General features: G+C 60.2%; 39 protein-coding genes. 25 read left to right on the top strand and 14 right to left on the bottom strand.

From position 1 onward, the window contains the following. Positions 1–168 precede the first annotated feature (168 nt). From ileS to hisC, 3 genes are all read right to left on the bottom strand, one after another. Positions 169–3,132, bottom strand: coding sequence for an isoleucine--tRNA ligase (gene ileS, locus QZ196_RS09920; RefSeq protein WP_296425954.1), 2,964 nt, complete (start codon positions 3,130–3,132; stop codon positions 169–171). A gap of 249 nt (positions 3,133–3,381) precedes the next feature. Further along, positions 3,382–4,305 (bottom strand): prephenate/arogenate dehydrogenase family protein, encoded by a 924-nt coding sequence (locus QZ196_RS09915; RefSeq protein WP_296425952.1) that lies wholly within the window; start codon positions 4,303–4,305, stop codon positions 3,382–3,384. Beyond that, the gene (gene hisC / locus QZ196_RS09910) at positions 4,305–5,390 is read right to left on the bottom strand and encodes a histidinol-phosphate transaminase (protein ID WP_296425949.1); all 1,086 of its coding nucleotides are present in this window, start codon (positions 5,388–5,390) and stop codon (positions 4,305–4,307) included. The genes QZ196_RS09915 and hisC overlap by 1 nt, the downstream gene beginning before the upstream one ends. A gap of 305 nt (positions 5,391–5,695) precedes the next feature. On the opposite strand from hisC, the gene QZ196_RS09905 reads away from it, so the two are divergent. After that, positions 5,696–6,016: a hypothetical protein gene (locus QZ196_RS09905; RefSeq protein WP_296425947.1), complete on the top strand. Its 321-nt coding sequence runs from the start codon at positions 5,696–5,698 to the stop codon at positions 6,014–6,016. A 20-nt stretch (positions 6,017–6,036) separates the two neighbouring features. Then, complete coding sequence (locus QZ196_RS09900; RefSeq protein ID WP_296425945.1) at positions 6,037–6,837, top strand: DUF2145 domain-containing protein; 801 nt, start codon at positions 6,037–6,039, stop codon at positions 6,835–6,837. 107 nt (positions 6,838–6,944) lie between these two features. On the opposite strand, the gene rpsD is transcribed toward QZ196_RS09900, so the two are convergent. After that, entirely contained in the window at positions 6,945–7,565 is a 621-nt protein-coding gene (gene rpsD / locus QZ196_RS09895; RefSeq protein WP_296425944.1) for a 30S ribosomal protein S4, read from the bottom strand. A gap of 257 nt (positions 7,566–7,822) precedes the next feature. Here rpsD and QZ196_RS09890 point away from each other — a divergent pair, with 257 nt between their 5' ends. From QZ196_RS09890 to QZ196_RS09870, 5 genes are all read left to right on the top strand, one after another. Beyond that, positions 7,823–8,278, top strand: a complete 456-nt coding sequence (locus QZ196_RS09890; RefSeq protein WP_296425942.1) for a hypothetical protein — start codon at positions 7,823–7,825, stop codon at positions 8,276–8,278. A gap of 12 nt (positions 8,279–8,290) precedes the next feature. Next, positions 8,291–8,755, top strand: coding sequence for a DMT family transporter (locus tag QZ196_RS09885; protein ID WP_296425940.1), 465 nt, complete (start codon positions 8,291–8,293; stop codon positions 8,753–8,755). Next, a complete protein-coding gene (locus QZ196_RS09880) occupies positions 8,752–9,177 on the top strand; it encodes a DMT family transporter (RefSeq protein ID WP_296425938.1) in 426 nt (141 codons plus the stop codon). Before QZ196_RS09885 ends, QZ196_RS09880 begins: the two co-directional genes overlap by 4 nt. A 100-nt stretch (positions 9,178–9,277) precedes the next feature. Beyond that, positions 9,278–10,486: a diguanylate cyclase gene (locus tag QZ196_RS09875; protein ID WP_296425936.1), complete on the top strand. Its 1,209-nt coding sequence runs from the start codon at positions 9,278–9,280 to the stop codon at positions 10,484–10,486. Further along, a complete protein-coding gene (locus tag QZ196_RS09870; RefSeq protein ID WP_296425934.1) occupies positions 10,470–11,627 on the top strand; it encodes a bifunctional diguanylate cyclase/phosphodiesterase in 1,158 nt (385 codons plus the stop codon). The genes QZ196_RS09875 and QZ196_RS09870 overlap by 17 nt, the downstream gene beginning before the upstream one ends. Before the next feature lie 121 nt (positions 11,628–11,748). Here the strand turns inward: QZ196_RS09870 and QZ196_RS09865 are convergent, their stop codons facing one another. From QZ196_RS09865 to QZ196_RS09845, 5 genes are read right to left on the bottom strand one after another with little or no spacing between them, the layout of a single operon-like run. Then, positions 11,749–12,585, bottom strand: a complete 837-nt coding sequence (locus tag QZ196_RS09865; protein WP_296425932.1) for an NAD(P)-dependent oxidoreductase — start codon at positions 12,583–12,585, stop codon at positions 11,749–11,751. Next, positions 12,585–13,364 carry an aldolase/citrate lyase family protein gene (locus tag QZ196_RS09860; RefSeq protein WP_296425930.1) on the bottom strand — a complete coding sequence of 260 codons (780 nt, stop codon included), beginning with the start codon at positions 13,362–13,364 and terminating at the stop codon, positions 12,585–12,587. Before QZ196_RS09860 ends, QZ196_RS09865 begins: the two co-directional genes overlap by 1 nt. Continuing rightward, a complete protein-coding gene (locus tag QZ196_RS09855) occupies positions 13,361–14,566 on the bottom strand; it encodes an FAD-binding oxidoreductase (protein WP_296425928.1) in 1,206 nt (401 codons plus the stop codon). The genes QZ196_RS09860 and QZ196_RS09855 overlap by 4 nt, the downstream gene beginning before the upstream one ends. Next, the gene (locus tag QZ196_RS09850) at positions 14,563–16,248 is read right to left on the bottom strand and encodes a hydantoinase B/oxoprolinase family protein (protein ID WP_296425926.1); all 1,686 of its coding nucleotides are present in this window, start codon (positions 16,246–16,248) and stop codon (positions 14,563–14,565) included. The genes QZ196_RS09855 and QZ196_RS09850 overlap by 4 nt, the downstream gene beginning before the upstream one ends. Next, positions 16,245–18,320, bottom strand: coding sequence for a hydantoinase/oxoprolinase family protein (locus QZ196_RS09845; RefSeq protein WP_296425924.1), 2,076 nt, complete (start codon positions 18,318–18,320; stop codon positions 16,245–16,247). Before QZ196_RS09845 ends, QZ196_RS09850 begins: the two co-directional genes overlap by 4 nt. A gap of 625 nt (positions 18,321–18,945) precedes the next feature. Here QZ196_RS09845 and QZ196_RS09840 point away from each other — a divergent pair. Genes QZ196_RS09840 through QZ196_RS09830 form a run of 3 tightly spaced genes read left to right on the top strand, consistent with a single transcriptional unit; the run spans position 18,946 to position 22,609 of the window. Further along, positions 18,946–21,336 carry a phage tail sheath subtilisin-like domain-containing protein gene (locus QZ196_RS09840; RefSeq protein ID WP_296425922.1) on the top strand — a complete coding sequence of 797 codons (2,391 nt, stop codon included), beginning with the start codon at positions 18,946–18,948 and terminating at the stop codon, positions 21,334–21,336. Between the two features lie 15 nt (positions 21,337–21,351). Next, positions 21,352–21,852, top strand: a complete 501-nt coding sequence (locus QZ196_RS09835) for a phage tail protein (RefSeq protein WP_296425921.1) — start codon at positions 21,352–21,354, stop codon at positions 21,850–21,852. A gap of 19 nt (positions 21,853–21,871) precedes the next feature. Further along, positions 21,872–22,609 (top strand): hypothetical protein, encoded by a 738-nt coding sequence (locus QZ196_RS09830; RefSeq protein ID WP_296425919.1) that lies wholly within the window; start codon positions 21,872–21,874, stop codon positions 22,607–22,609. Positions 22,610–22,753: 144 nt separating this feature from the next. Here the strand turns inward: QZ196_RS09830 and QZ196_RS09825 are convergent, their stop codons facing one another. Next, a complete protein-coding gene (locus QZ196_RS09825; RefSeq protein ID WP_296425917.1) occupies positions 22,754–22,981 on the bottom strand; it encodes a hypothetical protein in 228 nt (75 codons plus the stop codon). 195 nt (positions 22,982–23,176) lie between these two features. Here QZ196_RS09825 and QZ196_RS09820 point away from each other — a divergent pair, with 195 nt between their 5' ends. The 15 genes from QZ196_RS09820 to QZ196_RS09750 are packed head-to-tail and all read left to right on the top strand — an operon-like array spanning position 23,177 to position 46,641. Continuing rightward, complete coding sequence (locus QZ196_RS09820; RefSeq protein ID WP_296425916.1) at positions 23,177–23,563, top strand: hypothetical protein; 387 nt, start codon at positions 23,177–23,179, stop codon at positions 23,561–23,563. 2 nt (positions 23,564–23,565) lie between these two features. Further along, positions 23,566–24,963 (top strand): Pvc16 family protein, encoded by a 1,398-nt coding sequence (locus QZ196_RS09815; protein ID WP_296425914.1) that lies wholly within the window; start codon positions 23,566–23,568, stop codon positions 24,961–24,963. After that, complete coding sequence (locus QZ196_RS09810; RefSeq protein WP_296425912.1) at positions 24,960–26,891, top strand: AAA family ATPase; 1,932 nt, start codon at positions 24,960–24,962, stop codon at positions 26,889–26,891. The genes QZ196_RS09815 and QZ196_RS09810 overlap by 4 nt, the downstream gene beginning before the upstream one ends. After that, positions 26,884–27,600: a hypothetical protein gene (locus QZ196_RS09805; RefSeq protein ID WP_296425910.1), complete on the top strand. Its 717-nt coding sequence runs from the start codon at positions 26,884–26,886 to the stop codon at positions 27,598–27,600. Before QZ196_RS09810 ends, QZ196_RS09805 begins: the two co-directional genes overlap by 8 nt. An 8-nt stretch (positions 27,601–27,608) precedes the next feature. Beyond that, positions 27,609–27,890, top strand: a complete 282-nt coding sequence (locus QZ196_RS09800) for a hypothetical protein (protein WP_296425908.1) — start codon at positions 27,609–27,611, stop codon at positions 27,888–27,890. Then, positions 27,890–29,044: a hypothetical protein gene (locus QZ196_RS09795; RefSeq protein WP_296425907.1), complete on the top strand. Its 1,155-nt coding sequence runs from the start codon at positions 27,890–27,892 to the stop codon at positions 29,042–29,044. Before QZ196_RS09800 ends, QZ196_RS09795 begins: the two co-directional genes overlap by 1 nt. A 16-nt stretch (positions 29,045–29,060) precedes the next feature. Continuing rightward, entirely contained in the window at positions 29,061–29,579 is a 519-nt protein-coding gene (locus QZ196_RS09790; protein WP_296425905.1) for a phage baseplate assembly protein V, read from the top strand. Between the two features lies 1 nt (position 29,580). Further along, positions 29,581–29,889: a hypothetical protein gene (locus tag QZ196_RS09785; protein WP_296425904.1), complete on the top strand. Its 309-nt coding sequence runs from the start codon at positions 29,581–29,583 to the stop codon at positions 29,887–29,889. 3 nt (positions 29,890–29,892) lie between these two features. Further along, on the top strand, positions 29,893–30,264 hold the full coding sequence (locus tag QZ196_RS09780) for a GPW/gp25 family protein (protein ID WP_296425902.1): 372 nt from the start codon (positions 29,893–29,895) through the stop codon (positions 30,262–30,264). Then, complete coding sequence (locus tag QZ196_RS09775; protein WP_296425900.1) at positions 30,264–32,825, top strand: hypothetical protein; 2,562 nt, start codon at positions 30,264–30,266, stop codon at positions 32,823–32,825. The genes QZ196_RS09780 and QZ196_RS09775 overlap by 1 nt, the downstream gene beginning before the upstream one ends. After that, a complete protein-coding gene (locus QZ196_RS09770) occupies positions 32,822–35,134 on the top strand; it encodes a hypothetical protein (protein ID WP_296425898.1) in 2,313 nt (770 codons plus the stop codon). Before QZ196_RS09775 ends, QZ196_RS09770 begins: the two co-directional genes overlap by 4 nt. Continuing rightward, positions 35,131–37,530 (top strand): hypothetical protein, encoded by a 2,400-nt coding sequence (locus QZ196_RS09765; RefSeq protein ID WP_296425895.1) that lies wholly within the window; start codon positions 35,131–35,133, stop codon positions 37,528–37,530. Before QZ196_RS09770 ends, QZ196_RS09765 begins: the two co-directional genes overlap by 4 nt. Next, complete coding sequence (locus QZ196_RS09760; RefSeq protein WP_296425893.1) at positions 37,527–41,183, top strand: right-handed parallel beta-helix repeat-containing protein; 3,657 nt, start codon at positions 37,527–37,529, stop codon at positions 41,181–41,183. The genes QZ196_RS09765 and QZ196_RS09760 overlap by 4 nt, the downstream gene beginning before the upstream one ends. 14 nt (positions 41,184–41,197) lie before the next feature. Next, positions 41,198–42,838 (top strand): PASTA domain-containing protein, encoded by a 1,641-nt coding sequence (locus QZ196_RS09755; protein ID WP_296425891.1) that lies wholly within the window; start codon positions 41,198–41,200, stop codon positions 42,836–42,838. Next, positions 42,835–46,641: a DUF4157 domain-containing protein gene (locus QZ196_RS09750; protein ID WP_296425889.1), complete on the top strand. Its 3,807-nt coding sequence runs from the start codon at positions 42,835–42,837 to the stop codon at positions 46,639–46,641. Before QZ196_RS09755 ends, QZ196_RS09750 begins: the two co-directional genes overlap by 4 nt. A 14-nt stretch (positions 46,642–46,655) precedes the next feature. Here the strand turns inward: QZ196_RS09750 and QZ196_RS09745 are convergent, their stop codons facing one another. The 4 genes from QZ196_RS09745 to QZ196_RS09730 all read right to left on the bottom strand — a co-directional run bounded on the left by QZ196_RS09745 (position 46,656) and on the right by QZ196_RS09730 (position 56,376). Beyond that, positions 46,656–49,958, bottom strand: coding sequence for an error-prone DNA polymerase (locus tag QZ196_RS09745; protein ID WP_296425887.1), 3,303 nt, complete (start codon positions 49,956–49,958; stop codon positions 46,656–46,658). A 90-nt stretch (positions 49,959–50,048) separates the two neighbouring features. Continuing rightward, positions 50,049–51,515: a DNA polymerase Y family protein gene (locus QZ196_RS09740; protein ID WP_296425956.1), complete on the bottom strand. Its 1,467-nt coding sequence runs from the start codon at positions 51,513–51,515 to the stop codon at positions 50,049–50,051. Further along, a complete protein-coding gene (locus QZ196_RS09735) occupies positions 51,484–52,104 on the bottom strand; it encodes a hypothetical protein (protein ID WP_296425886.1) in 621 nt (206 codons plus the stop codon). Before QZ196_RS09735 ends, QZ196_RS09740 begins: the two co-directional genes overlap by 32 nt. 207 nt (positions 52,105–52,311) lie before the next feature. Then, positions 52,312–56,376: an Ig-like domain-containing protein gene (locus tag QZ196_RS09730; RefSeq protein ID WP_296425885.1), complete on the bottom strand. Its 4,065-nt coding sequence runs from the start codon at positions 56,374–56,376 to the stop codon at positions 52,312–52,314. Between the last annotated feature and the right edge of the window lie 309 nt (positions 56,377–56,685).

The raw sequence follows: 56,685 nt of genomic DNA, 5'->3' as shown, positions 1-56,685 counted from the left end.
GATTACGCTACGAAACGGATCAGCCCGCCTCAAGCTGGTTTTGTCTGACAAGACCCGACGAGCTGATCCTGACCGGGATGATCCACGACCACGGCGCGCGGCTGCGGTCGTTCCGGATCGCCGCAGAGGCGCTGCGCGACATCAGCGCGTCGCGCAGCGCCGCCTGACCTAACCAGCCAGCGCCGTGTCACAGCGCCCGCACACGCCAGCATGCGCATGGGTGCCCACATCGGGCAGGATTTTCCAGCAGCGCTGGCATTTCTCGCCCTCGGCGCGGGCAAACACCACAGCCACATCGGCAACATCATCCAAACGGAACGCATCCGCAGGTGCCAAGTCCGTTGATACCGATATGCCCGACGTGATGCACAGATCATTAAAGCTGACGGTCTCAAGCAGCTTGGCGGCATCCGCAGTCACGTAGACGGTCGGTGCCGCCTCAAGCGAGGCACCAATGACCTTGGCTGTCCGCTCGACCTCCAATGCGCCGGTCACAACGCGACGGACCTTGCGGACGGTCGCCCATTTCTCGGCCAACGCCGCATCGCGCCAATCGGCGGGCGTTTGGGCGAAATCCTCCAGATGCACCGAACTGTCATCACCGGGAAAGCGTTCCAGCCAGACCTCTTCCATGGTGAAGGCCAGCATTGGCGCCAACCATTTGGTGATCCGGTGGAACAGGATATCCAGCACGGTGCGGGCCGCGCGGCGGCGCTCAGTATCACCGTCACAATACAGCGCATCCTTGCGGATATCAAAGTAAAACGCCGACAGATCAACCGTCGCAAAGGTAAACACCGCCTGAAACACGCCTTGGAAATCGTATTTGGCGTAGCCTTCGCGCACGGTCTGGTCCAGATCGGACAACCGGTGCAGCACCCAGCGTTCCAATTCGGGCATATCTGCGGTGTCCACCCGGTCAGCCTCGGTAAAGTCGGCGAGCGACCCCAGCATATAGCGCATCGTGTTGCGCAACCGGCGATAGCTGTCAGCCACCCCTTTGAGAATCTCATCCCCGATCCGCAGATCAGCCGTATAATCTGACTGTGCCACCCAAAGCCGCAGGATGTCTGCGCCGTATTGCTGAATGACCTTTTCAGGCGCAACCGTATTGCCCACCGACTTGGACATCTTCATGCCCTTTTCATCCAGCGTAAACCCGTGGGTCAACACCCCGCGATAGGGCGCGTGGCCCATCGTGCCGCAGGCCTGCAGCATTGACGAATGGAACCACCCGCGATGCTGGTCTGTGCCTTCCAGATAAAGGTCGGCCATGCCATCCGAAGACCCATCAGGCCGGTCACGCAGCACGAATGCGTGGGTCGAGCCGCTGTCGAACCAGACATCCAGAATGTCGAACACCTGATCGTAGTCGTCGGGGTTCACGTCGGTCCCAAGAAGGCGTTCCTTTGCGCCTTCCTTGTACCATGTGTCCGCGCCTTCGGCCTCGAATGCGGCGAGCACGCGGGCGTTCACGGCGGCGTTGCGGAGCAGGTAATCAGGTTCGCTTGGCTGGGTGCCCTTCTTGGTGAAACAGGTCAGCGGCACGCCCCATGCGCGCTGGCGCGACAGCACCCAATCGGGGCGCGCCTCGATCATCGCGTACAGGCGGTTACGGCCCTTTTGCGGGGTCCAAGTGACCAATTCGTCGATAGAGCGCAGCGCGCGTTCACGGATCGTCGTGCCGTAGGTATCTTGGCCATCGCCGACGGGTTTGTCGATGGCCGCAAACCATTGCGGGCGGTTCAGACGGATCACCGGGGCCTTGGACCGCCAGCTATGCGCATCAGAAATCGTGATGCGCTTGGTCGCGATCAGCGCGCCAACCTCTTTCAGCTTTTCGATCACCGCCTTGTTGGCCCCACCGGGCTTGCCATTGGGTTTCAGGATGCTTTCGCCGCCAAAGAACGGAAGGTCCGCGCGATATGAACTGTCATCAAGAATGTTATAGGTCATCGGCAAGCCATGCTTGACCCCGATGGCATAGTCGTCGTCACCGTGGCTGGGCGCGGTATGCACAAACCCGGTGCCGGTGTCGTCGGTGACGTGACCGCCGGGAAGCAGTGGCACGGGGAAATCCCATTCGGGATCGGCGCTGGCCAAGGGATGGGCGCAGGTGAATGTCGAAAGTGCCTCGCTTGTCACGGTGTGCAAACGACGGAACATGCCTTGCTCAAGCCGCGCCTTTTCCATCACATCTGCTGCAAGTGCATCGGCGATAAGGTATTTTTCCCCTACTTTTGCCCAGCACTCTAATGGAGTTTCAAGAACTTCATAAAGGCCATAAGTGATATTCGCGCCAAAACAGATTGCGCGGTTCTGAGGTATCGTCCACGGTGTTGTTGTGAAGATTAGCACAGACGTATTTTTATACGTCTCGGTCAGGTTTTGAGCCTTACCACCAGACGAAAATACAAGGATCCCATCACCAGACTCCCCAATTTCGGGCCGCCCGCCTCCAACCACCGGAAACTTGACCCAGATCGCGTCGGTCTGACGGTCGTGGTATTCGACCTCTGCCTCGGCCAGGGCAGTCTTTTCCACCGGCGACCACATCACGGGCTTCGATCCCTGATACAGCGTGCCATTCATCAGGAACTTCTGAAATTCCTCGGCGATGACCCGTTCCGCATGAAACGCCATCGTCAGATAGGGGTCGTCCCAGTTGCCGGTTATCCCAAGGCGCTTGAATTCCTCGCGCTGGATATCGACCCAGCCTTCGGCGAACTTGCGACACTCCTGCCGGAAATCGACGACATTCACGGCATCCTTGTCCTGCCCCTTGGCGCGGTATTTCTCCTCGATCTTCCATTCGATCGGCAACCCGTGGCAATCCCAGCCGGGCACATAGCGCGCATCGCGGCCCATCATCTGCTGGGACCGCACCACCATATCCTTGAGGATCTTGTTCAGCGCATGCCCGATATGCAGATGCCCGTTCGCATAGGGCGGGCCGTCATGCAGGGTGAAAGGCGCCCGGCCCTCGGCCTTGGCGCGCAGCTTGTCATATACACCAATCTGCGCCCAGCGGGCCAACCATTCAGGCTCTCGTTTGGGCAATCCGGCCCGCATCGGGAAATCCGTCTGCGGCAAGTTCAAGGTAGATTTGTAATCAGGGGTCTCGGCGCACATTTGCGGCGTCCTTCAGCAGTCATGAAATCAAGGAAATGAGCGGTGCGCGGACGCAGACACCTTTTCCCGGCATGTTTGATTGCTCAAACCGCCGGGGACGTAATTCGTATGATCATCAGATTCATCATAGACGCGCTTATAGGACCGTGACGAACGGGGGTAAAGCCTCAGCGTCCAGCTTCTTATGTCTTCAACTACTCCCGCCGGAGGCAGCACCATTTCAACCAGAAGTGGCCATTCTTTCGGAAATCATACGTCCTTGGCCTTGGCGCGGCCAAAATCGGGCGCATCTGTATCCTGCCCCGCCTCGATGATCGAGCGACGTATCGACCGCGTGCGTGTAAAATAATCGTGCAGGTGATCGCCATCGCCTTGCCGAATGGCACGCTGCAAGGCGAAAAGTTCTTCGGTAAATCGGCCCAGAATTTCCAGCGTGGCCTCTTTGTTGTTCAAAAACACATCCCGCCACATCACCGGATCGGACGCTGCAATCCGGGTGAAATCGCGAAAACCCGCGGCAGAGTATTTGATCACTTCGCTATCGGTCACGCGGCGCAGATCATCGGCCACACCGACCATCGTATAGGCAATCAAATGCGGCGTGTGGCTGGTCACGGCCAACACCAGATCATGATGCTCTGCGTCCATCTCATCAACTTGCGCGCCCATGCCGCGCCACAGCCCTGCGAGCTTTTCAACGGCGTCACGATCGGCGTCCTGGGCTGGCACCAGAATACAAAAACGATTGTCAAACAGTTCGGCGAAGCCTGACCGCGGCCCCGAATGTTCCGTTCCGGCCAGCGGATGCGCCGGGACAAAATGCACACCCGACGGGATATGAGGCGACACTACGTCAATCACTGTGCGCTTGACCGATCCAACATCGCTGATGGTACAGCCGGGCTTCAATACCGGGCCTATCTCTTGCGCGACAGCTTCCATCGCGCCGACCGGCACGCATAAAACCACCAGATCCGCGTCTTTGGCAGCCGCCACAACGCTATCACATACCTGATCGCACAGACCTATTTCGCGGGCGATTTCGCGCGTTTCAGCCGATTTTGCATAGCCGACAATCTCACCGGCCAACCCCGCGCGGCGCATCGCATGACACATTGATGATGCAATCAGGCCCAGGCCGATCAGCGCGACGCGCTCATAAATGACCGCCATCAGATGGCCCCCTTGAACTGGGCTACGGCGTGCACAACGCGGCGGCAGGCGCTTTCGTCGCCCACTGTAATACGCAGGCAATAGGGTAATTTGTAGCCAGAAACCTGTCGCACAATGATGCCCGCGGCGCGCAGATGGGCATCACAGGCCGCAGCTTCGGCGTCATCCGCGAACCGCGCCAGCACAAAATTCGCGGTGGATGTATCAGAGGGCACGCCCAGTTCCGCCAGCGCTGTGGCCATCCACTCGCGCCACTTCGCGTTCTCGACCCGGCACTTTTCCGTATAATCCGTGTCGCGAACCGCAGCTTCTGCGGTCACCAACGCCGCCGCCGACATGTTGAATGGTCCGCGAATGCGGTTCATCACATCAATAATTGATTGCGGGCCATATCCCCAGCCGATCCGCAAACCGCCCAGCCCATAAATCTTGGAGAAAGTACGGGTCATGACAACGTTCTCGCGGCTCTCAATCAACGCAAGGCCCGCATCGTAGCCATCAACATATTCCGCATAAGCGCCATCCAGAACAAGGATCGCTTGCGGCGGCAATCCGTCCGCCAGCCGTGCAACTTCCGCACCGCCAATCATGGTGCCGGTGGGATTATTTGGATTGGCAATAAACACCAGCTTTGTACGCTGCGTGCAGGCGGCAAGAATTGCGTCGACATCCGTGACACGCTCCCGCTCGCGCACCTCGACAGGGTCGGCCCCGGCCGCCAAAGCCGAAATACGGTAAAGAGCAAACCCATGCTCCGTGTGTACCACCTCGTCACCGGGACCGGCATAACATTGGCTCAAAAAATGGATGATCTCATCCGAGCCGACGCCACAAATCACACGGTCCGGATCGACGCCCCAGACATCACCAATGGCCTGCCGCAGTCCGGCGTGGTCTGTCGAAGGATAGCGGTGCAAGTTATGCACAGCGCGCGAAAAGGCGTCTTTTGCCGCGTCACTAGGCCCCAATGGATTTTCATTCGACGAGAGTTTGAGCACATTGCTCACCCCGTCCAGATGCGCCACACCGCCCTCATATAGCGCTATGTCCATAATTCCGGGTTGCGGTTGAATGCCGTCAGCCATTTTCACGTCCAATCGATGTCGTTTGCCACCTTCTAGCGCCCAGTCTGCGTCCTGACCAGACAGAAGCGAAAGTGCGCGCCAATATCGCTTCTTCCGAGCAAAAATATCCCTGCCAGAGGCACCAATTTTCTAGAAAACTGGTCCGCGTCCCCAAATGAAAAGAGCACGGCCCGAAATAGCGCGGGCTGGGCACCCTCGCCCACCCACCGGCCACCACTACTAAATGAACATCGTTCATTTATATTGACAGGGAGCCACGGCCAGCGTATCAATTGAACATAGTTCATAAAATAAGGAACACGAAAATGCGCCGCACGATGATCGTAACTCTCGCACTTGGCCTTGCAGCAACGGCATCCCATGCCGATACCAGCAGCCAACACGCGTCACAGTCCGTTAACCTGAGCGGCCAAGCCGCAAGCGAAGGATCAGCATCCATCGCATCCGCCGCATCGACGGTCATCGCGGTCCCGCTTCTTGTATTTGGATCGACGCTGGTGATTTCAGGTGCCGCGTTGGAAGGCATTGGTGATGGGGCTCTCACCCTTGGTGCCGGCGTTCATGCAGCCGACCATGGCACGCACGCGCCCGCAGTGCAGCCAAACGGCCCGCCAACTCTTGATTGATCAAGCCAAGGGAGATCACGATGATCCGTATTATTTTTGTGTTTTTTGCCGTCCTATTGACCATCACACCCGCATTTGCGGTCGCGGGGAGCAGTCAGGCAGGCGACTCAGTTCTGCCGTCCGCCGATGTTGCCGCATTTTCCAATCGGGTCCAGCAAGACCTTGCTGCGCGCGGCGCACAAGTCGCAATCGTCGCGCGGATGGGGCGCGATCCGTCCCAATTGCCTGATGGCGTCACCTATACCCATGTTGGATTTTGGGTCTATTCCCAGATCACGCTGGCGGATGGCACCACGGGCCAAGGCTACCGCGTCTACAACCTGTATCAACGGGCCGACGCGCCGACCCGCAGCGATCTGATCCAGGACAGCCCTGCTGATTTCTTCGCTGGTGCCCACCGTCTTGATGCAGGCATCATCATTCCCGACCCAAGACTGCAACGCAAGCTGCTCGCCGTCATTGCGAGCCCAACATACGCCGCCCTGCACAACCCAAATTATTCGGTACTGGCAAACCCCGCCACGCGCCAATTCCAGAATTGCACCGAACATACCCTGAACGTGCTGATGGCAAGCATTTATGGCACGCAGGACATAAACCAGATCAAGGCCGATATTGGCGCCCATTTCACACCGCAGACTATTCCCGTGAACGGGTTGAAGCGGTCGCTTGCGACGATCGCGTCCGCCGCGCTGACAACGGTGGATCACGGGCCCGTCGTGGCGACTGCTACGTTTGGCACGATCGCGCGGTTCATGCAGGCCAGTCAACTTACCGCAGAGGTATATCGCCTCACGCCAGAACGCGCCGTGCGTTTCTGAGCCATGGGCCATTGTGCAGCAGCAACGGCGGCCCGAACCCATGAAACGCCAAACAAAAAGGCCGCGCCAAACGGCGCGGCCTTCTGCAAATCAATACCCGGAACGGCTTAGTTCTTGGCGTAGAATTCGACAACCAGATTTGGTTCCATCGTCACTGGGTACGGCACGTCGCCCAGACCCGGTGTGCGCACGAATGTCGCAATCATCTTCGAGTGATCAACATCCATGTAATCAGGCACATCGCGCTCTGGCAGTTGGCTTGCCACAAGGACCAGTTCCATCTGCTTGGACTTCTGACGGACTTCGATCACGTCGCCCTCTTTGACCCGGTAGGATGGGATGTTCACACGCTGGCCGTTCACGGTCACGTGGCCGTGGTTCACAAACTGACGGGCTGCGAAAACAGTCGGCACGAATTTGGCGCGGTATACGACAGCATCCAGGCGACGCTCGAGCAGACCAATAAGGTTCTCACCGGTGTCACCCTTGACGCGTTCAGCTTCGCCATAAATGCGGCGGAATTGCTTTTCAGTCAGGTCGCCGTAATAGCCCTTGAGCTTCTGCTTGGCACGCAGCTGTATCCCGAAGTCCGAGATCTTGCCTTTGCGGCGCTGGCCGTGCTGACCGGGGCCATATTCACGACGATTAACGGGGGATTTCGGCCGACCCCAGATGTTTTCACCCATCCGACGGTCAATTTTATGTTTGGCAGCGGTACGTTTAGTCATACGCTGATCTCCTTCTGTATGTGATGAAGGGCGTTGTCCTTTCCCCGGATTTTGCCGGGACGACAGGGTTCTGCTTGCGCAGTCCACCAACACCAATGAATGTTGGGCTTATAAGCAGGAATCCCGCCCTGTCAACGCTCTATTCCAAAGCTGGTCATGTGGCGTTTTACAAGTGTCGCAGTAATGCACAGTTTATGTCTAAATGTAACCACACCGAGGGGCTATATCAGGCCTTGGGGCGTTAATGAGGTTCAAAGATGCCCCTTTTTGTTAGTATTTTGTTAATCAGTGTGGCGGCGGTGTGGCTCACGCTTGACTATGTGGTGAGACGCAAGTTCAACCGCCTCAAGCGAGGAGTGACCGCCGCTTTTCAATCGGCGATCGCAGAAAGCGCGGTTGCACCGGAGATTGGTGCAACCGACCTTGCCGGTTCGGCGTTGATGCCGCTGGCGGTTGACCTGATGCGCAAACAAAACTGCACCCTCCCATTCGAGGCCCTGACACAGGCAGAGCAGCGCATCGTTCTTTTTGCCTATGCGATAGATGTCCTGCCGGCATGGGTTGTCAGACATGCCGCAATGTACTTGCGCGGCGATCACAAAGCGGTGGTGACCCAGCTGCGACGGATCAAAACATCGCGGCCACAGCACAAAATGCAGCATTTTGGCAGCATCCGTGCCCAACACGGATTGCGCGTGGGGCCAGAAACCTAGACATGAACGGTCATGTCCGACATGCCTCCACCCCGGTTCTACCATTTTGCTGCGGCCGTTGCCGCTGGCGGCCTGATAACACTGATGGTGCAATTTAACGGCATTTTGGCGATTTACGGCTCACTACTTTTTGCATCGTGGATACCGCACCTGACCGGGACGTGCGCGGCCCTGATCATGCTGGCGGTCCTCAGACCAAGACGCGCCGCGATGGCGCGCCCACCCATCTGGACCTATCTGGGCGGCGTATCAGGGGCATTCACCGTCATGCTGACGTCTTTCACTGTGAACACGGCCCTGGCTCTGTCAGGGACCATCGCGCTGGGACTTGTCGGGCAGATGATATTCAGCCTGTTTGCCGATATGCGCGGGCTGTTTGGATTACCCAAGCGGCTGCCGGGGCGACAGGAGTATAAATCTTTGGCCCTGATCATCGCTGGCAGCATGATCCTGATCTTCTTTGGGCGCGGCGCATGATCTGGCTTGCCGGTCTTGCGATACTTGCCGGTGTGCTGGTGTCGCTGTCACGCCAGATAAACGGTCGGCTGGCGTTATCGACATCCGCGACGGAGTCGTCATTGTGGAATCATGTCGTGGGGCTGACGTTCCTCAGCTTTGCCGCCCTGCTGTTCGGCGGGCTGTTTGCCGGGCAACCGCAGGCGGCCCCATGGTGGGCCTTCTTGGGCGGCCCCGTCGGGATGGTTTTCATCGCGGCTGGCAGCTGGCTCATTTCCCGGCTCGGGGCCGCGCAAACCGCCATCCTGATCATTGCCGGTCAGATGATTTCTGGTGTGGCGCTGGATATCATGACCGGCACACCCGGCAACCTGTGGGCGCAGGTGACAGGCGTGGCATTGATCCTGTTGGGGATCAAGTCAGGGCAAGGCCGCAAATCATAACCTGCCGCAAGACCGCTGAGATATTTTTACCGCCCATCAATACATACCGTATAGGGAGAGTAATGTAATTTTAGCTTAATCATAGATGGCAGAGCAAAAAATGGCGCTTACAAGAATGCTCGGCCTGTTTGCGGCGATCCTGCTTCTTTCAACAGGGATCGCATTTCTTGGCTATCACTACTTGAAACTTGCCAGCGAATACCGCAAGAACAACTTTATCCATCTGAGCGAAACGCAACGCGCCATGGACTATCTCGAAGAACATCCCAAATTGGAGAAATCCGAAATAGAAGTGCTGCGCGCGCATGTTGCAGCCGCACAGGCACAGGCAATCTGGTGTGTCGCAAACCTGTCGGCACTCGAAACCAGAGCGTTTCACTGGCTTGGCGTTGGATCTGCGCTGGATATCTGCAAGTATGATATCAGAACCTCTGAACTGCTTTTGGCGCGCCTCAACGGGCTGATCGAAAGTAATGATGCCCGGCACATTGTGCAAACGACCCCCTACCTTGTCTTCTACTTCAAACGCGGATTGCTGCGGATGCGGGAGGACAGTTTTGCATTTCAACCTTTTGTCGACATCATCGAAGGCAAGCTGGGCCTGCTGGTCAAGATATCGACACTAATCGCGAGCACCGGGTTAGGGCTGTTATTCAGTCTGGTCGCGGCGAAACTTGTCCGGGCGTGGCGGTCGCAATCCGACCAAACGATCGAAATGCAGCGCATGGCGCAGCGGTTTTCGCTTGCCATACAGGCATCGTCTGATGGTTTTGCGCTTTTCAACAAGGAGAGGGTTCTTCTGACCTGCAATGATCGGTATCGGGAACTGTCACATCCGAACCCCGCGTTCATCCGCGACGGCATGACAGCCATCGAGATCATGAATGACGCGGCGGACAAGGGTTTTTACCAGACAAACGGTCTCGACACGGCTGATTTCGTTTCGGGGCACGTGCTGCAGATGCGGTCTGACCATGATGATGTACAGTTGGAAATTTCAGACGACCGACATGTCTTGGTGCGGTTCAGTCAGACGGAGTTTGGTGATCAGGTCATTACCCGCACAAACATTACCGACGCGGTACGCAATGCCAGAAAGCAGCGTGAATACACGCGAACGCTCAAGAAAGCCAAAGACGCCGTTGAACGGCAATCGCTGACCGACCCGTTGACAGGGCTGGCCAACAGGCGACAGCTTGATGTCGCGCTACACGCGCAGATGGAAATCGGCCCAGCATCGCTGATCCGTATTGATCTGGATCGGTTCAAACAGGTCAATGATGTGCTTGGCCATGATGCTGGCTGGTGACCATGTGCTGCGCATCGTCGCAAAACTGCTGACCGAACACACACGCGAGGATGATTTGCCAGCCCGCGTTGGCGGTGACGAATTTGTCGTGCTTTGCGCACCCGGCACCCAATTGCAGGACGCCACAATACTCGCCTCGCGTCTGCTTCATGCCATCAAACATCCGGTGAGCTATGGCAAAAAGCGATGTATTTTTGGGGCCAGTTTTGGCATCGCCATCGGCGACCCCAGCATTACTGCGCCCAGCGAACTTCTCAGCAATGCCGATGCCGCGCTTTATCAAGCCAAGGCCGACGGTCGGGGGAAAATCGTCAACTTTTCGAATGATATGCGCAAAGCGGCAAAACAAGAAAGAGCGCTTGCCGATCGGTTTATGCAGGCACTTGGTGACGGCGAATTTGTTCCGTATTTTCAGACCCAACATGATGCACGCACCTGGAAACTATCGGGCGTCGAAGTCTTGGCCAGATGGGAGCATCCTATTGATGGTGTCCTGAGCCCCATCAAATTTCTGGGAATAGCAAAGCAGCTTGGCTTGGAAGCCGAACTTGACACAGTAATTTTTGAAGCGGCCGAACGGGCCGTCGCGGTGCTGAAAACGGCGGGGATTATCCTGCCAAGTGTCGCATTCAATGTGAGCGCGTCACGGATCATTGATCCACTGTTCCTGCAGCATCTGAAATTGATTCCTCATGAGAAACGGAAAGGCTACGTCTTCGAAATTCTGGAATCGATTTCGTATGAAGATGCCAGCCAACACCTTGTCATGGCGATAGATACCCTCAAGGATATGGGCTTTAAGGTGGATGTCGACGATTTCGGCTCTGGCCATGCCTCTATCAATAGCGTCCTGAGCATCGAACCGGACTCCTTGAAAATTGACCGAAGAATTATCTCTCCGCTGGGAAAAAGTGAACGGGCAGGTCAAATGGTGTCGTCGATCATCGAACTGGCACGTTCGATGAATGCCAGAGTCATTGCCGAAGGCGTCGACAGTGAAGAAAAAGCCATAATCTTGCGCGAAAAAGGCTGTGACGAATTGCAGGGCTACTTCTTTTCACAGCCGATGTCGGCGGCGGCACTGGCACAGAATATGACGACATATAACAACAGAGGCGCAGCAACCGCCGCGCAGCAATAGTGGGCGCATCAGGCCGGATCGGCAAAACCGAACCGACCGTCGGCAGGCCACCACCAAAACGAAAACCTTTCAATGCATTCAAACCGCAGATTGCCACGTCCCGGCGCGGGCGACCTGCAAATCAGGTTGTTTTGCGATCATCCACCACGCCCATCGTTGCCACGCCAGAATTGCCCAGCTCGACCGTCGCAAAAGGGCCGCCAATACACAGATTGGCAAGGTCCTTGTTGTCCAGCGGCGGGGTAGCCGCAAAGACCGCTTTAGCGAATTGTTCCGCGTTGTCCTTTGGCCGATAACCAAGATGCCCGGCCTTGGAATTATCCACGACCGCCCGGTCATTGTCCGAGATTCCATAGACGACCGTAAACCCCACGACAGGACTGTCGATCGCACGTTCCACCAAATGGATCAGGTCATCATACGACAGCCAAGTGCCGATACTGCGGGCATTATTGGCCTGCGCACACGAAAATATCCGCATACACACAGATTCCACGCCGCGCTTGTCCCAATAGAGGCTGGCAAGGTCTTCGCAAAAACACTTTGCAAGCCCGTAATAGGTGTCGGGCCGGTGCGGCGCATCAAGGCCGATGGTATCGGTTTTCAGATGCATCCCAACCGCATGCACAGAACTGGCATAAACCACCCGCTTGACCCCGTTGCGGTAGGCCGCTTCCCACACATTATAGGCACCGACGATGTTGGATTGTAGGATGTCGTCCCACGCAGCCTCGTCCCCGATGGCACCGAAATGAACAACCATATCAGCGTCTTTGAGTATCTCCTCCATCGCGGCAAGGTCGGTCAGATCGGCCTGCACATAGGTTTCGCCGGAATAGAGTTTGCCGATCTCGGCAGCACGGTCTGTAGACACCAGCGTGTCGCACATCCGCGTCAACGGTTCGCGGAGATATGATCCAAGGCGGCCAGCGGCCCCGGTCAGGACAAGTTTTTTCATTATGTTTCCTTTGTCGTTTGGCGCATCTGCGCCAGAAGTGTATCGGCGGCCTTGGCCAACAGCCCCGTGTCGGTGCCGCAAGCGACGAAGGTAAAGCCATCGTTGAACAATTTCGCGGCAAACCCCGGATCAGTGACAAGCGTACCAACAGGCACGCCCAAGTCCATCAGTTTCCGCGCAGCGGGCATGATCCGCGCCCAGACATCAGCATGCATCGGCTGCCCAATCAGCCCCATATCAGCGGCAATATCTGCGGGCCCGAAAAAGATGCCATCAACACCGTTCACGCTGGCAATATGAGCGGCCTGATCTATTGCGCTTTGGGTTTCCAACTGGATCAATACGCAGGTTTCTGTGTCTACCCGGGCGTAATAATCTGTCATCCTGCCAAAGCGGTTTCCCCGGATCGCTCCGGCAACGCCCCTAACCCCATGCGGCGGATAGCGGGTCGCGGCCACGGCCTGCGCCGCCTCTTCAGCCGACTGCACCATCGGAAACAGGATGCCCCGCGCACCGATATCAAGCAAACGCTTGACCATGACCGGATCGTTCCATGGCGTGCGCACAATGGCCGTCGATGGGTAGGAGGCGATTGCCTGCAATTGACCCAGCGTGGTCAATACGTCGCCCGGCGCATGTTCCATATCCACGACCAGCCAGTCATAACCGGCACCTGCCACGACTTCTGCCGCATAATGATGGGCCAGACTGACCCAAAGCCCGATCTGTTTGCGCCCCGCTCCGATCGCTGCAAGGAATGCGTTGGGGGGCGTTTTCATATGACCGCCTTTTCGACGAATTTCTCGCCCTTTGCGATCCGGTCAAAATGAAATGGGGTTAGATCCAGCGTGCGGTATTGCCCATATGTGATCCACTCGGCGGTGCCGCGCCCCATCGCCGGAGATTGCTGAAACCCGTGCCCGGAGAACCCATTGACGAAGACAAAGTTTTCGACATGGGTGTGCGGCCCCAGAATCGCGTTTTGATCCAAGGTATTATAGGCATAGTGCCCCACCCAGGAGTTGCGCAATTTAATCGCCTCGAACTGCGGGATGCGGGTGGCAAGGATCGGCCAGACCTTGTTTTCCCAGATGCTGTGATCGTGCGAAAAATCAGTGTAGTCGACGGCGTGATCGTCATCGGGTGGGCACCCGGCCATGTAATAGGTTCCATCGGTCCGCATGTGTACACCGGACGGATCAATAGTCAGCGGCAGGTCACGGTCAAGAGGTTTTTCCGCAGCAAAGATGAAGGTATATCGCTTGCGCGGCTCGACCGGGATTTCGATACTTGCCATGCGGGATGTCAGCACGGCCCGCGGACCAGAGGCGTTCACGACTGTGCCACAGCCAATGACCTCGCCCGATTTCAGGATCACGCTTTCGACGCGGGTACCGCCGGAGTTGCGGTTCATGGCGATCACTTCATTGGCGACATATTCGGCGCCGCGTTCCCTAGCGGATCGTTTCCACCAATCAAACAGGGTGTTGCCATCAAAATAGCCTTCGTCCACCAAATTATGATTTCCCGCGATGATATCATCAAGGTAATAAAACGGATAGGCGGCCCCGATTTCATCGCGGGTCATGTGTTTGGTACCCGCACCACAGGCGGCTTGAATTTTCTGACTGGCCAGCAGCGTTGCCGCAAAGGCGTCGTTATCGGCCAGATACATGTACCCAAAGCTATGCAGGCGCGGCTGCGGGACACGCGCGTCGCCGCCCATATATTGGCGGAAGTTCTTTACGAAATCGGCGGCAAACTGCGAGACACGCACGTTGATCGGGGCGCTGAACTGTTGGCGCATGCACGAATTCGTATGCGAGGTAGAGCAGCTTTCGTAGGTCGGATCCCGTTCCACGACAAGGATGGAGCCGTTGAAATCCGGGTTGTCCGTCAGGAACCACGCGACCGACGATCCAAACATCGCACCACCGACGATCACCACATCATAGCTGGTTTTCTGCGGTGCCTGCGTCATGCGGTTTCCCCACGTGCGACCGACGCCGCGACGGCATCCACGTCGGCTTGCGTCAGCCCGTAATCGCGCATCGCCGCCTGGGCCGAAATATAGCCGCGTGCGAGATCCCGTTTGATCAGACCCGGATCGCGCAGGCCCGCAGGCCCATAGCCGGCACCCCCCGGAAGTGCCAGCATGACACGCCGCCCGGCTGGTATGAATTGCTTGCCTTTGCCCTGCATCAACGTGCCATCGTCCTGCGCAATGGTTGTCGGCGCACCGTCATCGCCGCCTTGTCGCCCGCGTGCAGGGTGGTGGACCCGGTCGAACATCGCAGAGAAATCACATTCGTGCCCCTGTGCGGGTCCGACCTCCATGAATTGCCCCAGCCCGCCGCGATACTGACCAGCGCCGCCGCTGTCGGGGCGCAATTCCTTGCGCCAGATGATCACCGGGCCGGTGTGCTCAGTCGCCTCAATCGGCATGGTCATCACGCCGGATGGAAACGCCGTCGCGTTCAACCCGTCCACCGATGGCCGCGCGCCAGCCCCGCCTGAATTAAAGGTCAGCACCTCGGACCTGCGCCCTTTGTGTCCGGGGGCAGGCCGCAGCGACACCTGAAAGTTGCACAGACACCCTGCCCCTTCGGCGGGCACCGTCGCGGGCAGGATTTGATCCAGCGCGTCATAAACCGTGTCCGGGATCATGTGCCCGATGATGTGGCGCAGCGCGACAGGCGCCGGGTGAACCGCGTTGACAATACTATCGACCGGGGCCGTCACCACAAACGGCGCCAACGACGCCGCATTGTTGGGGATTTCCGGCGCAATCGCACATTTCAGCGCATAACAGGCATAGGCCTTGGTATAAACCAGCGGGACGTTGATCCCCTTTTTATCCAGACCGGAGGTGCCGGTAAAATCGCAGGTTATATGATCGGCCTGAATGGTAAGTTCAACCCTGAGATCGATGGGCCGATCAAAGCCGTCAATGGTCATGCCCCCGCGCGCGGTTTCGCGCGGCAGCGCTGCGATCCGTTCCAGCGTCGCACGGCGCGAGTTTTCGAGGATGAAGTCACCGATCCCGCCTAGGTCATCAAGGCCGAATTCCCGCATCATTTCGGCCAGCCGCCGGTGGCCGATGTCATTGCAGGTGGCCAGCGCATAGATATCCCCGACGACCTGATCGGGTTCGCGGACATTGCCGCGCACAATGCGGATCAGGGTTTCATCAACCCGACCCTGGTCGGCGAATTTCATGATCGGGATATAAAGCCCTTCTTCATAGACGCTTGCCGCATCGGCACCAAATCCGCGCCCGCCAATATCAACCACATGGGCGGTGCAGGCAAAAAAGCCAACGTGGTTCCCGTTATGAAACGACGGGCTGACGACGGTGATATCGTGCAGATGGCCGGTGCCTTCCCATGGGTCGTTGGTGATGTAGACGTCGCCTTCCTTGATATTATCCGCGCCGATGCGCCGGATGAAATGCGGTACTGCGTCGGCCATCGCATTGACATGACCCGGGGTCCCCGTGACCGCTTGGGCCAGCATCAGACCCTGCGCATTATAGACCCCGGCAGAAAGGTCGCCTGCCTCGCGGACAGAGGTGGAAAAGGCCGTGCGCACAAGCGCCTGCGCCTGTTCTTCGACGACCGATATCAGGCGGTTCCACATGACTTGATAGGCGACATTGCTCATGGTGCTACCTGCGTGATGTCGATGGTGCCATCCGGGCGTGCGATGGCCGTGCGACTGGTGGGAATAATGATCGTGGTTTCGTCTTCGGTGATCAAGGCCGGCCCATCGACGGTTTGCCCCGCATCAAAACTGCCGCGTGCGACGACCGCCGCTTGGGCCATTTCCCCCAATGCGGGGTCAAAAAGCTGGCGGGTTGCTTGCGGCGTCGCGGCGGGACCAACCGGCGTTACGGCAAGCGTTTGCGGTTTGGCAGCCTCGGTGGTTGCGTTGACCGCCCAGACGGTAATTTCGATGTCCATGCCCGCCACGGTACGCCCGAACAGGGTTGTGTAATCGGCCTCGAACAGCTGTTGAAAGCGCGCTGCGTCGGGATCGGCGGCTTGGGCGGCGGTCAGGTAAATGGGAATTTCCCAGCCCTGCCCAGTGTAGCGCATATAGACCTTATATTCAGAATGGATCGCGGCGGTCGCGGCGCAGGTCCGTACGAAACCTGTCGCTTCGGCCTCCAGGCCTGCCAAAAGTGCCTTGACCGGATCGGGGGCAAAGTTTGACAGCTTCATATAAACACTGCGCGTCGCCTCAAAACTGAACGGCGCGCGCAGGAACCCGATGGCCGAACCGACGCCAGCCCCTGTGGGCACCAGCAGTCGCTTCACGCCCAGCTTTTCACAGAGCCGGCCCGCATGAAGCGGTGCCGCGCCACCGAATGCGATCATCGTGTAATCGGCAAGGTCTTCGCCATTCTCGACCGCGTGGACACGTGCCGCGTTCGCCATATTCTCATCGACAACTTCGGTCAGGCCGTAGGCGGCGGTCTGGGCATCCATGGCAAGTGGCGCACCCAACGTCTCCAGCGCCCTGGCAGCGGCATCCGCGTGCAATTGGATGGAACCGCCAGCGAAATTATCCGGGTCGAGTTTGCCAAGGATCAAGTCAGCGTCGGTGACCGCAGGTCGTTCGCCGCCACGTCCGTAACATGCAGGCCCCGGCTCTGATCCGGCGCTTTCCGGGCCGACACGGATTTGCCGCATCGCATCCACATGCGCGATGCTGCCACCCCCGGCCCCAATTTCCACCATGTCGATCACCGGGATCGAAATTGGCATGCCGGACCCCTTTTTAAAGCGGTAGGTACGCGCAACCTCGAATACGCGGGCGGTTCTCGGGGTTTGGTCTTTGATCAGGCAGATCTTTGCCGTCGTGCCGCCCATGTCAAAAGACAAAACCTTGTCCAGTTTGTAACGCGCAGCGATGTCGGCCGCAAAGACCGCACCACCAGCGGGGCCAGATTCGACCAGCCGAACCGGGAATTCAGCTGCACTTTCAAGGCTGATGATACCGCCGCCAGAATGCATCAGAAAGATCGGGCATGCGCTGCCTTCATCGGCCAGACGCCCTTTGAGCCGCCCAAGGTATGACTTCATCAGCGGCTTGATATACGCATTGGCGACCGTCGTGTTGAAACGCTCGTATTCACGCATCTGCGGCGACACTTCGGACGAAAGCGAAATCATGACGCCGGGCAGCTTTTCGGCCAGAACATCGCGGATCATCCGTTCATGCGCATTGTTCAGGTAGGCATGGATCAAGCCAATGGCGATACTGTCGAAACCATAGGGGGCAATGTGATCGGCAAGTGCGGCAATGTCCGCCGCGTTCAACGCGATCAGGACGTTGCCCTGCGCATCGACCCTTTCGGACAGGGTAAACCGATGCTGACGCGGCAGTAAAGGTTCCGGCAACTGCAGGTTCAGATCATATTGCTCAAACCTGCTTTCGGTGCGCATTTCGATCACGTCCCGGAAACCCTCGGTCGTGATCAGCGCCGTCTTGGCACCGCGCCGTTCGATCAATGCGTTGGTCGCAAGGGTGGTCCCATGGATGATCTGGGAAATGTCCGCAGGGCTGACCCCGGCCTTGCCGCAGACCTGATGCAAGCCGTCGATAATCGCGTCTTCGGGCGCCGTATAGGTCGTCAGCACCTTGGTCGAGACCTGATTGGACCCGACTTCAAGCACCACGTCGGTGAAGGTGCCACCGATATCAACGCCCATGCGGATGTGGTTCTGCATTGGAGCCTCCAGAGTTTTCTGTTCGGACCCTAGCCCCAGCATGTGGCGACTTCCATCACTAATCGGATCGCCCGCAGGCACAGGCGCAAGGCAAATTGCGCTGGCCCGGATCATGATGATCACGGCTACGGGGCTGGTTCTAAAGTTTCTGCTATTTCCGTCATGACAGGAATTCAGGGCGGATCGGCCCACATTGCAGCAAAATTCGACACCGATTTGGGCATCAAATTTCACGCCAAAAAAGCCCCGCCAAACGGCAGAGAATCAACGCAGAAAACGGCTGTTTCTTGTGGCTCCGGCAGCGGCCGGAAACACGCCATATCGGCGCAACATCAAAGGCAAAATGCACGCTAAAGCTGCAAAGCATCGACGCGGGTTTTTGTCTTTATTTTCGAGATGATACTGCAATTATCCATCAAAAAAAGGTGCCCTAGGCACGGGCGTTTTTTCTACCCGCAACGAACCCGCTAGGCAGATCATCGTTTCCATGCTACGTTGCGGCCCATTAGCTTGATAGACTGTCGCCGTATTTTCTGGCACTTTTTGATGGTATTTTTTTTGGTTCCGTGCACACGTATTTTGACCGTCCGCCAAGCCCAAACACGCGCAGATTTGGGGGATTATCATGCCAGCTAGACTTACCTATCCAGGCGTCTATGTCGAAGAACAATCATCAGGTGTAAGAACGATCACAGGGGTGGCCACCTCGACCACGCTTTTTGTCGGGATGGCCCGCAAAGGCGCAGTCGGACGGCCGGTGCCGATCCGCGGCATCGACCAGTTCGAAGACACGTTTGGCAGTGATACCGCTTATGGCGAACTGGTCCCGCAAGTTCGCCAGTTTTTTCTCAATGGCGGCGCGGATGCGATTATCACGCGCGTTGCCGGTGCAGGAATTGAAGCCGCAAGCGTCACGCTGCGCAATCCAGCCGGCACCGGCATTCTGGAGCTGACAGCAAAAGGCCAAGGCACGTTGGGGCAACAAATTCGCGCCGTTGTTGACTATGACACGCCGACACCGGAACTGACCTTCAACATGGAACTCTACCGCAGTTCAGTGGATGCCAACGGTGCCACCCAGTTGTCCGAGAACGAATTTTTCAGTCATCTGAGCATGAACCCCAACAGCCCACGCTATGCAGTGACCATGTTGACGCAGGGCTCAGCACTGGTGAACACAGCGCTGCCGGGTGCGGCGTTAGCGCCGACCAATGCCGGTTTTTCGCAAAGCGCAATGCTGCTGCCGTCTGCAGATGCTGCGGCGCTGGCCGATCTGAACACGGCATTGACAGCGGGTGATCGACTGGTCGTTGCGGTTGATGGGGGCGCGCCTGTCACGGCAACCTTGCCGTCACCTGCGGCCACGCTGGCCGCTTGGCTGGTTGATGCAAACGCTGTGGTCAACGCCGCTCTGGTCAGCAATGGCCAGCCCGGCGGCGTGCTTTTTACGCTGGAAGGCTTTGGCGCCAATCGCGCGATCCGCATCACATCAAATGGCGGGACAACCGACAGTGTCGTCGTCACATCGGCCGCACAGTCAGATGCTGCCGCCGCACTTCAACTGGGCCATGGCGCTGGCGGCATTGAAATCGGGCGCTATTCAAGGTTCCGCCCTGCCCCCTCGGGCTTTACGACGGAATTGCATACCCGCAACAGCGGCGCATTTACACAAAATGCCGACTTCTCGCGGCTGGTGGATTTTGCAGAGGCGACGCGCGCCGATTTGACCAGTTGGACCTTTGCCGATGGCAGCGGCAACCCGCCGTATGTCTCGGCGACGGCACCGGCGTTTGCCGGCAGCGGCACCACGTTCATCACCGGCGGAACCAGTGCGGCCGGGGTGGGATCACTGCGCAACACAAGGTCACATCTTGATACGCTCGCGGCATCGCTGGCAGCCGGGATCGGGCAGGCGTGGATCGTGCGCCGCGTGGGGTATCGCATCACGATGCGGCCCAATTTCGGCAATGCCAATACCGGCGCGACGGCTGTGCTAACGTCGGCTGGCGGCTACGATCTGGGCGGGGCGAACGGGCCTGCGCTGGCGGCGCGGGCGGCGAATACGCAGGCCTATTCACTGGGATCAAGCGGCGCGGTTGTGTACCAGACACCGGGCGCGCCGGGCAATAACGGCGGTGTGCCGGGGCCGGATCATTATAACGCGGTCTATGCCACCGTCGCAAGCGAGGTGGACCTGTTCAACCTGATGGCCCTGCCCCGCTGCGAAGGTCAAAGTGACGACGCCCGGCAACTGCTGTGGGGGGCCGCCAGCGCGTTTTGCCAACGCGAACGGGCGTTTCTGATCGTGGACCCACGGGCGGACTGGACCACAGTGGATGCGGCATCGACCGGCGTCCCAAACCTGCGGTTGGGGGCCGTTACGGATCATGCCGGGCTTTATTGGCCGCGGATCAATGTGGCATCGTCACACAGTCCCGTGGACCCGGCGGGCACAATTGCAGGCATCATGTCGCGCACCGATACCCGGCGCGGCGTTTGGAAGGCCCCGGCAGGGCTTGAGGCGTCAATCATCGGCACCACCGGATTAGAACATCCGATTTCAGACGCAGAAAACGGCGTGACCAATCCACAGGCCATCAATACCTTGCGGCAGTTTTCCGGCGGTGCCGTCGTTTGGGGCGCACGGACAATGGCCGGCTTCGATAATTCCGGCGAAAATGATTACAAATACGTGCCTGTACGGCGCACCGCCCTCTTCATCGAGGAAAGCCTGTACCGTGGGCTGAAGTTCGCCCTTTTCGAACCCAATGACGAACCGCTATGGGCCCAGATCAGGCTCGCGGCGGGCGCCTTTATGCAAAATCTGTATCGGCAGGGCGCGTTTCAGGGGGCCAAGGCGTCAGACGCTTATGAGGTGCGTTGTGATGCCAGCACCACCAAACAGAACGACATCAATCTGGGCCGGGTGAATGTGATAGTCGCATTCGCACCGCTGCGCCCGGCCGAGTTTGTGGTTTTGACCGTTCGGCAGTTGGCCGGACAGGTTCAGGTCTAAGGGGAGGACGGAACAATGGCAGAATTTTCAGTCAACACAAAGCGTTACGATCCTTATCGGACCTTTCTATTCCAGGTCGTCGTGGGCGGCCGCGTGGTTGCGGGCGTCAGCAAGGTCGGCGCGCTTTCACGCTCGACCGAGGTGGTCAGCCACCGCCCCGGCAACGCGATCAGCCACCAATACCACAGCCCCGGCCTGACCAGCCATGAACCCATGGTGCTGGAACGGGGGGTCACCTTTGACCCCGTGTTCCACAACTGGGCGAACGAGGTCTACAGCCCCGAAGGTCTGGGCGGTGTCAGCCTCAAGGATTTCCGCAAGGATATTCTGGTGACGTTGATGAATCTGCAGGGTGTGCCGGTGCGGTCGTACAAAATCTACCGCTGCTGGCCGTCGGCCTATACGGCCATGCCCGAATTGTCATCCAACGACAACGCCGTGGCGATTCAATCCCTGACATTGCAAAATGAGGGTTGGGAACTGGACGAGGCGGTCGTCGAGACGGCCGAGTTCTAGTCCCATGTCGGGGGACAGGGTGGATCTTTGTTTCGGTGTGGGCGGCGCGAAAGCAATCGTGCTAGCCCCGCTGACCGGCGCAGACGAGGCCGCAGCGGCAGCGCCGGATCATCTGTTGCGCCGACTGGCACTGACCGGAGAGCGTCTGGTGCATGGGGAAGAACTCGCGCAGATGACCATCGGCGACCGCGACCGTGCCATCGCCGCCTTGTTTCGCCAGCTGTACGGCGACGTGGTACAGGCGGATGCCGTGTGCGCAGGCTGCGCCGCAACCTACGAGATTCGCTTTTCACTCGCGGCGCTGACAGCTGGCCGTGTGCCCGATGGCACTGCCAGCGGCGATCCCGCTGCGATTACGCTGGGCGACACACGCCTGCGCCTGCCACAGATGCGCGATTTCACGGGTGCCCCGGACGATCTGATCGCCCGTCTTGTGCTGACAGGACCCGACCCTGATCCACAAGCCGCCGAACACGCGCTCGAGGGTGCGGACCCCGCGCTGGAACTTGACCTGACGGGTACCTGCCCGGAATGCGACACGGTCCAAGCGACCCCGTTTTCGATGGCCGGGTTCCTGCAGGCCTCAATGCAGCGCGACCGCGCATTTCTGGCACGCGAAGTGCATCTGATTGCCAGCGCCTATCATTGGAGCTTGGCCGAAATTCACAGCCTGACCAGACACGACCGCCAGACCTACGCCCGGCTACTGATCGCCGAACGTGAGGCAGGGGCGGTACAGATCCGGCGCGCATCATGACCTATATCCAACGCCTTTTCAAAGCGACGGCACCCGCGATGGGCATGTCAGTCTCTGTCCCGGCGGTGGTCTCAACCGTTGCAACATCGCCGATCTTGGCGGCCGACCAACGGCTGGGCATGTTTCCGGGATTGATTGATCCGTTCACGCCAGCGCCACTGCCGCCGCAAGCGCCGCATGGCGAAACCGCGCCCAGCGCGCCGACATCGCGCGTACCAGCGCCGCGCCCTGCAGCACAGGTTCCACAACATCGGCCCGCACCGCAAACCGACCCGTCGCAGCAGCCTGCAAAGGCAACGCCGCGTCCCGCGCCGCAGATGCCGAACCCAGAACCGGCAGCCGCCGCCGTGCCACCCCCCGCACAGCCGTCACCAGTCAAAAGCCTGCTACAGCGTCTGGTCGAAGCCGATCCGCTGCCTGCACCCGCGCGACCGACGGCACCACCACCAATTCAGGATCTGCGCACAGGTGATCACCCACGACCAACGGCACAGCAGCAATCGCAACACCGCCCCTTGGCACAGTCGCCAGCCGCCACGCAGATCCCGGCAGCAGCCCCCCCCCGTCATGCGCAACCCCACAGCGATCACCCCGGATCAGTTTCAGCCTGCTCGGGTCGATGGTCAGCAAAACGTGGTGCCCGCCGCAAAATTCGCGCCGACCCCAACCCCCGCCCCGGCGCCTCCGCCCATCGCGCAGCAATCGCAAACACCGCTGCAACCGACAGCACGCGAAAGCGCATCCCCGTTTGCGCGGCGTGTTGACTTGCCGCCGCCGCCCGCACAGCAACAGCCCGCCAACACACCGCCCCCCGAGCGGATCATAGAACGCATCCGCGACGTCCCGGTCGCGCCCGCGCCACCACCCAAAGCGATGACCGCTGCGGCGCAATCGGTCATCGGGCCATTGTCACAACGCGGTGCCGGGCGCTGGCAATCACGGCAGGAGGTCTGAGAATGCCACTGCTCGACTTGTCGCAAACCACCGTCGCGCTGCAGCGCCTGTTGAATTTCAACATGCCGCTGCTGGAACCCACGTTGGGCGGCACGCTCAGCATCTCGACACTGCCGCCCGAGCAGGTCGTCGGTGCCGCCAATGTGCTGAGCCTGTATTGCTATCACGTCAGCCCGGATGGATCGAACCGATTTCGCCCGCAACAGCACTCTGGCAGCCGCCCGATTGCCACGTCGCCGCTGACACTGGTGCTGAACTACATCCTGACCGCGCATACCGTCGTTGACAGTGATTTCAACGCGCTCGCTGAACAACGGCTGCTGGGCTATGCGATGAAGACAATGCATGATTATCCGGTGATTGACGACAGCACCCGTGTTGCGGGCCAGATCGTGCTGCCCGATGAAATAAGGGGCCAGAACAACAGCTTCAGCATCACCCAGCTTCAACTGACACCGGGTGAGGCGCTGAACTTCTGGGCCAATGAGAGCCAGATCACCGTCAAGCCGTCCTGCTATTACGAGGTAACGGCCGCCGAAATTGCAGCCGACCCGCCGACCCGCCTGCCCGGTTTGGTGCTGAGTGTCGGCAGCTACGTGATGCCCAGAAACGCGCCTGCAATCAATGCGACCAGTTCACAGGTTCACTTCATCCCGCCGCCCAGCGTCGGGGGCGCGCCTGCATCGCTGACGGCAAGCCCCGCGCGGGTCGGCCCGGTAACCGCTGCGCCACCTGCGGTGAACCGGCTGACGCTGACGGGGCGCGCCTTTGCTGTCGGCACCGCGCAGCGGCTGGTGCTGACCCATCCCAATTGGGCCCGCCAGTTTCCCGGTGGCCGCATCCCCGTCGATATGGCGCTGAACACACCACAAGGCTGGGCGCTGGATATCGCCGATGACAGCGTGATGGTGACCATGGGCAATGCGCTGATGGCCGCCCCACCCGATGGCGGGCCTGCTGTCGGCTTGGCCCTTTATCCGGGGATTTATTCCATCGGCTGGGAAGTTGACCGGCGGTTTGACCGCGACGGCATTACCCACACCGTAGCGGAACGGGCCAACACCTGCCCGTTTATCGTCGCGCCGCACATTGCCGCAACAGTCCGCGACAATGGCACCGGACGGGTAACGCTGGATTTGGGCGGCACGTGGTTGCTGACCCGCGGCCGCCCGGCGCCGCCGGATCCGACGCTGGCACCGGAATTGGATATCCAGTTGTCGGTCAATAGCCGCCCATACACGCAGGTTACGGGCCCGCTGACAGATCCCGGCACATTCGTGATCGCGGACCACAGCCTGACCTATGCACCCGATCCGGCCGATAACACGCCCGGCGAACATGCCCTGCGCGTCGTGGTGGATGGCGCCGATGCGCAGCCATTCTGGCTGGTGATCCCATGACCGTGCAATCGTCCGATATGGCGCATACCCATGAATTTGAACTGATCGTGGCCTGTGTGTCGACGCGGCTGGATCGGCTGATCGGGGGCGACAACACGCAGGCTGCGGTGCAAAAGGTTGCTGCGGCAGACGCCCGACTTCGCAATCAACCCGGCGGCAGCGTGCTGGATGCGCTCATGACGACCTTCGCCGCGACCGAGGCGGATCGCGCCGTGCTGATGACCTGCTTGGCACCTGAGTGCGACCCGAGACTGCTCAACCGATATCACGAGGTGACGGGGCGCGGCTGGGCAACGGAATGGCTCGCCTCGATCCTGTTTGCCCGCCCGGGGCAGGTGCTGCTGTCCCAGTCCAGCGCATTGATGCGCTGGCGCCTGATCGACGTGAAGGCCGACCAACCCGGAGAGCCGCCTGCCCTTGTTGCAGATCCCGCGATCCGGGCATGGATGTCGGGTCTGTATGAAATCCCGCTTGGTCTGACCGGCAAGGCACAGTTTCTCGCGCCGTTGCCACCCCTATCGAACTGGCCCGTGACCGACACTGTCGCCAAATTGGAACGCACATTCGCCCGTGAAACGCCGGTTCTGTTGACGGTGAACGCGCTGCCGGGCTCGGGTCGCGCCACGTTTGCCGCCAATATCGCCCGCGCGTTCGATCAGCAGGTGATCTTGGTCGATCCCGGCACAGGTGGCACACCGTGGAGCCGCGATGACACGGCCCTTGTTCAACGACTGGCCATTGTATCCAACGCCGCACTTGTGTGGCGCAGTGCCCCACCCGCGGGTGATCTGGCCCCCTTGGGCCGGGTCCCCCCCGCATTTCAGGTCCTCACCCGCAGCCCCGGTGACCCAACGCCAGAGCCGGGGCCGCTGGCACCATTCGCCGTCGATTTGCCACAGATGCAACCGCAAGAGCGGCGCGTGATGATCCGCGCCAGCATCGCGACTGCGGCTGACTGGACCGATGCCACCCATGACCTGCTTGCTACCCGCGCGGCACTGACCCCCGACGCCATTGCCCGACTGGCCCGGATCGCGCCTCAAACCGATGCCGAGGCAATCGAGGCGACAAATCAGACGCAGGCCGCCGCGATGGGCGCACTGGCTGACCGGATGACCGGCGATCTGTGCTGGGATGACCTGATCTTGCCAGACGCATTGTCAGGCGAACTGCGTGATCTCGCCTACGAGGCCCGGACCCGTCAACACGCTTGGGCCGCACCGACAATGGCCCGCCTTTTTGCCCGTGAACGTGGTCTTGTCGGCCTGTTCCATGGCCCCCCCGGCACTGGCAAAACGATGGCCGCACAGGTTGTCGCGCGCGAAATGGGTGTCGATCTGTACCGGATTGACTGCACCGCAGTCGTCTCAAAATACATCGGTGAAACCTCAAAGAACATGAGCAGCATTTTCGCCCGCGCCCGCCAGATTGATGCGGTCTTGTTCTTTGACGAGGCCGAAGCGCTGTTCGCCCGCCGTACCGACGTCAAGGATAGCAACGACCGCCATGCGAATGCCGACACGACGAACCTGCTGCAACTGATCGAAGGCCAGTTCGAGGGGACCGCACTGCTGGCCACCAACCGCAAGTCCGATATGGATGCCGCGTTCCTGCGGCGTATCCGCTACAGCTTTGAATTTCCGCGCCCCGCGGCCGACGCCCGTATCGCGATCTGGCGTCATGCCGCCACCGCGCTGACATTGGACAACGCCGCAGCCCTTGAAGGGCTGTGGCCGATCCTTGGCACCAGCCTCGAGATTACCGGCGCACAGATCAAAACGACGCTGCTGTCGGCATTTTTCGCCGTGCAACGCCAGAATGTCCCGCTGGATGCCGTGGCGATCCTGCGTGCCGCCGAACGGGAATTGATGAAAGAAGGGCGCGCTTTGGGTGCCCGCGAACGTGAAAGGATCCGCGCCTATGCCTGATCCCCTGCTTTACACCAATGGCTATTCGCGTGCGCCCAAACTGCTGAACGGATCATTTGTCCAGTTGCTTGAAGACATCGTCGGATTCTTGCCAAATGTCGTCACCTTTCAATACAACCCCGAAACCATCACACGGTCACTGGAACCGTGGAACCCGATGGCCGTGGACGATGCGGATCGCGGCAGTCAGGCACCCACGGTACAGCCGTTTGACGTACCCGAAAAATTCACCGGCTTTCAGCTTGAATTCGACGCCACCGATGGCATGGGTGCGGGGCACCCGGTCTATGAACAATTCGGGATTGAGCCGCAGTTGGCCGCCCTGCGCAAGCTGGTGCAGGCCAGCGAGGGACTGATCGGCGATCTGACATCCAGCTTCAAGGATCTGGCGGGGATCGGTGGTGGCGAAGCCAAGCGGCCAACCGTGGCGCCAACGCTGCTGGTACTGGGCAAGCGGGTCGTGCTGCCGGTGCGTATCACCAGTTTTTCGGTGGACGAAAAAATGCATTCGCCCACGCTTTACCCGATCATGGCGACCGTCAGCCTCGAGATGGAAGTCATGACGCCGGACATGTTCCGCTGCACCAACTCGCGCGCGGGCAAGATCGCGGTTGCCGCCTACGAATTCACCCGCCTGCGCGAAGATGCAAGCGCCGTCCTCAACCTAGCCAATGCAGCGAGCGCCGTCAGCTCGCTGCTACCGATTTAGGGGGTCACATGTCCGTCTTTGACGTCAAGAGCCGCTACGCCCGTTATGGGTCCGTCTATCAGACAACCGACAGCCGGGGCCGTCAGGTGACGGCTGTTTCTGCGGCAACCTTGCCCGACCGGCCCCCCTTGGGTGACCATCTGCTCAAAGACCATCAGCGGCTGGATCATCTGGCCGGGCACTACCTTGAGAACCCAAATGGCTTTTGGTCGATTGTACATCACAACAGGCGCCTGCTGCCCGATGCTGCCCTTGCCGGGCCATCGGTCAAGATACCGAGGGAAGGCTGATGGGCTTTGATCTGCTTCTTGCCGGCGGCACCGACAACCGGCTGTTTTCGTCCGATCTGCTATCGTGCATCGTCGAAGTGCGGGTCGAGCAGACGTTGGACCAGCCGACCCGCTTTGCCGTGCGGTTTCAGGACGACATCGAGGACGGGCGGCTGAAAAAGGCGGGCCTGCCGGAATTGCAGATCGGCCAAATCGTGTCGATCACAGTGGACCGGGGCAATGACCAATATGCCTGCCTGTGCCGCGGCGTTATCCTGGACCATGAAACCGTGATGACGCGCGGTGGACCGGGATCGACCTTTACCGTGCTTGGGCCGGATCGCCGGGATGAACTGGCCCGCGTCGTGCGCGACCAGAACTGGTCGGGCCGGGCATCCGAAGTGGCGCAGCTATTGCTTGGTAATACCTATCCCGTGTCGGACGTGCAGCGCACCGAAGAAGTCTATGACCTGAACGGAAACGCGCTGGCGCAGCGCAGCAATGATCTGGAGTTTCTGACCAAGGCAGGTGCCGATCACGGCTATCACTTCTGGGTCAGCTACAGTGCGGCACGCGAAATACCCCCCGCAAATCTTGCGATTACCGAGACGGCGCATTGGAAATCATCGCCGCAGCTGCAAGACAGCGCACCTTTTGGGACGCCTCCGGTCCTGCCGCTGGCGCATGATGCGCTCACGCTTCGTTACAACGTGCCTATTGCGGATTGCCCGAACCTGACCAAATTCGACCTGACCGTGGACGCCGAACGCCCGACGAATGTATCGACCAATGCCCAGAACCTCACAGATGGCGGCACTGATCCGATTGACGTCACCGATCAGGCGGCCCCGATGGGTGGCACCGGGCAAGGCCTCGCGCAACGCGCGCCAAGCCGGCAGATGGCCACCCGCCCACGCGGCACCGCACAGGACATGCGCCGCAGCAATCAGGCGGCCCTGCGCGACGCGGGTTTCTTTGTCAGCGCTGAAATTTCGACCACCCGCCACATGCTGGGCGGCATTCTGGAGCCGCATCAGGTGGTCGCTGTCGCAGGCATCGGTGGTGAAAACGCGCGCACGCCGTTTCGTGTCGCCCGTGTGACCCATGTGATCAACGGGGTGAACCATTTCATGGATGCCAAAATAGAAACCAACGTGCAGCTGCCGCCGAACTGATGGAAAGGAACCCGCGATGAACATGCCGTCCTCAGGAAGTACGCGGTCACCGCTTTATTTCGGGAAATATCCCGGCAAGGTCGTTTCCAATACGGATGACGAAAAACGTGGGCGGCTGCAGGTCAGCTTTACCGTCGGCCAGCAGGAGATCACCGATTGGGCCTTGCCCGCCACACCCTATGCCGGTGAGACCGTCGGTTTCTTTGCACTGCCACCCAACCAAGCGAGCGTATGGATTGAATTTGCGGCAGGCGATGCCAGCAAGCCGATCTGGACCGGTTGCTTCTGGGAAAAGGGACAGATCGCTGCGGCTGACGCGGTGCCGGAGCTGATGTTTCTCAAGACCAAAGGCGGCACGATCCGGATCCACGAAAGCGATGGCATCACAATCGAGCGTGGCAACATTTCGATCACCCTGACCGACAGTGAAATCACGATCACCGCGCCGCAGGTGACCAGCGATGCCAACGGTAACAAAGTGCAGCTCTCGGCCAGCGGGTATGACGTGCTGCAAGGTGCAATGAAGGTGACATAAGATGACAACAAGTGTGCAAACAATGGCGTCCGGGATCGTTGACAGTACGTCATCGCCCGCCACCGCGAAACTGAGCGCCAATCTGCGGGTCACCGCGTCCGGCCTGCCGGTTGGTGTGCTGGGTGACGCGATCACGTTCAACGGCCTGCCAACGGCCACGGGCAGTTGGGTCAGCGGCAGCCTGCGCGCAACGATTGGTGGCCTGCCCGTGATCAACCAGACAGCGCAGGGCATCAGCATCTTATCAACCGGATATCCGGGCGGCCCCATCTTGGTCCAGACCCCCGATACCCGGGTGAAGGTGGTATAGGCCATGTTCCAGGGATTCAAATATCCGCTTCAAATTACCCCCGCCTCGGGTCGTGTCGCGGTCGAACGGGACTACACGCGCTATATCAAGGGGCTGATTTATCAGGTCCTGCTGACCCGGCCCGGTGAACGGATCAACCGCCCGCGCTTTGGCGGCGGGTTGCGGGCGCTGGTGTTTGAACCTCTGTCGGATGCCAATGCCGCGATTGCGCAGGCGACCATCTATGGCAGCCTCAATGAATGGCTCGCGGCCCTGATCCAGATCGAGGACGTCCGGGTCGAAGTCGTGCAGCCCTCTACATTGGAAGTCACCGTGGTCTACCTGATCCGCGCAACCAATGAACGGCAATTCCTCAATGTGGAGGTTACCGAATAATGGCCAGCGCCGGACGTAAAGAACTGCTTTGTGCGCAGGTCCCGCTCCTGCTGACGGGTGTTGATTTTCTTTGGGTCAACCCGGCCAATCACCGTGAACTGGCGGTGTTTTTTGTGGTCGAGCCAAATGCATTGACCCGGCCGATCAATCCCCTTTCCACGGAATTCACCGTCACCATCACCGGACACGAAGACGACCGGGTGATTGCTGCCGACAGCTATACTTGGGTCAGCAGGGTCGACGCCACGGGTGCGACCCGGCTGACGCTCACCATTCTAACCCAAGCCGATGGCGGTTTTCAGATTTACACACTGCAGGTCACCGATACCCCGGATGATTTGGGTAGCAGCCGGATTGATCCGTTCTGCGACACGCTTGATTTCAGCTTCAAACAGGGGTGCCCATCGCCATTCGATTGCGCCGCTACCACCGATTGCCCGCCATCCGAAATCATCGACTACCCCGTTGACTATCTCGCCCGTGATTTTGAAAGCTTTCGCGCGGCCTTGTCGACTTTCGCCGCTGATCGCTACCCGGATCGGGACATCGACATGCCCGCCGACTTTGGCGCCATGGTGTTCGAAATGTTTGCCGCACTTGGCGATGAATTCGCGTTCATCCAAGACGGGTTCAAACGCGAAGGCCATCTGGAAACACTACGCGAACGCCGGTCCTTCAGCCAGTTGGCCCGCCTGCTGGATTATCGTCCGGACCCCGGCCAATCCGCTAGCGGACTGATCGTTGCGCGCCTGTATGCCGGTACGACCCGACCGCTTGGCACCGTGGCTGACTGCATTGATTTGCCTGCGGGCGTCAGGGTCTGGGCCGATCAGGAAGACCGGCCGCCAGTCCCTTTTGAAGTCGGCGACAGCGTTGCGCAAATGGTTGCCGGCGTGCCCGCATACCCGCTGCACACCCATTGGACAGATCTGGCCGTCTATCAACCTGATCCGCACACGCCCTGCCTTGAACGTGGCGCCCGGTCGCTGCTTTTGAACAATGCGGACCTGCTGTCCGGTCCCTTTCCGCCCGATGTACTGGCGGCCAATATCGGCGGCTACTGGCAAGGCAAGACCCTGCTGATTGAAACCCGCCCCGATGCACCCGACGCCCCTGTGCGCCGCCACCTTGTGACCCTTGATCAGCCTGCGGTACAAATGAATGATCCGCTGACCGGCGCAGGTCCGCTGACCTGGCTGCATTGGCGCGAAGAAGACGCACTGCCCTGGGGCGTTGATCAGGGTCGGGCCTTTGTCAGTGCCAATCTGGTGCCCATCCGCGCAGGTGCGCTGCGCCACGAAGACTTTGTCGTTGGACAAAGCGCCGACCCCGCGCTGGCGACTTTGCCGCGCAGTCTGGAACGCCAAGGTCCGATGGACCAAGCCGGCAACCGTCCCGTCATCCATCGCCATTCGTTGGCCGCGACCGCTGTTGACGGGCTGGACTGGACCCGGCTGACCGATGCGGCAGGTGCGGTGCGATATACGCCCGCGGCCATGCTTTTGCAGCTTGACCCTGACGCGGGAATGGCCGTGCTGACGGATTGGCGCGTAGGCGACGCCCCTCTTTCACTGGCTGCAACCGACGAAGGGGCCACGATGGAACCCGGTCTTTACGGTGCCGTTGCGCGGTTTACCCGCAATGGCCAACGGATCGTGCATCACGATTATATCGGTGATCCCGGCTATACCCTGCGTTTTGGGGACGGCACCTTTGGTCGTTTGCCCACGGACGGCGATGTGTTCCGGCTGTTCTGGCGCAGCGGTCCGGGTCGCACGTCCAATGTCCCCGCCGACACGATCGCCCGGATCAGCCCGCCCGATGGCGCGCCGCCGCCCGTCATGCCCTTACCCCCGCAGGTGCTGCAAATCCGCAACCCTTTTGCCCTGACCAATGGCCGTGACCCGCAGTCGCTTGATCTGGCGAAACGCATCGCGCCAGCCGCGTTCAAGGAACGCACCTTCAGGGCCGTGCGCAACGCTGATTATCGCGCACAGGCCGAAAGGTTGGAGTGGGTCACGGACGCGGGTGCCGTGACCCGCTGGACCGGGACATGGGCCACAACCTTTGTGTCCGCCGACCCCAAAGGCGCGTTCACCATCACGCCCGAGCGGATGGCCCAATTGCGCACGCGCATGGGTGCCGTGCGTCAGGTTGGCCGCCCGGTGATCACCCGCCAGCCCGTCTTTGTTGCGCTTGACCTGCGCATCGCGATTTGCCCCGTGCCCGGTTATGCCTTTGGCGATGTGTCCCAGCGTGTGCTGCGCGCATTGGACCCCGCCAGCGGCGGCTATTTCCACCCAGACCGCTTTACCTTTGGCCAGCCACTACGCCGCCCCGACCTAGAGGCGGCAATTGGCCGTGTCGCAGGTGTGCGAGCCGTCTTTGACATCATGATCCGGCAGCGTGGCAGCGTGAACTGGACCCTGTTCAACACCCCCCGGATCACCGTGGCCGACAATCGCAACCTCAAGGTCGAAAACAATCCCGACCGACCCGGCCAAGGATCAATCCAGATATTCAAAGACAAACTCCCCCAACTGGCCGAGGTGACCCCATGACGTTATGTCCCTGTGATCACACCGACCCACTGCGGCTGACGCCGATCGCGCCCGGCCTTAGCCGTCTGCCACGCCAGATTGGCGATTTTGGCCGGTTTCGGGCCGATCTGCTGGCCCGCGTGCGTCGCCATCCGGCCCTGTCGCAATGGCGCGCCCGTGACGCCGAGGATTTCGGGCTGATGTTGCTCGAATCCTGGGCTTATGTCTGCGATGTGACCGCATTTTATACCGGGGAACACGCTCAGGACCTATACCTGCAAACCGCCCGCAGCGATCAGGCCCTGCGCCGTCTTGTCGCCCTGATCGACCACATCCCACGGCCAGCCGTCGCGACGGAGGCGATATTGGCGGCGATACTGGACGGCTCTGATCCGGTCACCGCGCCTGCGCGCGCCGGGTTTCTGTCAGATGCAATCGACGACACGCCACCGCAGGTCTTTGAGGCATCCGTCGACACAGCGCTGGACCCGTTGCGCAACAGCTGGACACTGCTGCCAAAACGCGACACGACCTATCGCGCCGGCACGCTGCTGATCGCGCCCGCCAGCCGCAATATGGCCGAAGGCGGGCTGATCGTCGTAGACCCGACAGTCGGTACCCGCACGGTGGTCAGGGTCGCATCCCTGACCACGCAGGCCGCCCTTGATGGGGTCAACTATCTGCGGCTAAAGGTCGATGACCCCGGCAAACTACCCAGCGCGGCACTGCAAGTCAGCGATGTGCGGCTTTGGTCGTTCACGCAAACCGCGCCTGTGGCGACGGCGTCGGGCACCGCACTGCAACTCAACGGTCACTATCCGCTGCTGCGGACCGGCGCGCTCGTCGTGCTGGAAGACACCCGGCTTGACGGCGCGGTGGCACCACAGGTGCATATGGTGATCAACACCACACTGGGGCTTGGCGCCCCGCTCACATCGGGGTCGGGCAGCACCGCGGTCACGATCTCTGGCCCGCCGGTGACCAATGTCACGCTCGCGGCATCGACCGACATGCCCGCAAGCGGTGCAAGGCTGCACTTTGGCCATGTGCGCGCGGGACAGTTGGCTGCACCCGCAAAGACGGTCATCACCGGCGATGATCTGCTGGGTGGGCGCCCGATTGCGGGGGCGGTACAGGCACCCACTCTGGCTGGCAAAGGCGAAGTTATGGTCAGCGGCGCCGCCGATGCAGGCTTGCGCGTCCCGGGTGACGTTGACATTGACCCAGACACCGGCAGCGCAACCTTGCACCCCGGATCCGGGTTTGCCGGCGATCCCCTGACCATGCGGACGCCGGTTCAGGTGCATGGCAATCTGCTCCATGTTACGCGCGGCAAAACCGTGGAAGAGGTCGTCGGCAGCGGTCAGGGCGCAGGCGTGCCGTTTCAGACATTCACGCTGGCCAAATCGCCGCTTACCTATGTGCACGATGCAGCCGCGCCCGGCGGGCGGCGGTCCACGTTGCGGCTGTGGATTGACGGAATCCCATGGCAAGAGGTGCGCAGCCTGTTCACCGCCGGCCCGCGCGACCGGGTTTTTACCGTGCGGCTTGACGCAGCTGGCAAAGCCACGATCACCACGGGCGGCGATGGCTTCGGCCACCCTGCGCCACTGGGTGTGCAGAATGTCTATGCGCTTTATCGCTACGGTGCCGGTGATCCCGCGCCCGGTGCCCAACAGATCAGACAAATGGCAGGCAGCGTCCAGGGCCTGCGCCGTGTGTTCAACGTCACCCCGGCGTTTGGTGGTGCCCACGCCGATCGGCCCGAAGACATCCGGTTCAATGCGCCTGCCACCGCAGCCACCTTTGATCGGGCGATTTCAGCCAGCGACTTTGCTGCTCTGGCCAAGTATTGGGGGGTCCACGCCGCCGAGGCCGTAACCGAATGGGTGCCTGACGCACTGCGCGAAGGTGTCGTGGTGACGGCCGTTTTTGACGGCACCGCAGCGCCCGAAGACATCGCCAAACTGACCGACCATCTGGTCGCCCGCGCGGCCGAGGCCACACCGATCAGGGTTGTAGCGGCCCAAAAGCAAACCGGCGCATTGGTGCTGACCTACCAGCGTGCACCCGATTTTGCCCCCGACAAGGTGCAGGCGGCCTTGGCTGCGGCCTTTACCGATCCGTTTACAGGGTTCCTGGCCCCGCGCCGCGCCGCCGTCGGTGGGCCGGTGTTCCGTTCAGCCATTTTGGGACATGCCGGCAAAGTGCCCGGCGTCGGGGCCATGTTGTCACTGACGCTGAACGGTGTGGCCATGCCCATCCGGCTCGGCTTGCCGCCGCACGGCTATTTTGCCCCTGACTTTGCCGCGCAGGAGGTCACATCATGAGCATCGACACCCAGATGACCAGCCGCCCGGCCAACGACGGCTATCCGCAGTACTATACCGAAAAGCTGTGGTCATGGGTCCCCGAAATCTACCGCACGCTCGATACCGAATCCCCGGCAAACGGCGTGCTGCGCGCAATGATCGAACTGGTCGCCCAAGAGGCCGCGATCTTGCGCCGCGACATTGATCGGCTTTGGGATGATCAGGCGATTGAACTTTGCGATGATTGGGCCGTGGCCTATCTGGGCGCCTTGGTCAGCGTTACACCGCTCAGCGATGTCAACGCACGCGGCAATCGCCTCGCGGCGGGGCGCGCGATTGCCTATCAGCGCCGCAAAGGCACACCGATCGTGGTGCAGATGGCAATCCGTGACATCGCCGGTGTCGAAGGCATCGCGGTCGAGGCATTTCGCAGGCTCACCCGGTTTCCGCATCGGCTTGACGTGGATGCGATCACATATGGCGCGGTCACCCAGACCCCGACCGGCGGCTTTGCCAACTTGCGCGATCCGCGGATGGCAGGCCTGCACGATACCGGCTTTGACGAGGCCGCGCATTTTCCAGATCCCCGGCGGCTGCGTGGGCCCCATGGGCGCTACGGGGTGCGCAAGGTCAACCTGCATCTTTATCCGTACCGCAGCCTTCAGATTGACCTGCCAACGCCGTATCAGGTTGCGCCGGGCCGTCTTACCTTGGATCCATCGGGGCGGGATGTGACCCTGTTCCAGCGCGGCCAGACGTCCGGCCGCAGCCCCGATGCGATCCGCGAAGTGGACTTGCCTGACGCCATCCTGTGCCGGCGTTTCAACGCCAGCAGCCATGTGATCAGTGCCGCCGCACTGGCCGTGATCAACGATCCCGGGATCGACATGAAACTGGCGCCACTACTGGACCAACGGATGCGCAACGCTGCCATCTTCCGGCGCATCGTGGGCGCCCGGCTGACAGCGGCTGAACGCACGACATTCTATGCCGCCCTGCTGGATGCTACCCTGACCGACGATGCGCCCAAGGCAGTGCTTTGGGGCGATAGCATTGGCCTGACAAACGCCGCTGAATACAATGACGCGCCTTTGCCGCCCAGCGTCGTGGTCGCCGCCAGCCTGCCCGACTGGGAGGCCGGATTTAACCCCGAAACCTATGTCGTCGCCGCCATTGATCCCGATAATGGCCGCATCATTCCCGGCCCGGCCCATCAGGCGGCTCCGCTGTTTTGCGACCGGCTGCACATCGGTGTATTCGATCTGATCGGTGCCGTCGGCCAACGTCATCTCAGCACCGCATTACCGCCCGCTGATACGACTTTGCCTGCAGGACCGACCGGACCCGGCGGTGGCTTTACAGATGCGGGCCCGGTGCCTGCGGTCCTGCCTGCCCCGTTGATCGGCACCACCCGCTTCACCACCTCGCGCACCTATGACATCGCGCTGCCAGCAAGCCGCAATTTTGCGGGCATTACACAGGCCCGCCTTGACGCCAGCGACGGCGCCCGCCCTTTCGTGCGTTTGCGGCCCGCAGCCGGCACGCTCGACATCACATTCACCGCCGCCGCCCCCGTGCCGGGCGAAAAACGGACGTTGGTGATCGACGGGCTTTGGCTCGGCATGCTGGCTGAAACCTTTGCGCCACAGGGGCTGCTTGACCCAAGCGATCCAGTGACGCCGATTGTGGCGCGGGTGATCCTGGATGGTGATTTTGATCAGGTCACATTGCGCCATGTAACGCTGGACCCCGGCGGGGAACAGGCCCGCGCCACCCCCTTGCAGGCGGTGGCGATCCCCACTGTCCGCCTCGAGATCGAAGGCCAGATCAGCCATCTGCTGATTGACTGCTGCATTACCGGACCGATTTGGGAAACCAACAATGACCCCGCCCTGTGCAACCCCGGCCAGATCGAGATTTGCGACAGTATCATTCAAAGCATTCTGCCCGGCCAACCCGCAATCCAGACCCGACTGGCACATGTGGCACTGACCCGCTGCACCATCTTTGGTAGGGTCGAGGTCGCACGGCTTTATGCCTCAAACAGCATCATCCGGGGGCGGACCCGCACCACCGACAGCCAGCATGGATGTTTTCGCTATTCGGCCACCGGGCGCGCCGGTGCGGTGCTGCCGCCGCAATTTGAATCCTTTGTGCCAGACACGGGCCTGCCGGCCCACTGGTTCCGGTCCCGCCGCTTTGGCGATGCGTCATTCGGCGTGCTGTCGCAAACAGCACCCGAGGCCCTGCGCCGTGGTGCAGAAAACGGCGCCGGGATGGGTGCCTTCAACGCCCGCGCACTTGCGGTCTTGCTGGGCGATCTGCACACGCAGTTGCGGCAACTGCTGCCCGTCGGCCAAACCCCACAATATATTTTCGATCCCATTTCATCCCGAACGGAGGACCTGTCATGAAAGGCGATATTTCTGCCGATTTCCATGCCCCCAAGAAACGCTTCACCGGGGCGCGCGCCCAAAGCGGCCGGGTTCTGACCGACGCCGACTTCAACGCGGCATTCGATGTGCTGGACAACACGCTTGAAACGCTGGTGCGCAACCTGCTTTGTGCGGCGGGCAGCCCTGATGCCGGACTCAAGGTGTTGTCGGCCACACCGCTGACGCTGGCCGGGCCCGACGGTACCAGCCACGCCACCTACGAGATACAGACCGCCACCGGCAGTTTTGTGCTGGGCGGGCGTGCTGTGCTGCTGGACAGCCCGATTTCATCAGTCGCGCAATCGGATTGGCTAAGCCAGATCCTGACCCCCGGTGTTTTGCCCCCGGCCCCGGTGGCTGGGCGAAATGATTTGATCTGGATGGAGCAGATCGAAGGCGCGGTGCGCGCGATCGAAGACCGTGAACTACAGGACCGCTCACTGCCAGCCGACACCACTACCCGGCTGCGCCCCCAGATCAAGCTGCGCGTGCTGGATGACGTGCCCCCCGATTGCCAGGATGCCCGCGAAACACTGGCCGAGACACTGCGCCTCGGCGGCCATGCACTCAGCGATGACCGGACCGAACTTTTGTCAGGCGCACGGCTTGGGCTGGCGTTTGTGGATGATGGGCCCAATTTGGACCCCTGCGCGCCCGGTGGTGCGGCGGGGTATCTGGGAGCCGAAAACCACACGCTCAAGATCATGTTGACGGCCGCCAACCGGTTTGTCTGGGCCCATGATCATGGCGATCCGCTGTACCGGGTGCAGATTGACGCCAGCAACGGCCAAGTCGTGTTTCTGACCGAACCGCGCGATCCAATGCTGTTCCCGCTACCCGATCAGATCATCGAAATCCTGCCTTGGGATGTGCGTCTGCCCAACGGTGAAAAGGCCGCAGCGCCGCTGGGCCATCTGGCGCGCCTGACCGGGCACTACGATCCGCAACGCCGCCGGGTCGATTATGATGGCACGATGCCGGGCGATTGGCAGACATGGCTGGACGCGGTGCCTGATGCGTGGCTGGGCCGCGACGATGACCCGCCGCGTTTCTTTTATGCCCGGATATGGCAGGCGCCAACAACCGGCACCGGCCCCGATGAACCGACGGGGACCAACCTTGTCCTGCCTGAAACGGGCATCGCACTGCATTTCAGTGGCACGGGAGTCGCCGGGGATTACTGGACCGCGTCGCTGCGGCCCAATGCGCCGGAAACCGTGCATCCGTGGCACCTTATGATTGACCCTGCTGCGGGCGACATACCACTGGCGCCGCCCATCGGGCCACGCCGATTCTTTGCGCCGCTGGCATTGGTCAACTGGCCTGCGGGTGGCGGCGCGCCCACGATCACCGACTGCCGCAATACATTCCGCCGCCTCTGCCGCATCCAAAGCTGCTGCAGCTATCAGGTCGGTGACGGGCACAAGTCATTTGGCGACTTCGACAGCATTCAACAGGCAGTTGACGCGCTGCCCGTTTCCGGTGGGCAAATCTGCCTGCTACCGGGCACGCATGTCGGGCCCATTGACCTGCGCACGCTGTCAAATATCAAGATTTCAGGCTGCGGCACCCGCAGTCTGGTGGAGATCACCCAAGACCCGCTCGCTCCGAACCGGCCGGGCGTCTGGCTGGACGACGCGACCCACATCACCTTCTGCGATTTTGCAATCTCTGGCAGTGGCGGCCCGGTTTTCGGCGCAATCGACGGTGCGACCGCAATCCATTTCAGTCGGCTCGATATTCTCGCCCGGCAAACCGCCGCCATCGCACTGCGCAAGGCCGTGGATATCACCATCGCCGATTGCAACATCACGGCCGAGGCCTTGGCCCGCGCGCTCGAGGCGGCCGATATCGAAAACCTGCTGCCGCTGGTGTTTTTGTCCGGGCGCGATCTGGCGGTCCTACGAAACGGGATCATCGCCGAAACCGGAGGGATGGACCAAAAGAGCAAAACCAAACTGAACCAAAACCGTGTTGCCCTTGGCGGGCTACAGATCGGGGGACGCAGCAGCAATATCGAAATCGCAGGCAACCGGATCGAAGGCGGCAATGGTCACGGCGTCACGCTTGGGTCGGTGACAATCACGGATGGAAAGGACAAAGGCGGTCGGATCGTGTCAATCCCGCCTTGGATAACCATCGACGACGACGGCTGTGTCAAAGTCAGGCCCGGTGGCACCGTCGAACGTCCGGGCGAAAACGGCCAGCGCAACGTCGACAGTGACGGTCGCATCACCCGGCTGCGCATCCGCGACAACCTGATCGGCAGGCACGGCGGCTGCGGCATCTCGGTTGCGCATTGGTTCATAGCAAAACCGGATATGCCGATTGATCGGCTTGACGATATCGAGATTGACGAAGTGCGCATCTGGGAAAACCGAATTTACGAATGTATGCAGATCAATCTGGCCAATGCCCTGCCGGTCGATGCCGCGTTCAATTCCGGCTACGGCGGCATAGCTCTTGCCTCTGCCACAGATATATCCATCCAAAACAATGAAATTCGTCAAATTGGCGCACAAGGACGATCACCGATCTGCGGTATCTACATTCGCTACAGTGAACGGCTACGGATCACCGACAACCGCATATCGGACACTGGCCGCCCCGCGAACCTGTCCAATCCGCTGCTTGTCGGTAATATCGGCGGGATCGTGGTCGGTCACGTGGACGGCATCGAAGAGGGACTTGGCACGCGACCCCGCGAAATCCCAGCCGCCGTGATCACCGGCAATACCGTTGTCACACCCGAAGGCCGCGCGCTCGAACTGAGCGGCAGCGGGCAGATGCTGGTACAGGGCAATACACTGACCAGCCACGGCAACAACATTGGCGGTGTGATCCTGATGCTACTGATATCGCTGCTGCAAAACAGTGGCAAAGTCGGTGATGACATGACCAGCGATGAACGCGAAGGCCAATACCGCGCTGCCATCGCACAAATCGGCGGCTCGGCTGTGTTGATCATGAACACCGGCGTGAACCGCAATCTTGCGCTGTTTGGCATGGCCACATCGCATTACATGTCCTTGAAAAAGAAGAAAAAGGCTCCAACGGAAGACGTGCCGACGGAAATGGAAAAGCAACCGCAGGCATGGTCATCATTCGATAGCAAAATGGGACACAGTGACCGCAAGGAAACCCAAGGCCTGCCGCGCGGACCTGTTTCATTCAGCGATAACATGGTGACGTTCGATGCGATTTCCGATGCGATCACCCTCTCACTTTCGTCTATCGCAATCGTATCACTAGACGATGTCGGGATGCATGACAACCATTGCGCCATTGATCTGACGTCAGATTTCGTGCTGGCCAACGCGCTTGTCTTTGGTCTGGCATCCTGTCGGGTGACGGGCAATCGGTTCCGTGAAGTCCTGCCAATTGGTGGGCTTCGCGACAAAAACCCGCTGCCCCGCACGCTGCTGTCTGCGGCAACCTTTGGCCTATTCAATGCGACTGAAATGAATCAGGGCACCCATTGCTTCCTGACGCTTGGGGTCAAGAAACCACGCATCATCATTGACGATACCGCCGAGGTGCCGACCGCATGGCTTGACACCAACCGCCACACCATCCCGGACGAATATTGCGCAAGGTTCCAGGCGCTGAGCCGGATCATGGATCAGGATTGAAGGAGTAAGGCGAAATGGCGAAATCTGTAACAGACACATTGCTGGAAATGTTTGGCGATCCGGGGGCGGCCGCAGTTCAGGCGGATCTGGCACAGGCCGCCACATTATCCCGGCAAGAGCTTTCATTCCGACAGCGCGCCGGGGCCGCCGCAGCCCGCCTGCGCCGGGCCGAAACCCCAGAAGATGCCGCCGCAGCCCAGGCAGACCTTGCCCAACGCCAAGCCCGGCTTGCGGCCGCCCAACGGCAGGCAAAGGTCGCCAACATCAAACGTCCTGTCCCGCAAAAAGGGATCGCCCAGATTTTTGGCCGGGCGCGCGGGGCAATCGAAAACCCGCCGCTGACCCTTGCGGCCATTGATGACAAAGGCATCGTCGTCGCGCAGGCCGATGCAACCGCCAATGGCGCGTTCCATCTGACCAGCCCCGTTGCGTTTGAAAATGTCGTCCTGCAAGTATCCGACGCCGCGCAATGTGTATTCTATCGCAGCCCCACACCCATCAGCATGGACGCCGGAACTGTGCAATACCTCGACATCAGCCTTGACGCGCCAGAACCAAAACCGTCACCCGTGCCGACAATCCCCACGATGCCCGACCTCGTGGGGCAAAGCGAAGGGGTCGCCAAAACACTGCTGACCTGTCTGGCCGTGACCGACGTCACCCTCACCGACAAGACCCAAGACGGCCCCGCCGATCTGGTCATTGCACAAACGCCCAAAGCAGGCACTGCGATCAAGGGAGATACCGCCGTGACATTGACGATCAGGCGGGCATCCTCAACTCAGCCTGTGCTGTTGCCTGACATCACAGGGACGCCGCTGTCGCAGGCGGAAAAGACGCTCAAGGCGCTCGGACTGCGATCCACGGTCGCGGCCATGGCGGATGACGGCCCCGCAGACAGAGTGCTGGACCAATCGCCCGGCGCGGGGACGGACATCGCCGGGATCGACAGTGTCACGCTGACCGTGTCGGCCCGGCCGCAGGCCCCCGCCGATCCCGTGACGGTTCCCGCCCTGATCGGCAAATCGCCCGACTTTGCCAAGGAAGTACTGACCGCACTCGATCTGGGCATGCAGGTGGCACAGACCCAAACCGCCGAAAAAGCTGCGGGCATCATTGATCAAACCCCCAAAAGCGGCACGGCAGTAGGACGCAAATCCACTGTGGCCCTTGTGGTCAATACACCGCCCCTCCTAGAACCTGCCAAAGTCGTGGTGCCCAATCTTGTTGGCCGAACGGCGGCGCAGGCGGCGGCGGTCCTCAAGGCGTTGGGGCTGGCCGGCACCACCCAGACAGTCACCGACAGCGGACAAAAAGGCACCGTGGTCAAACAAGACCCGCAGCCCGACACGCGCGTCGATACCGGCAGCACCATGGCGCTGTTCATCAGCGATGGCGGCGGTCGGGATGACACCCCGAAAACCGACTTCAGCCGCCTGGAAGGGCTGATTGCCGCCGATCCCCGCAGCGCGGCACGCGGCGTTGATCTGGTAACGCGCCTGCGCAATGCCGATGTCACGGATGTGGACGGCATCAAAACCCTCGCCGGTCTGACGTCCGCGAAACTGCGTGACAGGCTTCGGCTGGATGATGTGCCGATGGCCACATCCGTCCGCGCGATCCTGCGCAAGGCGGTCAAGGATCACAGCGGGTGAGCGTCACCACCAAACCCCGGCCGATGGCCACGCAAAAGGGCGACGGCGGCGCGCCTGCCAAAGCCGCGCGTGCGTCGCCGCGCATGGCACTGCCATTTGGCGGTGCCCTACAGACCAAACTGATGCTGGGACCGTCGCAAGACAGCTTTGAACGGCAGGCGGATACCGCAGCGGCACATGTAGTGGGCGGCCGTGTGGGCGCGCCGTTGCTGTCGGCACTGCCAATGGGCGGCGGCACGGCACAGCGCACCTGCTCTGCCTGCGGCGACAAAGACAAGAATGCCGCACGCATTCAACGCAAATGCGCCTGCGGGGCGGGCCACGATGCGCCCTGCTCTTGCGCCCACAAAGACCAAGAAGACCACCCCGAGCTGCAAATTGATCGTGCCCATAAACATGACAAGGACCAGCCTGATCAGGCAATAGGCGCGGTACAATCCGTGATCAACTCGGGCGGCACGCCACTGCCCGGATCGGTGCGCAAAGACATGGAAACCGGCTTTGGCCGGCCCTTTGGCCATGTGCGCATCCATGACACTCCGCGCGCCGCCGCCTCCGCCGAAGGGATCGGCGCGCATGCCTATACGGTGGGCAATCACATCGCCTTCAACCGTGGCCAATTTCAGCCCGAAACGCAAAGCGGGCGCTTTTTGCTGGCTCATGAACTGGCCCATACCGTGCAACAGGCAGGCGCCCCACCCGCGCGCGTGCGCGCCATCAGCCAACCCGGTGATGCCCATGAAACCCAGGCCAACAGGGCCGCTTCTGCCGTGGCATCGGGTGGTCCGATGCCCGGTCTCAGCCCCGGTGGGGCTGCGATCAGCCGCTATAGCTGGGGCGAATTTATCGACGACGCCAGTGCTGTTGGCGGCGCGGTTCTTGATGCGCCCGGCGATCTGGTCGATGGTGCCGTCGAATTGGCCGGAGATGTCGCTGATTTCGTGTCGGAATTCTGGGACGATGCGGTGGCCCTTGCCCGCGCAGTCGGTGGCATGGTGTCACTGGACGGCACCACGATCGTCATCGACATCCCAGAATTCGACCCCTGCCCCGAAATTGACTTTAGCCTCTCGCTCAGTGATCTGGGCCTTGATCCACAGCTTTATTTTCCGATCTTCGAAGCCGGCGCCAGCATTGGCATTGTCACCCTGCTGGGAAGCATCGGGATTGAGATGAACATTGATGCGGGCATCGGCATCAATCTTGAGGATTGTTCGTTTGGCCCCGCCCAACTGCGGGTCAACCCACTGACCGGCAGCACTGCGATATCGGGGATGCTGTCAGCGACCGTTGGCCAGATGCTGCGCTTTGGCGCTGATTTGGGGCTGGCGGTCGATGCCAGCGCGATCATCCTTGTCCCGTCCGAACCACCCATCCCACTCTTTGTGCCGCTGCTTGGGGTGTCGCTGGGCGGCGCAATGGAGCTGATGCTGCAAAGCCGTGGCACTGTCAGCCATATGTTCAGCGCGCGCACCGGGTTTCTGAGCCTGTCCGCCGCCCACAGCATGGTATCCGAGGTGGGTTACGGGCTTGACTTTGCCTACGGGCTTTACGGTTCCTTCCGGGTTCTGGGTCAGGATTTACGCCGCCTCGGCTGGCCGCTCGATCAAATCCACGAACAGATTGCCATGCGGCTGACCATGGACAGCGCACTGGACATCGACCCCACCGGGATCAGCTTTTCGATGCTGGCGACCGGGGCACCGCTGGGCCACAACCCGCTTGATGACCTGAGCTTTGCCTTTGATACCAGCCGATTGGAAGACGAATGTCTACTTTGCGACTTCCTGATCGCGAACCAGTTGCTGCCACGTTATTTCGGCTACAACTGGGCGGCGCTGAAACCAACCCTGCCCCGGTTCGGCGGACCAGAGGCAGATATCTACTACCGCGACCCCAGCTTGACCAGCGGGTCGTTGTGCCGGGGAACCTGTGGGCCTGATTGCGCGCCCGACGCCTGCGATACCGGCATGACCGATCTGGTCGTTTGCGAAAACTTCGGTGACGGCCATGTCTGGCACACCTACGCCAACTACGCGACGTGCGGCTCGGCGCAGGGTTGCCGCGATCATGACGCCTGCTATGACATGGCCCATATGCCGATCTGGGGCTTTGGCGGGGTATTTGTCGCGCCAATGCAGCGGGCCTGCGATCTTGATTCAATATGCCACAACGGGTTCCAGACTTCGGCCCGCTGGGCCATGGGCGGCGGCCCGCAACCCACCCGCCTGCGGTATGCCGAATATGCCTACTCCACGCCCGGCTGCCTTGGCCCCTGCCCGACCACACAGGCGACCGAAGGCGAACCTGAAATCCAGCAGACCTGCCTGGACGACCGCGAGCTTTGGGCAGGCATGCGCCGCAGCAAACACTGGCGCCGCACATTCCTGAACGAACAACTGTTTCAGGGCTTCGTCGAAGTACCCTATATCGTCGGCGTCAACTACGGCGTGAACGCGATGGCGCAACTGGACGCTGGCGTGCGTGCGCAACTGGGTCCGATCAACCTCGAAGACGCCTGCCTGACCTATGATCCGGTTTCCATGACCTACACCGGTGGCGCGCGACTCAACATGTTCATGAACACCTCGGCGTCGGCCACAATCACCGCAGCTCTCGAGGGGTTCCTGTCGGATTTCCTGTGCCTGCTGAACTGGGTGACACTGCGCGGCACGATGACCGCAGGGTTAAGCGCACAGCTGCCGACAAACCTCAGCGCCGAGGTCGATCTGTTCTGCGAAAACGGCCAGTTGATGGTGATCCCCAGCGGACGGTTGCGCACCTGCCTGAATGTCTTTGGCGAAATCAGCGCCGGGCTTGATGTGTTCTTGCTATCCTTCAATGTCTGGAACCAGACATGGCCGCTGATCAGAAAACAACTGGCCGAACAATGCTGGCAAATGGAGGTCACCTTTGACCCCTTTGTGGTCGGCGAAATGCCCGACTTTCAATTCGTCAATCGGCTTGGGCTGGATCTCAACACGCTGTTGGGACAGCTTTTTGATGAAACGACAATGCCGATCGAACCAAATGCGCCGCTGGTCAGCAACCCGTTGCCCGGCGTGGGGCTGCTTTTTCCCTGCGTTGACCCCGACGACGACGATGACGATGGCCCACCCGGCCCCTCGGCAGATTGCCCGAACCGCGCCACGGCCGCAGACGGGCGGCGCATTCTGACGCCCGCGCAGTTGGCCCCGGATTGGCAACCCGTCAGCAATATGCGTATCCCCGGAACCAACCGGAACGCCAATGTCGCCACGCAAATGACCGCAGAATTCCTGGCCCATCCGGTGCCCGGCGGCAGCAGCCGTACCGGGCCTGCCCAGCGCGGCATCTACCGGCATCCGGGCTTGCCAACGGCAGGTTGCTTTAGCCCCGGCAGAAAAGGGACCCAGCACTATATCAAAGGGCACCTGCTGAACCACAATATCGGCGGCCCGGCCAATGACCGGAACCTGTTCCCGATTACCGCACAGGCCAATGCCGATCACAGCAACCAAGTGGAAAACGGCGGCACGGATGTTGTAGGGCGCGTGCGCAGCGGTGATCTGATGTATTACAAGGTCACTGTGTCCAGCCCTTCGACCCCGCGCGAAATCGTGACCCCTGCCGGTGTGCATACCGGATTTTACGAAGTCAGCGCGACCTTCCTGTGCGAGGTGGCGGATTATCAAATCTGCACGAATGAGACATTGCAGCGTAACCCTTCGACATTCGTTCCAATTCCGTCGCAATTTATTTTCCACCCCACGGGTGGTCACCCGTTTGACACCATCGCTTCGGCCAGCCGCTGCCCAAGCTGAGGGCGGCAACCTGCCTAGTGAAAATCCCGCGACTTGGGAATGACACGCGCATCACGCGGGTGCCCACGGGATGTGGCAGGCAACGCACGCCTTACTTCATCCGCGCGTGCCAAAGGCGGCTCCAGCACATCGTTTGATAACCGTTCCAGCGCATCGCTGCGGTCGGTCAGATGATAGGCCACCACATGGATCACATCCGCATCGCGTTGCACCACGCCGCGCACATCAATGACCCGGGCGCGCATGATAACCTTGCGAAACGCCTCCATCACCTTGGGCCAGACAACCAGATTGGCAACCCCGGTCTCATCCTCCAACGTAATAAAGCAAACGCCCTTGGCACTGCCGGGGCGCTGTCGGATCAACACGATGCCCGCCAGCAAAATCGTTTGACCATTGCGCATCCCCCACAATGCGTTCGCCGCCCGATAGCCCTGCTGCTGCATGCTGCGCCGCAAAAAAGACATCGGATGCGCCTTGAGTGATAGCCGCGTGGTTTGATAATCAGCGACGACATGTTCACAAATCGGCATTTGCGGCATGGCAAACTGCGTCTCCTCGCCTTCATCACGGTCGTGGGTGAACAGCGGCAGGTCAGGCGCGTCCCGCAACGCGCGCGCATCCCAAAGCGCCTGCCTGCGGTCCAGCGACATCGACCGAAACGCATCCGCCGCCGCCAGTTTACGCATGCTGCCGGCATCCACCCCCGCCCGCTTTTGAAGATCGGCAAGATCGGTAAATGGGGTGTGCCGCGCGCCCATCATCCGCGCCACGACCACTTGCTTGACCCCGTCAACCTGCCGCAATCCCAACCTGATTGCGAAAACGCCGCGGCTGACCGGCTCAAGTGTGTTATCCCACTGGCTGTAATTCACATCCGGCGCCCGCACGATCACCCCATGCTCGCGGGCGTCCCGCACGATTTGGGCTGGCGCGTAAAACCCCATCGGCTGCGCATTCAGCAAGGCCGCGCAGAACACGTCGGGATAGTGGCGTTTGATCCAGCTTGATATATAGACGAGCAACGCAAAACTCGCCGCGTGACTTTCAGGAAAACCATAATCACCGAACCCTTTGATCTGGTTGAAGCATCGGCTGGCAAAGTCAGGGGCGTACCCCCGGCCAATCATGCGGCCGACCATCTTATCCTCCAACGCACCGATTGTGCCGCGTGATCGAAAGGTGGCCATCGCCTTGCGTAGCTCATTCGCTTCTTGCGGTGAAAACGTGGCCGCAACCATGGCAATTTTCATTGCCTGCTCTTGAAAAATCGGCACACCAAGCGTCCGCTGCAGCACTTTTCTCAGCTCATCAGGGTCATGCGCCGGACCGGGCGACGGATAATCCGCAATCTCTTTTCCGCTACGTCGACGCAAATAGGGATGCACCATATCCCCCTGAATCGGGCCGGGCCGGACGATGGCGACCTGAATAACCAGATCATAAAATTCGCGCGGTTTCAGCCGTGGCAGCATATTCATCTGGGCCCGGCTTTCGACCTGAAACGTACCAAGACTGTCGCCCTTGCACAGCATATCATAAACAGCCGGGTCCTCCTTGGGGACCGTCGCAAGGGTGAACCGTTTGCCATGATGCGCCGCAATCAGATCAAACGCCTTGCGAATGCAAGTCAGCATCCCCAGTGCCAGAATATCAACCTTTAGAATACCCAGCGCGTCAATATCGTCCTTGTCCCATTCGATGAAACTGCGGTCGGCCATGGCGCCGTTGCCAATAGGCACCGTCTGGGTCAGCGGCGTTTCCGTCAGGATAAATCCGCCCACATGCTGGCCCAGATGGCGCGGCATCCCGATCATCTGATCAGCCAGCTTGATCGTACGCGCCATCAGCGGATCCTTCAGATCAATCCCCGCCTCAGCCGCCTCCTTGGCACCCACCTCGCGCCCCCAACTGCCCCAGATGGTTTTGGCAAGCGCGGTCGTGACATCCTCTGACAAGCCCATGACCTTGCCCACCTCGCGCACAGCCATACGCGGGCGGTAGTGGATCACAGTCGCACATAGACCCGCGCGTTGGCGGCCATATTTATGATAAATATGCTGGATCACCTCCTCGCGCCGCTCGTGTTCGAAATCGACGTCAATGTCAGGCGGCTCCTTGCGTTCTTCTGAAATGAACCGCTCAAACAGCAGGTCGTGCTTGGCGGGGTCCACCGCCGTAATCCCCAGCACATAACACACCGCAGAATTTGCCGCCGACCCGCGGCCCTGACACAGGATTGGCGGGTCGCATTGATGGCGGGCAAAGTCGATTATCTCATGGATTGTCAGGAAATATTGGGCAATGTCGAGCTTGGCAATCATGGCCAGCTCTTTTTGCATGATTGCCACGATTTTGTCGGGCACCCCATCGGGATAGCGCCACGCGGCACCCTGCCACGTCAGTTCGGTCAGGTAATCCTGCGGCGTCCGCCCCTCCGGCACAGTTTCGCGCGGGTACTCATAGGCCAGTTCACGCAGATCAAACTGACAGGCATCTGCCACCTCGCGGGTCGCCCGGACCGCATGCGGCCACTGTCGAAAAAGGCTGATCATCTGCGCAGGCGATTTCAGATGACGTTCGGCATTGGCATCCAGCAAAAACCCCGCCTTGGTAATTGTCGTCTTGTGCAAGATACAGGTCATCACATCTTGCAGGGGGCGCTGTTCCGGCGCGTGGTAATGCACATCATTGGTCGCAAGAATACAAAGCCCGTTGGCCTGCGCCAGCCGGTCCAGACGGTTGATCCGCGCAATATCATCGCCCCGGTAAAGATAGCTGGCCGCGATATGGCGCAACATAGGCAACGCCCGGATCAAACGGCGCAGCCCCGCCGCAAAATGATCCAGATCCGGCCCCGGCAGCGCAATCAGTTCGATCCCCGCAGCATATCGGGACAGATCATCAAGACTGACATCACAGGCACCTTTGCGCTGCCATGTTCCATCCGCCGCCTGCATCTTGGCTTTGGACAGCAGCGTACAAAGCCTGCCATAGGCGGCACGGTCGCGCGGATAGGCCAGAAATTCTTCGCCCGTGGTCAAGTGCAGACGGCAGCCAATGATGGGCCGGATTTGCGCCTTCAGGGCTTCGGTATGCAACCGCACCACCCCCGCCATCGTATTCAGATCAGCACAGCCCAACGCATCATAACCCTGCGCCGATGCCGTTGCGGCAAGGTCCACGGCGTCCGATGCCCCGCGCAAAAAAGAAAAACAGGTCGTCACGCCCAACTCGACATAGGCTGCGCGCGGGTTGGGTGTAAAACCGCCGCCCGTCAGGCTGCGCCGGGGATGTTGATGATCGGTTTCAGGCATGCGCCACAGGCTTGCAGATACAAACGCCCCATTTCTTATGTCCGCCAATACTCCCGCCGGAGGCGCAGATCAGCCCAATGCGCGCGCCCATCATGCAAACATCCCATGCACAAACCAACGCGGATCACCGCCGCGCCCATCGGCATGCAGACCCTCACGATAAAGCCAGATACGGCGACCGGACTGATCCTCAATACGGAAATAATCGCGCAGGCGGGTACCCGGACGGTCATGCCACCATTCCGGCGCAATCCGCTCCGGTCCGGCAAAACGTGCAACCCGGTGGGTCTGCCGCCGCCACACGAACTGCGCAGGCGGGCCTTCGGGCACCGCATAAAGTACGCGGATCTCTTCGGGATGATCCAGCAACCGGATAGGCCGGTCTTTCGGCCTCGGCGCAGGCATATCGGCCATATCGGCAAGGGCCGCAATCTGACCTTCAGCACGTTCCGGCACATGGCTTTCGCGTAACGTCGGGCGCGAAACCGCTTTAGGCCCAAACTTTGCGCTCAGCCGATCAATGAGCCGTGTCAGGTGCAGATCATCATCGGACCCGCCATCAAGGTGGCTTTGCACGACCTGCAGGGGTTCCACTGCCCCGGCCACTAGCGTGATCAAATCGAACCCAAAGCCCGGGTTGATCCCGTCCACCTTATCACGAAACAGCCCGTGCAGATGGCCCGGATCATCGGTCGACGCCGACGTGGCCACATCCACATGGCTGACATCGCCGTCCGTCCGATAGACCGTCAAATGCAAACGGCGACAGCCCATTCCCGCCTTCTTCAGCCCCCGGCAAAGGTTGTCGCAAAGCGCGGGCAGATACGGGGTCGGATCAAAAATAGGTTCCGGCAAACGGCTTTGCACTGCGAAACGTGGCGCGGCATCCACGCTTGAAACAGGTTCAGCCTGCTTGCCCATCGCCTGATCCAGCCGCAACAGCGGGTTGGCCGTCAACCCGGCTTTCACAAACCGCCGGGTCAATGCAAGGCGCGGCACATCCGCCACCGCACCAATGGTTTTCAACCCCAACCGGCGCAACAACAGGACCGTGTCGGCATCCAACCGCAACCCCGTGACCGGCAACGCACCCAGCTTGAAATTGATCTCATCCGCGCCACAGATCCCCCGCACCGGGCCAAAATGCGCCAACGCCCATGCGGCCCCCCATGTGGGGGCTATCGCCAACCGCGCGCTCAGCCCAAGCAGGGACAACTGGGTTTCCATCTCGACCAGCATCGCAGCCTCGCCACCCAGCAGATGATCGGCGCCGGTCGTATCAAGGATCAGCCCGTCATCGCCATCGCGCGCGCTCCACGGGCACCAGCGCCGCACCCAGATCACCAGCCGGTCAAGGGCGCCGCGATCAGCTGTTGGATCGGCGTATTCCACCTGTAATTCCGGACTGATCGCACGCATATCGACAACCCGTGCCCCGGCATTGATCCCCGCTATCCGCGCCGCGCGATTGGCCGCATGTATCACCGGGCCATGCGGTCCCTCGGATGCCAATACCAGCGGAATATCATCCGGCGGCGCGTTGCCCTGCCGTTCCATCACCCGCTTCCAGCGTTCCATCGCAAACTGCGGCAGCCAGATCGAGACGATCCGCCGCCCGGTCATAGCTGGCCACCCATTGTCCCGGCTTTGATCGGCGCGACCGGAACAGATTGACCGACCAGCGCGGCGCGCCCGGAGACCCTGCATCGTGCGGATGCGGGGCCGACGGCAACGAGGCGATACGCCAACGGTCCCGTGCCGCACTCAGGTCCGGGCTGGCAGCACGGCGGATCAACCAGCATGGCACATCTGCCGCCTCTGACCGTAACGCCAGCCGCTTGGTTGCCGTAAAATCGAGCGCGGGCGGATCGCCCCATATCTCTCCGATCACAGCACCAAGAGCACGACACCGCAAACCGTCTTCCATGGCCCACAACACATCGACCGCACGCGACAGATCGACCATGATAATAGGGCGCGACGTGCCGACCCCTGCCAAACAAGGCCGCCCCGCCTCTTTGCGCGACAGCCGGTCCTGCACCCACAGAATTGGGGCGCGCGTACGCGGCAACCGGGCCAGAATGAACCCAACTGCCGCCGCATCGGCAACGGTATCGGGGAACGCCTCTGACAATGTATGCGTCATCAGGGCAGACTGATGGGCCTGACCGACACGTTGTTTCTGCACACGAAGTGAACCCATACACGACACACCGAATCCCGATAAATGTTCCCCATTTGTTCTACATTAAATCTCTCATCGTTGCAACGATGGCAACGATGGCAACGCAGCCCGCCCCAGACATGATGCACGTGGGGGCGGGCAGGTTGATTTTTCGCCGGCGACTACCGCCTAGCTATAGGCCAATTCAGCCGCAGCTCCGGTGTTGCGCGGATGGGTGGCCGACAGACGTTCCGGCGCTGCACGGTATTCATCCTCGGGAATGAAACGCAGCCCCAGTGCGGCATAGTTAACAGCATAGAACCCGGCAAGCGGGCCTTGGTCAGTCATGCGCACGGCACGGCGCAGATCAGGCCGCGCAAGAAGCTCTTGCGCCATCACACCGACATAACGCGCCGGGTCGCCGGTGATATAGCGCCACGAATAGATCGGCAGGTTCAGCCGTGCATCAAAGCCGACCTTGCGGATATCGCGCTTGAGACGCACATCAGAATAGTCCCACATGCCCCAGTCCTCACTTTGTTCACCGTCGTGAAAGTCATCATCTGCATTAAACCCGACAACCACCGGTCCGCCCAGCACGCCCAACAAGAAACCAGCGACACCTGCGCCCGCGGCCGACATTGGCTCAAGGTCACGGAATTGCTCTTGCACGTAAAAGCCCGCTTCATTGTCCGGGCCGCCCGGTTGCATCATGATATCCCACAGATCAATGAACTGCTTTTGTGCCTTTACGTTCTGCAAGGCCCCCACAATCCCGAACGCGGCCGCGGTGACGCGGGCAGCCACATTCGCCACCTTGCCAGCAACGGCACCAACCTTTGCTGCCATACTCGAAACCGGTACGCCCAGACTTTTGGCGATGCCGACGGCACCAGAGACCGCAAATCCGGCGGATGCCGTCAGCCACAAACCTGCCGTCGCCCCTTGCGCGACTTTGATGCCAACATCAGTTTGTTCTTTGGCTTGCAACGCCAGCGATGTGCCGATCAATGCGGTTCCGACCGGCGCCGCAATAATGCCAGTCGCCTGCAACATGCCCCGCAAGCTGCGCATTGATTGAACAGCCGGTGTTTTCAACAGCTTTCCAATGTCATCGACTGCAACGTCCAGATCGTCATACATCCCTTGGGCATTCACCCTGCCCCGGAACCGTGGTCCCGTGTCTGTGTCCATCATCTCAATTTCATCGATCTGACTAAGAAGATCATCCAGCGCAGCCAGTGTTGGATTCACATTGGTGACATTCGTGGTGACCGGCCCAAGCAACGAATTGACCGTCCCGGCCCCCCCCGTGATCAGCAGCGACATCCAGCCTGCGACGGCCGTGATTTCCGCAGGATCACCATTTTGCCAGAACCCCTTCCCCGAAAGACCCGCAGTGCCCAAGACCAGAATGGTCGTAAAGCCGCCCAACGCGTCTGACACCCCACCCCCGCCAAGCTTTCCTGAGGTAATGCGCGAATAGCTTTTTACAGATCCCGACGCGCCCTTGAATTTGCTGAAACGCGGATCGGCGGCGACCGTGTCCAGCGATCTGTAAAACTGCCCCATCATGTCATTGCGGGCGGCCGGGTTTTCGGCCATAGCCAATTGCATGTCTGTGACGACCTCGCTGACATACGTCCTGATCTCAACATCAGTGGGCGGTACGGGGACATCTTTGAACATGTCTGCGAAGGCCCCCAACAGACCACTAACCTCGCCCGGCGTTTCAATCACGGCACGGATTTCAAGACCGGCTTTTGCTGCCGTGTAAAGAAACGTGGAAATGCCGTCAAAAAACTGCTCGTCCGTCATGCCCAGATCTTGATACTGGCCAGTTTCAATCGCAGTATGGATTTCTTCCATACTGGCCCCGTTGAACAATGCGCCTATATCGACTTCGTACTCAAAGCTCTGGATGTCGTCTTGCAGGGCCGTCAATGCGTCGAGCGCGTAGATGTCCGCAGCATACTCAACCAACAGATCAATGCCTTCGTTCACCGCATCTTCACCCGGAACACTGTCCTGATTGGAGCCAAGGAAACCGATCTGGTCCAACATGACCGACATCACCACGTCTTTTTCTTCAACCGACAGCGCCGTCCCGTCTGCCTTGGTCAGCATCTCAGGGTCCGACGCACCCAGGAACGTGTACATCTGATTCAGGACGTCCTCGGCGGTGCCACCCGTGAAACCATCCGTGCCACTGCGGGCGGTCAGGCTGCTGACAACGCTGTCAAGATTGCCGACGAACCAATCCTTGCCAGCTTTGGAGTCGAACAAAAGCGCGCCCATTTCCGCAAAGATCGTATCGTCGTTGAAAAGTGTTTCAACAACGCCGCCAGGCTCGTGCCTGAAAAGCGCGCCACCGGATGGATCGCGGTGAATGCCAAACACACCCCCGACCCGGATAAACATCTCATACAGCGCTTTTTGCGCGGGATCAGCCAGATCGAAATGCTGCGCGCCACCGTTAAACTGCTCCGCTGCCTGACTTGCGCCAACCCAAGCCGTCTCACTCAGCATTTCCTGAATAAACGTCGGCGGAATACCAAGTGCATCGGCGGCGACCGTAAATTCAATACCCTCGGCCTCGACCTTGAACGTAAAGGTCCCGTCATCATTTTCGGTAACTTCCAGACCCTCATACTGTCCGTTCGCAATCGCGCCCAGCCGTTCCGACGCAAAGCCGCGCTCAACATGCTCTGCCTCGGAATATTCCGACAACTCCACATCGACATAGGACATCGACGTCGCACCGGTTTCGTCCGTCACCTCATAGCTGAACGTTGCGGTTCCGGTCGTGCCGGCAGGCGCCGAAAACACGATCTGGTTGTCGACGATGGTCGCTGTGACCGATGGATCGCCGCTCTGATATGTGACGTTGGTCACCGTAAGGCCCGTTGCCCCCATGTCATTTTGCAGAGGCGCATACTCAGTCGAAATAACCGAAGGATCATCCGCCAACGTATCTTGGGTCATCAACACGGTATCGCGGCGCGCCGCCGGAAGCGCGGTGGCCGTAGCCTGCCCCAGCGCGTTGATCTCGATCGTGCGTACCCGCGTCCAGTCGCCGTCGGTCACAGACACCGTAAAGCTGTCAGTGCCAGTTGCCCCCGCTGCAGGCTCATAAGAAAACGTGCCGGCTGCGTGGTCATAGGTCACAGTTGCGCCGCTCTCCAGAACGACCTGATCGTTTGTCACATGCCCCATGTCATCGGTGACGGCTTGCCCGTCGATCGCCTCAAGATAGTATTCACCGTCATTGCCAACCGGCACGTCCAGAACAGACGTAAGATCAATTTCCGACAATGCGGGGTTGCTGGACACCGGCAGCCCGGTTGACGACCCATCCAATGTCAGCGTGTATTCCACCACCACACTGCCTTCACGATATTCCGCGCCGCCGGGCTGATCGGGGTTGCCCCCTACATGTTGGCGCGACAGGACCGTGATCCGAACCGTCGTTGTGCCGTCGCCATTGTCAATAACCTCGCGCGCTTCCTCTTTCTCGCGGTATCCATGAAGCATGCCGCCATTGGGGGTGAACTGGCTGTCCGGCACCGCATGATCGGCCAAATCCGTGATAATCGCGTCTTGCGCAGCCTGCTGCGATGTCGCGTCAAGCGCGACGACGGGGCCGGATGAGACATACTCCGACTGGCCGTCTGGACCAGTCACCGTATAGTTCCATTGGTTTGTCGCCGGTGCGCTTTGATCGGGCGCAGTGGCCTTCAGCGACAGGGGATTATTCGCCTCAATCGTCACGCTCCCTGAGCCAATAAAGGCACCATCCGCGTCCCTGATATAATAGCCCACATCATCCGTCCCAACCGCCCCTTCATCTGCGGTGTAAACATAAGCGCCGGTCGCATCTTTCGAGATCGTACCGTAGTCCAGAACGTGCGGCGACGGCATAACCGCGGTTGTCCCCTCGGCAAGAGCGCCGCCACCCGCAACGGTATCATTGCCGAGCAAATCAAAAACAACCGGTCGGGACCCTTCTGCGACATAGCTGTCACGTCCTGCGACAATATCGAAACCTTGGGCGGGCCGGGGTTGGACAACCGGTGCAACGCTCGCACCAACGGCACCCTGCTGCAGGCGCGCGCAAGTCTTCATCCGCTGTCTCAGTAGCCCGTAATTGCGTTTCTGCAATTGCGAAGACTGTTCCCTCTTCGCCAATTGCTCTGCCAATTGCTCTGGCGTGAACCGCGATGTGTTAGTAGCGCCATAATCGTTCTTGTTCATCTCAATACCCCCAATACATGTAAATCAAGGTATAAACACTTAAATGCTGCGTGCATAGCGGGTCACCCTACTTGGATTTCTACGCGATACGCAGGCCCCACTTAGGTTATTTTCATATTTACCATATTTCGCAAAGCAGTAGACGGAACAGCCCCGCAGAAAAATAAAAAACGCGCCATGCTTTTCGAAATACCGGATCAGTATTTTTTGGGCTTTTGCGACTCTGTTGCACAAATCGGCTGATGGCCGAGGTACCCCTTTCCCTGGACAGACTTATCCCACGGTCTCTGTGACGGGTATGCCGAGCGC

It is taken from the genome of Yoonia sp. (genome assembly GCF_017854565.1).
In the GTDB taxonomy this organism is placed as follows: domain Bacteria; phylum Pseudomonadota; class Alphaproteobacteria; order Rhodobacterales; family Rhodobacteraceae; genus Yoonia.
Note: the sequence above shows the minus strand (reverse complement) of the source record. Positions and strands in the feature narration are given on the sequence as shown.

Bases quoted from the DNA above. Each gene is read 5' to 3' on its own strand.
- ileS (WP_296425954.1), bottom strand. From the start codon at position 3,132: ATGTGCGCCGAGACCCCTGATTACAAATCTACCTTGAACTTGCCGCAG.
- QZ196_RS09915 (WP_296425952.1), bottom strand. From the start codon at position 4,305: ATGGCGGTCATTTATGAGCGCGTCGCGCTGATCGGCCTGGGCCTGATT.
- hisC (WP_296425949.1), bottom strand. From the start codon at position 5,390: ATGGCTGACGGCATTCAACCGCAACCCGGAATTATGGACATAGCGCTA.
- QZ196_RS09905 (WP_296425947.1), top strand. From the start codon at position 5,696: ATGCGCCGCACGATGATCGTAACTCTCGCACTTGGCCTTGCAGCAACG.
- QZ196_RS09900 (WP_296425945.1), top strand. From the start codon at position 6,037: ATGATCCGTATTATTTTTGTGTTTTTTGCCGTCCTATTGACCATCACA.
- rpsD (WP_296425944.1), bottom strand. From the start codon at position 7,565: ATGACTAAACGTACCGCTGCCAAACATAAAATTGACCGTCGGATGGGT.
- QZ196_RS09890 (WP_296425942.1), top strand. From the start codon at position 7,823: ATGCCCCTTTTTGTTAGTATTTTGTTAATCAGTGTGGCGGCGGTGTGG.
- QZ196_RS09885 (WP_296425940.1), top strand. From the start codon at position 8,291: ATGTCCGACATGCCTCCACCCCGGTTCTACCATTTTGCTGCGGCCGTT.
- QZ196_RS09880 (WP_296425938.1), top strand. From the start codon at position 8,752: ATGATCTGGCTTGCCGGTCTTGCGATACTTGCCGGTGTGCTGGTGTCG.
- QZ196_RS09875 (WP_296425936.1), top strand. From the start codon at position 9,278: ATGGCGCTTACAAGAATGCTCGGCCTGTTTGCGGCGATCCTGCTTCTT.
- QZ196_RS09870 (WP_296425934.1), top strand. From the start codon at position 10,470: ATGATGCTGGCTGGTGACCATGTGCTGCGCATCGTCGCAAAACTGCTG.
- QZ196_RS09865 (WP_296425932.1), bottom strand. From the start codon at position 12,585: ATGAAAAAACTTGTCCTGACCGGGGCCGCTGGCCGCCTTGGATCATAT.
- QZ196_RS09860 (WP_296425930.1), bottom strand. From the start codon at position 13,364: ATGAAAACGCCCCCCAACGCATTCCTTGCAGCGATCGGAGCGGGGCGC.
- QZ196_RS09855 (WP_296425928.1), bottom strand. From the start codon at position 14,566: ATGACGCAGGCACCGCAGAAAACCAGCTATGATGTGGTGATCGTCGGT.
- QZ196_RS09850 (WP_296425926.1), bottom strand. From the start codon at position 16,248: ATGAGCAATGTCGCCTATCAAGTCATGTGGAACCGCCTGATATCGGTC.
- QZ196_RS09845 (WP_296425924.1), bottom strand. From the start codon at position 18,320: ATGCAGAACCACATCCGCATGGGCGTTGATATCGGTGGCACCTTCACC.
- QZ196_RS09840 (WP_296425922.1), top strand. From the start codon at position 18,946: ATGCCAGCTAGACTTACCTATCCAGGCGTCTATGTCGAAGAACAATCA.
- QZ196_RS09835 (WP_296425921.1), top strand. From the start codon at position 21,352: ATGGCAGAATTTTCAGTCAACACAAAGCGTTACGATCCTTATCGGACC.
- QZ196_RS09820 (WP_296425916.1), top strand. From the start codon at position 23,177: ATGCGCAACCCCACAGCGATCACCCCGGATCAGTTTCAGCCTGCTCGG.
- QZ196_RS09815 (WP_296425914.1), top strand. From the start codon at position 23,566: ATGCCACTGCTCGACTTGTCGCAAACCACCGTCGCGCTGCAGCGCCTG.
- QZ196_RS09810 (WP_296425912.1), top strand. From the start codon at position 24,960: ATGACCGTGCAATCGTCCGATATGGCGCATACCCATGAATTTGAACTG.
- QZ196_RS09805 (WP_296425910.1), top strand. From the start codon at position 26,884: ATGCCTGATCCCCTGCTTTACACCAATGGCTATTCGCGTGCGCCCAAA.
- QZ196_RS09800 (WP_296425908.1), top strand. From the start codon at position 27,609: ATGTCCGTCTTTGACGTCAAGAGCCGCTACGCCCGTTATGGGTCCGTC.
- QZ196_RS09795 (WP_296425907.1), top strand. From the start codon at position 27,890: ATGGGCTTTGATCTGCTTCTTGCCGGCGGCACCGACAACCGGCTGTTT.
- QZ196_RS09790 (WP_296425905.1), top strand. From the start codon at position 29,061: ATGAACATGCCGTCCTCAGGAAGTACGCGGTCACCGCTTTATTTCGGG.
- QZ196_RS09785 (WP_296425904.1), top strand. From the start codon at position 29,581: ATGACAACAAGTGTGCAAACAATGGCGTCCGGGATCGTTGACAGTACG.
- QZ196_RS09780 (WP_296425902.1), top strand. From the start codon at position 29,893: ATGTTCCAGGGATTCAAATATCCGCTTCAAATTACCCCCGCCTCGGGT.
- QZ196_RS09775 (WP_296425900.1), top strand. From the start codon at position 30,264: ATGGCCAGCGCCGGACGTAAAGAACTGCTTTGTGCGCAGGTCCCGCTC.
- QZ196_RS09770 (WP_296425898.1), top strand. From the start codon at position 32,822: ATGACGTTATGTCCCTGTGATCACACCGACCCACTGCGGCTGACGCCG.
- QZ196_RS09765 (WP_296425895.1), top strand. From the start codon at position 35,131: ATGAGCATCGACACCCAGATGACCAGCCGCCCGGCCAACGACGGCTAT.
- QZ196_RS09760 (WP_296425893.1), top strand. From the start codon at position 37,527: ATGAAAGGCGATATTTCTGCCGATTTCCATGCCCCCAAGAAACGCTTC.
- QZ196_RS09755 (WP_296425891.1), top strand. From the start codon at position 41,198: ATGGCGAAATCTGTAACAGACACATTGCTGGAAATGTTTGGCGATCCG.
- QZ196_RS09745 (WP_296425887.1), bottom strand. From the start codon at position 49,958: ATGCCTGAAACCGATCATCAACATCCCCGGCGCAGCCTGACGGGCGGC.
- QZ196_RS09740 (WP_296425956.1), bottom strand. From the start codon at position 51,515: ATGGAACGGCAGGGCAACGCGCCGCCGGATGATATTCCGCTGGTATTG.
- QZ196_RS09735 (WP_296425886.1), bottom strand. From the start codon at position 52,104: ATGACGCATACATTGTCAGAGGCGTTCCCCGATACCGTTGCCGATGCG.
- QZ196_RS09730 (WP_296425885.1), bottom strand. From the start codon at position 56,376: ATGAACAAGAACGATTATGGCGCTACTAACACATCGCGGTTCACGCCA.